Origin of the sequence: Emticicia sp. CRIBPO (assembly GCF_009905725.1) — a bacterium.
Lineage (GTDB): Bacteria > Bacteroidota > Bacteroidia > Cytophagales > Spirosomataceae > Leadbetterella.
In genome coordinates, this window is record NZ_JAAAKV010000009.1 from 288,358 (window position 1) to 329,654 (window position 41,297).

At 42.9% G+C, this 41,297-nt stretch carries 39 protein-coding genes (1 of these 39 running past the window's edge); 26 read left to right on the forward strand and 13 right to left on the reverse strand.

From position 1 onward, the window contains the following. The 3 genes from GVN16_RS19700 to GVN16_RS19710 all read left to right on the forward strand — a co-directional run. A protein-coding gene (locus GVN16_RS19700) for a hypothetical protein (protein WP_166565648.1) crosses the window boundary here: on the forward strand, positions 1–629 show its 3' portion. It extends 61 nt beyond the left edge of the window; only the last 629 of its 690 coding nucleotides appear in the window; its start codon lies beyond the left edge, outside the window; its stop codon occupies positions 627–629. A 678-nt stretch (positions 630–1,307) separates the two neighbouring features. After that, positions 1,308–2,117: a sensor histidine kinase gene (locus GVN16_RS19705; RefSeq protein WP_166565649.1), complete on the forward strand. Its 810-nt coding sequence runs from the start codon at positions 1,308–1,310 to the stop codon at positions 2,115–2,117. An 8-nt stretch (positions 2,118–2,125) separates the two neighbouring features. After that, positions 2,126–2,776, forward strand: a complete 651-nt coding sequence (locus GVN16_RS19710) for a response regulator transcription factor (protein ID WP_166565650.1) — start codon at positions 2,126–2,128, stop codon at positions 2,774–2,776. A gap of 30 nt (positions 2,777–2,806) precedes the next feature. On the opposite strand, the gene GVN16_RS19715 is transcribed toward GVN16_RS19710, so the two are convergent. Further along, positions 2,807–3,196, reverse strand: coding sequence for a RidA family protein (locus GVN16_RS19715; RefSeq protein ID WP_166565651.1), 390 nt, complete (start codon positions 3,194–3,196; stop codon positions 2,807–2,809). Between the two features lie 225 nt (positions 3,197–3,421). On the opposite strand from GVN16_RS19715, the gene GVN16_RS19720 reads away from it, so the two are divergent. After that, positions 3,422–4,666, forward strand: coding sequence for an ABC transporter permease (locus GVN16_RS19720; protein WP_166565652.1), 1,245 nt, complete (start codon positions 3,422–3,424; stop codon positions 4,664–4,666). 188 nt (positions 4,667–4,854) lie between these two features. Here GVN16_RS19720 and GVN16_RS19725 read toward each other — a convergent pair whose 3' ends face one another. From GVN16_RS19725 to GVN16_RS19740, 4 genes are all read right to left on the reverse strand, one after another. Further along, positions 4,855–6,780 (reverse strand): M1 family aminopeptidase, encoded by a 1,926-nt coding sequence (locus GVN16_RS19725; protein WP_166565653.1) that lies wholly within the window; start codon positions 6,778–6,780, stop codon positions 4,855–4,857. A 91-nt stretch (positions 6,781–6,871) separates the two neighbouring features. Then, entirely contained in the window at positions 6,872–7,432 is a 561-nt protein-coding gene (frr, locus tag GVN16_RS19730; RefSeq protein ID WP_166565654.1) for a ribosome recycling factor, read from the reverse strand. 27 nt (positions 7,433–7,459) lie between these two features. Beyond that, positions 7,460–8,170, reverse strand: coding sequence for a UMP kinase (gene pyrH, locus GVN16_RS19735; RefSeq protein ID WP_166565655.1), 711 nt, complete (start codon positions 8,168–8,170; stop codon positions 7,460–7,462). Between the two features lie 60 nt (positions 8,171–8,230). Next, the gene (locus GVN16_RS19740; protein WP_166565656.1) at positions 8,231–9,124 is read right to left on the reverse strand and encodes a DMT family transporter; all 894 of its coding nucleotides are present in this window, start codon (positions 9,122–9,124) and stop codon (positions 8,231–8,233) included. A 289-nt stretch (positions 9,125–9,413) separates the two neighbouring features. Between GVN16_RS19740 and GVN16_RS19745 the strand changes: the two genes are divergently transcribed. From GVN16_RS19745 to GVN16_RS19755, 3 genes are all read left to right on the forward strand, one after another. Next, positions 9,414–9,875 (forward strand): hypothetical protein, encoded by a 462-nt coding sequence (locus GVN16_RS19745; protein ID WP_166565657.1) that lies wholly within the window; start codon positions 9,414–9,416, stop codon positions 9,873–9,875. Positions 9,876–10,233: 358 nt separating this feature from the next. Further along, entirely contained in the window at positions 10,234–11,037 is an 804-nt protein-coding gene (locus GVN16_RS19750; RefSeq protein ID WP_166565658.1) for a helix-turn-helix domain-containing protein, read from the forward strand. A 67-nt stretch (positions 11,038–11,104) separates the two neighbouring features. Next, positions 11,105–12,547 carry an alpha/beta fold hydrolase gene (locus GVN16_RS19755; protein ID WP_166565659.1) on the forward strand — a complete coding sequence of 481 codons (1,443 nt, stop codon included), beginning with the start codon at positions 11,105–11,107 and terminating at the stop codon, positions 12,545–12,547. Positions 12,548–12,585: 38 nt separating this feature from the next. Here GVN16_RS19755 and GVN16_RS19760 read toward each other — a convergent pair whose 3' ends face one another. Beyond that, complete coding sequence (locus GVN16_RS19760) at positions 12,586–13,149, reverse strand: hypothetical protein (RefSeq protein WP_166565660.1); 564 nt, start codon at positions 13,147–13,149, stop codon at positions 12,586–12,588. Positions 13,150–13,221: 72 nt separating this feature from the next. Here GVN16_RS19760 and GVN16_RS19765 point away from each other — a divergent pair, with 72 nt between their 5' ends. Further along, on the forward strand, positions 13,222–14,436 hold the full coding sequence (locus GVN16_RS19765) for an NADH-quinone oxidoreductase subunit D (protein ID WP_166565661.1): 1,215 nt from the start codon (positions 13,222–13,224) through the stop codon (positions 14,434–14,436). On the opposite strand, the gene GVN16_RS19770 is transcribed toward GVN16_RS19765, so the two are convergent. The 4 genes from GVN16_RS19770 to GVN16_RS19785 form a co-directional block, all read right to left on the reverse strand. Beyond that, positions 14,433–14,654, reverse strand: a complete 222-nt coding sequence (locus GVN16_RS19770; RefSeq protein ID WP_166565662.1) for a PspC domain-containing protein — start codon at positions 14,652–14,654, stop codon at positions 14,433–14,435. The genes GVN16_RS19765 and GVN16_RS19770 overlap by 4 nt on opposite strands. A 202-nt stretch (positions 14,655–14,856) precedes the next feature. Continuing rightward, on the reverse strand, positions 14,857–15,363 hold the full coding sequence (locus tag GVN16_RS19775; protein ID WP_166565663.1) for an NADH-quinone oxidoreductase subunit B: 507 nt from the start codon (positions 15,361–15,363) through the stop codon (positions 14,857–14,859). Then, positions 15,360–15,845, reverse strand: coding sequence for an NADH-quinone oxidoreductase subunit A (locus tag GVN16_RS19780; RefSeq protein ID WP_166565664.1), 486 nt, complete (start codon positions 15,843–15,845; stop codon positions 15,360–15,362). The genes GVN16_RS19775 and GVN16_RS19780 overlap by 4 nt, the downstream gene beginning before the upstream one ends. A 98-nt stretch (positions 15,846–15,943) precedes the next feature. After that, on the reverse strand, positions 15,944–17,914 hold the full coding sequence (locus GVN16_RS19785; RefSeq protein ID WP_166565665.1) for an alpha-1,4-glucan--maltose-1-phosphate maltosyltransferase: 1,971 nt from the start codon (positions 17,912–17,914) through the stop codon (positions 15,944–15,946). 364 nt (positions 17,915–18,278) lie between these two features. Here GVN16_RS19785 and GVN16_RS19790 point away from each other — a divergent pair, with 364 nt between their 5' ends. Beyond that, complete coding sequence (locus tag GVN16_RS19790; RefSeq protein WP_166565666.1) at positions 18,279–19,523, forward strand: T9SS type A sorting domain-containing protein; 1,245 nt, start codon at positions 18,279–18,281, stop codon at positions 19,521–19,523. Here the strand turns inward: GVN16_RS19790 and GVN16_RS19795 are convergent, their stop codons facing one another. Next, positions 19,524–20,990 carry a sodium:solute symporter gene (locus tag GVN16_RS19795; protein ID WP_166565667.1) on the reverse strand — a complete coding sequence of 489 codons (1,467 nt, stop codon included), beginning with the start codon at positions 20,988–20,990 and terminating at the stop codon, positions 19,524–19,526. Between the two features lie 172 nt (positions 20,991–21,162). Between GVN16_RS19795 and GVN16_RS19800 the strand changes: the two genes are divergently transcribed. From GVN16_RS19800 to chrA, 5 genes are all read left to right on the forward strand, one after another. After that, on the forward strand, positions 21,163–21,456 hold the full coding sequence (locus GVN16_RS19800) for an ATP-dependent Clp protease adaptor ClpS (RefSeq protein ID WP_166565668.1): 294 nt from the start codon (positions 21,163–21,165) through the stop codon (positions 21,454–21,456). A gap of 12 nt (positions 21,457–21,468) precedes the next feature. Further along, on the forward strand, positions 21,469–22,071 hold the full coding sequence (gene recR / locus GVN16_RS19805; RefSeq protein ID WP_166565669.1) for a recombination mediator RecR: 603 nt from the start codon (positions 21,469–21,471) through the stop codon (positions 22,069–22,071). A 211-nt stretch (positions 22,072–22,282) separates the two neighbouring features. After that, positions 22,283–22,972 carry a superoxide dismutase gene (locus GVN16_RS19810; RefSeq protein ID WP_166565670.1) on the forward strand — a complete coding sequence of 230 codons (690 nt, stop codon included), beginning with the start codon at positions 22,283–22,285 and terminating at the stop codon, positions 22,970–22,972. 80 nt (positions 22,973–23,052) lie between these two features. Next, positions 23,053–24,012, forward strand: coding sequence for an isopenicillin N synthase family oxygenase (locus GVN16_RS19815; RefSeq protein ID WP_166565671.1), 960 nt, complete (start codon positions 23,053–23,055; stop codon positions 24,010–24,012). 104 nt (positions 24,013–24,116) lie between these two features. Continuing rightward, positions 24,117–25,292, forward strand: coding sequence for a chromate efflux transporter (gene chrA, locus GVN16_RS19820; RefSeq protein WP_166565672.1), 1,176 nt, complete (start codon positions 24,117–24,119; stop codon positions 25,290–25,292). Between the two features lie 154 nt (positions 25,293–25,446). Here the strand turns inward: chrA and GVN16_RS19825 are convergent, their stop codons facing one another. Then, positions 25,447–26,496, reverse strand: coding sequence for a VOC family protein (locus GVN16_RS19825; RefSeq protein ID WP_205748923.1), 1,050 nt, complete (start codon positions 26,494–26,496; stop codon positions 25,447–25,449). Positions 26,497–26,696: 200 nt separating this feature from the next. Here GVN16_RS19825 and GVN16_RS19830 point away from each other — a divergent pair, with 200 nt between their 5' ends. From GVN16_RS19830 to GVN16_RS19855, 6 genes are all read left to right on the forward strand, one after another. Then, entirely contained in the window at positions 26,697–28,199 is a 1,503-nt protein-coding gene (locus GVN16_RS19830) for an NAD(P)H-hydrate dehydratase (protein ID WP_205748924.1), read from the forward strand. Positions 28,200–28,201: 2 nt separating this feature from the next. Further along, complete coding sequence (locus tag GVN16_RS19835; protein ID WP_166565673.1) at positions 28,202–29,305, forward strand: alanine racemase; 1,104 nt, start codon at positions 28,202–28,204, stop codon at positions 29,303–29,305. A 115-nt stretch (positions 29,306–29,420) separates the two neighbouring features. After that, complete coding sequence (locus tag GVN16_RS19840) at positions 29,421–30,713, forward strand: OmpA family protein (RefSeq protein WP_166565674.1); 1,293 nt, start codon at positions 29,421–29,423, stop codon at positions 30,711–30,713. A 188-nt stretch (positions 30,714–30,901) separates the two neighbouring features. Next, complete coding sequence (locus tag GVN16_RS19845; protein ID WP_166565675.1) at positions 30,902–31,672, forward strand: YHYH protein; 771 nt, start codon at positions 30,902–30,904, stop codon at positions 31,670–31,672. 1 nt (position 31,673) lies between these two features. Beyond that, the gene (locus tag GVN16_RS19850) at positions 31,674–32,285 is read left to right on the forward strand and encodes a toxin-antitoxin system YwqK family antitoxin (protein ID WP_166565676.1); all 612 of its coding nucleotides are present in this window, start codon (positions 31,674–31,676) and stop codon (positions 32,283–32,285) included. Then, on the forward strand, positions 32,224–32,853 hold the full coding sequence (locus GVN16_RS19855) for an SCO family protein (RefSeq protein WP_229244251.1): 630 nt from the start codon (positions 32,224–32,226) through the stop codon (positions 32,851–32,853). Before GVN16_RS19850 ends, GVN16_RS19855 begins: the two co-directional genes overlap by 62 nt. Before the next feature lie 26 nt (positions 32,854–32,879). Here the strand turns inward: GVN16_RS19855 and GVN16_RS19860 are convergent, their stop codons facing one another. After that, a complete protein-coding gene (locus GVN16_RS19860; protein WP_166565677.1) occupies positions 32,880–33,515 on the reverse strand; it encodes an NAD(P)-dependent oxidoreductase in 636 nt (211 codons plus the stop codon). Between the two features lie 199 nt (positions 33,516–33,714). Here GVN16_RS19860 and GVN16_RS19865 point away from each other — a divergent pair, with 199 nt between their 5' ends. From GVN16_RS19865 to GVN16_RS19890, 6 genes are all read left to right on the forward strand, one after another. Continuing rightward, positions 33,715–34,356 carry a bifunctional 2-polyprenyl-6-hydroxyphenol methylase/3-demethylubiquinol 3-O-methyltransferase UbiG gene (locus GVN16_RS19865; RefSeq protein ID WP_229244253.1) on the forward strand — a complete coding sequence of 214 codons (642 nt, stop codon included), beginning with the start codon at positions 33,715–33,717 and terminating at the stop codon, positions 34,354–34,356. 6 nt (positions 34,357–34,362) lie between these two features. After that, positions 34,363–35,271: an AraC family transcriptional regulator gene (locus tag GVN16_RS19870; RefSeq protein WP_166565678.1), complete on the forward strand. Its 909-nt coding sequence runs from the start codon at positions 34,363–34,365 to the stop codon at positions 35,269–35,271. 66 nt (positions 35,272–35,337) lie between these two features. Next, on the forward strand, positions 35,338–35,790 hold the full coding sequence (locus GVN16_RS19875) for an SRPBCC domain-containing protein (RefSeq protein WP_166565679.1): 453 nt from the start codon (positions 35,338–35,340) through the stop codon (positions 35,788–35,790). Between the two features lie 120 nt (positions 35,791–35,910). Further along, a complete protein-coding gene (locus tag GVN16_RS19880) occupies positions 35,911–36,543 on the forward strand; it encodes a hypothetical protein (protein ID WP_166565680.1) in 633 nt (210 codons plus the stop codon). 422 nt (positions 36,544–36,965) lie between these two features. Beyond that, positions 36,966–38,381: a hypothetical protein gene (locus tag GVN16_RS19885; RefSeq protein ID WP_166565681.1), complete on the forward strand. Its 1,416-nt coding sequence runs from the start codon at positions 36,966–36,968 to the stop codon at positions 38,379–38,381. A gap of 22 nt (positions 38,382–38,403) precedes the next feature. Beyond that, on the forward strand, positions 38,404–41,297 hold a 2,894-nt coding region (locus GVN16_RS19890), incomplete at its 3' end, for an NPCBM/NEW2 domain-containing protein (protein ID WP_205748925.1).

Here is a 41,297-nt window from a genome sequence, read left to right on the forward strand (position 1 = left end):
TTGCAACACTTCTACCCTTCTTTATTTGCCTCTTTGTTTGGTTCAAAAAATTCCCCTTAAATTCTCCGCTAAAGCTTATTTTACTATTCTCATTTTACCATTTTGTTTCTGATTTACCTTTATGGATCACTAGCTCAATGAACATCAATAACCAGATTTATTACTACATCAGAGACTACTCTTTACACACTTTCATTTTATTTATATATTTAAAACTAGAAGAATCCGAGTCAAAGAAAAAATTCATCAGGAGGGTAATCATTTTTTTAATACTTATCACCCTTCCTGTGTTGCCTGACCTCAAAAAAAATCATGACTTAGTAATCATATTTTACAAAATGGGTGTTATTTCAGCTGTTTTTATTCATTTCAATACTATTATTCACCAGATTAAAGTCAGGAATTTATTTAACTATCCTTTTTTCTGGATCAGTTCCGGCATCTTATTATTTACCTCCGGCTCCATTTTGGTGGCACTTTTCGGCAAATATGTTCTTTACAACACAAGCGATGTACCACTTACCAGAATATTTACACAATTTGTCGAACTTCTTAGCATTTCTATGTTTCTCTTAATAGGTGTCGGATTTATTAAAACTAAAAAAACAATTTCTAGCTATCCATCATGACATTATCTGTAAGCTTTTCAGCTATGGTTGACAACATAGTCAGCCTTGCCCTTAGGTACCCTGTTATGTCGCTGGCAACCATGATGCCGCTCTTTCTTATCCTGATGATCCGGATAAAAAGAATACCACTTGAGAATGACCTTAAATTCGTTTATTGGTTCTGTCTATTCTTTTTTATCTCAGATATTCCTCTCTGGATTACAACAGGCTTAAAAATCAATAATCAAACTTATTTCTATATCAGAGAACTAATCAACCATCTTCTAATTATCGGATTTTACTACTTTATAATTGGTTTAAAGCGGACTAAAAAAATCATAGTAGCAACGGAAATAATTTTGAGCATTTTGGGTTTGTCGTCTTTCTTATTTTTCACAGAAATACCAAATCAGTTGACTACAATTTACAAAGCTGTTATTATCGTTCTCATCTTTGTGCACTTCAACTACATCATTAAAAATCTCAAAATTAAGCAAATCTCCGATTACCCTTATTTCTGGATCAGTTCGGGCATTCTAATTTTCTCATCAGGTTCGATTCTTATTTTCCTTTTTTTTACTTTTACATTTGAATTAAAACCCCTATTCAAGATTTATTCTCAATTTCTGGATGTTTTAGTAATTTTAATGTTCATTTTCATGGGTATTGGTTTCTTAAAAGCTAAAAAGTATTATCTGAATGAATGAATCGCCTACTTTCTTTATCATTGCCGGAACGGTCATCCTCATACTGATGAGCTTTTCCGTTATTCTTTTCGTGGTTTTTTACCAGAGAAAACAACTGACCATAGAAATAGAACAGCAAAAAGAATTGCAGGAACTCGAAAACAAAATGCAGCGTAAACTCCTCGAAAACTCACTGGATGTGCAGGAACTCGAACGCCGGAGAATCGCCAAAGATCTCCACGATGAAGTCGGGGCGATCTTATCTGCTGCCAAAATGGGCTTTAATGAACTTTCCAAAAAGATAAAAGGAGTACAGGAATATGAATCATCGGTAAGTAATACCAAAAGCCTCATCGACGAATCGATCAGTTTAGTAAGAAGCATTTCAAAAGACCTCGTACCCAGAACACTGGAGGGTTTCGGACTGATATCGGCCATTGACGAGTTCATCAGCAAAATCCACAAAGCCACCCACATTCAATTTGAATTCAACAATAAAGGTTTAAATGAAAACGAAAGGTTTAAACCCAATGTCGAACTGGCTCTTTTCAGGGTGCTGCAGGAGCTTACCAACAATACCATCAAGCACGCCGAAGCCAATGAAATAAAAATCGAGCTGGCGTATGCTGATGACAGTTTAATCTTTAATTTTATAGACAACGGCAAAGGCTTTGATTTTGAACAGAAAATGAACGATCCCAAACTCGGACTGGGCCTGAGGAACATTCAGAGCCGGCTGACGGTCATCGATGCCGATCTTAAGATCATTTCGAATCCTGTATCGGGTACACAAACTAAAATCATCATCAAAAATCCCAAATAATTTAAGCCATGAACAAAATCAGAATTGCGGTTGTAGACGATCATAACTTATTCAGAAAGGGGCTGGTAGCGATCATGAACCAGATTGAAGACTTCGAAGTGATTTTCGAAGCAACCAACGGCCGGGAGTTTCTTGAACACCCTCTGATCGGCCAGGTAGATGTGGTACTGCTGGATATCCAGATGCCCGAAATGGATGGCATCGCCACCACCAAGCATCTCCGTGACGTAGAATCCGACATCAAAGTACTCATCCTCTCCATGCATGACGAAGACCAGTTTATCATGCATCTGATGGAGATCGGGGCCAACGGCTATCTGCTGAAAGATACCGATACCGACGAAGTGGCCCTGGCTATCCGCAAAGTGCTGGATTCAGGTATATATTTCAGTGATTTTGTAAGCAGGGTGATGCTTCGCAAGATGTCAAAAGCCTATCAGAAAGAAACCAAAGTTTTCAATTATAAAACAGACCTGTCTACGAGAGAACTGGAAGTGCTGAAATATATCTGTGAAGGTCTGACTACGACGGAAATCGGAGAGAAAATATTCCTGAGTCCGAGAACTGTGGAAGGCCACCGCCTGAGGATCATGGAAAAGCTGGGGCTTAAAAATACAGCTGTTTTAGTAGCATATGCCATCAAAAACGATTTGGTTTAGCCTCACATTGCGAAGCTAAACCAATCATTATTATTCTGCAATGATGGCAGTAGCCTCAATTTCGACGAGGTACTTGTCATCAATCAATTTTGCGATTTCGATCATGGAAGTTACCGGCTTGATTTCTGCAAAAAGCTCACCGTGTGCCTTACCGATGCTTTCCCACTGGCTGATGTCAGTCGTAAAAATGCGGGTTCTTACCACATCTTTCAGTCCGGCACCCATTTGCACCAATGTATTCTGCAATTTCAGCAAAACAAACTTAGTCTGAAGGTAAACATCCCCCTCACCTACCAATTCGCCGCTGTGGTCGGTGGATACCGTACCGCTTACTTCAATAATATTTCCAACTTTGACAGCCCTTGAATATCCGACTATGTCTTCCCACTTAGATCCTGAGGATAAATTTGTCCTTTTCATCAATGATTACGTTATATTTTTGAGCTACAAAAGTATTATAATTTTCACAGGAGCAAAAAAATATCGGATCATGTTTAAGATTTGTTTTCTGGAGCGGTCTTTTATTCCTCTTAAAAATCGATCAAAAATCTGCTCATCCTCAAAAAAAACCGCCAATACTTATCTTTTAGATTATCTTCTTAAAAAAATGCACCTTTGTTTTCTGATTAATACAATTCATCTGAAATGGGTAAATTCTTACGTTTGTCTTTCGAAAGTTTCAGGTTTGCCTGGCAGGCCCTTAAAGCTAATGTTTTCCGTACCATCCTGTCTCTCTTAGGGGTTACAGTAGGTATATTCTCTATTATCGGGGTATATACCATGGTTGATTCACTGGAAGCGAACATCAAGGAAAGTCTGAGCTCGATCGGAGACAAGACGATCTATGTAGATAAATGGCCCTGGATATTCGGCGACGGGGATTATCCGTGGTGGAAATATTTCAAAAGGCCTGAACCCAAATATTCGGAATTCAAATTCCTGAAAGACAATTCAGAAAACTCAACGGCTGTGGCCATCATGGACTGGTCAACCAGCGTAGCCAGATATGGCAACAACAGTTACAATATCCTTTGCCAGGGCATTACCTATGATGTCAATATCATCACAGACATCCCGATTGTAGAAGGCCGCTACTTTACCACCCAGGAAATAGACGCAGGAAGAAACGTGGCGATTATCGGTGGGGAAGTGTCGGAAGAGCTTTTCCAGCAGGTGGATCCTATCGGCAAACAGATCAAAATCAAAGGACAGAACTTTACGGTTATCGGTGTACAGGAGAAAAAAGGAAAGCAACTGGTAGATATCGGCGGCAACCCGGATCAGAAGGTTTACGTGCCTTTTATCAAACACAAAAGGATGTTCAGCTCGGGTAATTTATATGGAACGATCATCATGCAGGCCAAAGACGACGACAAAGACATGGTCTTGCTTGAAAGCGAAACCAAAGGCCTGATGCGTACCGCCAGAGGACTCAGACCTGCTGAGGACGACAACTTTGCCATCAACCGCCCGGACGCCGCTGCCAGTGCCATTTCAGGCATTTTCAGCTCATTGCGTGTCGGCGGGTTTATCATTGGTCTTTTCTCTCTGCTGATCGGTGGATTTGGCATCGCGAATATCATGTTTGTATCCGTGAAAGAACGTACCAACATCATAGGTATTCAAAAGTCGCTTGGAGCTAAAAATTACTTTATACTTTTCCAGTTCTTATTTGAGTCGGTTTTCCTTTGTCTTTTCGGGGGACTATTCGGGCTTTTGCTGGTATATCTGATCAGTTTCATAGACCTGGGCTCTCTTGATATCATTCTGTCTGTGAGTAACATTACTTTCGGATTGTTCATCGCGAGTATCATCGGTATTCTTTCAGGGATTATCCCGGCTTCACAAGCCGCGAGAATGGACCCCGTGATTGCGATCAGAGCGAAGTAAGGAGAAAGGAAAAAGGAAATGCCCGATGAGCCTGGGGTTTGACCGGGAGGATAGAAAATGGACTCAGTTTTTCAGGCAAATTTCCTTGCCTGAAAAACGCATAAACCAGACCTTCAGGTCTGAAACACCTCCTCATTTGCCCTGGCCTGCGGGCGGGTAGCCCATAATCAGCTCATTAAGAATATGCTTTATTTCACCACAAACGCCTTCGAAACTGCCTTGTCGGCGTAGCTGATTCTCAGGAAATATTTGCCCGGGTAGAGCGATGACACATTCAGTTCGTCTGAAGTATAAGCTTCAGAAATAACGGTTCTTCCTGAGACATCCAGTACCTCCATTTTGTCTATTTTCGTCAGGCTGTGCCTGATCTTCAGGCTTTTTTCGGTTGGGTTCGGATAAATAACAAACAGAGAGGTTTCATCCTCAAGTCCCGAAATGACCCCGATCTCCGATACCGTTTTCATAATTTTATTCCCGGGATCAAAGACAATGCTCTTCACTTCTGCCGCCAGGTTGGCAAACTGAAATACTTTGGTGTTACTTTCGACAAACGCTACGACAGTGGTATCTTTTTGATTGGCCAGGGTCAGTTTTAACTCTACCGGCATCGAAAAGTAATTCGGAGCTGTCGTCAGTTTATTCTGGTTAATGGTCACAGCCACTGAATTATTCCCCGTTTTGCTCCAGCTGTACTGGTATCTCGGATAAGATTCACCGTAGAGCCATTGATCGAAAAAATATTTGAGGTCTTTTTTGGAAATCCTTTCGGCAATTGTTCTGAAATCATCAATTCCGGCAGCCCCGTAAGCAAATTCAGAGTTGGCATACCCCTTTAATACTTCAAAAAAGACTTTATCACCCAAAACCCCTCTCAGCATATGCAATACCACGGCTCCTTTGCCATACACCAGGTTATAGTCAAATATCTTATTCTCGTCCTGAATATCCTTGATACTAAGGGTACCGGAGGCGTTTTTTGCCACCCTGATGTATTCCTGCATGTAGGCATCATAAACCGGTTTTCCGCTTTTGTGCTCCGCATAAAGGGCTTCGCTGTAGGAAGCAAAACCTTCATTGACCCAGATATCCGCCCAGGTTTTACAGGTAATTTTATCACCAAACCACTGATGGGCCAGTTCATGCGAAATCAGGTCCTGGTTAAAGCCACCCATTGAACTGACCGTCTGATGCTCCATTCCTCCGCCAAAACCGCACATGGCATGTCCGTATTTTTCTTTGATAAACGGATATAAGCCAAACTGATCTGAAAAATACTGCAGCATATCAGCGGTTTCATCCAGCTGCTTCTTCAGGTTGGTGGTCAATACTTCAGGATAGATAAAATGACTGATTTTCATGGAATCCGTCGCTGAATACTTAAAATAATCGGTGTACTCAGCATAGTTGGAACAAGCCACTGAGATCAGGTAATGCGATATCGGATACCTGCTTTCCCAGTGATAGGTTTTGGTATTATCGGCATTGGTTTTCTGCTCTTTCAATACACCATTGGATACAGAAACAAAGGCCGAAGGCATCGTAACAGAGACGGCTACCGAATCTATTTTATCAGAAGGATCATCTTTGCAAGGCCACCAGTCAGGTGCTCCGTAAGGCTCACTGAGGCTCCAGACCGCCGGGGAACCGCCGCCGTGGGTACCAAAGGAGAAGCTGCCAAAGGCCGATCCCTGAGGTGTACCCTGGTAATAGATCGTCAGCGATAATTTCTGAGCCTTGCTGTAGGTCTGTGCAAAGGTGAGGTTGATTTTGTTTCCGGAACGGGCAAAATTCACCTTGCTTTTATTCATGATCACGGAATCTACTTTCAGTGCCGCGTTGAGATCAAAAGAACAGGCGGTAAAATTATCTTCGGTCGGGACAAAATCCGTTCTGACAGCACCGCTTATGTATTTTGCGGTATAAGAAATATTGAGATTGAGATGGTGGTATTTCACATCAATTTTTGTATCTCCCGGATAGGCTACCCTGGCATTCCTGGCTTGCCTTACAAATGCCTCCGCTTTATGCTTCGAACAAAGGATACCTCCCTTACCCTGCCCTGAAGCTGAACCGCAGATGATCAGAAGTGCGAAAAAGAAAGTAATAATTCTCATGAGAAGTTTTTTTACAGAAATGTGAAAATATCATCTACAAACAAAAAATGCCCGGATCAGATCGGGGCATTTTCATTATGATTAAGGCTTATCAGACATTCATGATGTCTGCTTCTTTGGTAGCCATCATCTGGTCTATTTTGGTAATGAACTGATCTGTGATTTTCTGAACCCCTTCTTCACCTACTTTGATGGCATCTTCTGAAACGCCGTCGTTTTTCAGTTTACGGAGGTCTTCATTAGACTCCTGTCTCACTTTACGGATATTGACTTTAGCTACTTCAATCTCCACTTTTACCCTTTTCACCAGGTCTCTCCTACGCTCTTCTGTGAGCGGCGGAACGTTAAGCCTGATCAGGTCGCCGTCATTGGCAGGATTCAAACCGACATTGGAATTGATAATGGCTCTTTCGATATCGTTGATGATTTTCTTTTCGAAAGGCTTGATGGCAATGGTACGGGCATCGGGTGTGGTAATCGAAGATACCTGACTGATCGGCGACATCACGCCGTAATATTCAATCATGATACCGTCAAGCATCTGTGTACTTGCTTTTCCGGCTCTTATTTTCCCTAACTCAATTTGTGTATGTTTCAGGGCTCTTTCCATGCCGTCCTGAGCCATATCCAAAACTAAATCTATCTCTTCCATTCTGATTTATATGTTGACTTAAATTTTTTAGCTGACTAATGTACCTATTTTTTCTCCGGTCACTACTTTGAGTAGGTTACCCGGTGTGTTCATATCAAAAACAATAATAGGTAATTTATTTTCCTGACACAAGGTAAAGGCTGTCATGTCCATTACTTTCAGGCTTTCTGCAATTGCTTTTTCAAACGTAATTTCGTCGTACTTTGTTGCGTTAGGGTCTTTTCTCGGATCTGCCGAATAAACACCGTCCACGCTGGTTCCTTTCAATAACACCTCCGCCTCGATTTCATTGGCTCTCAGGGCTCCGCCCGAGTCGGTTGAGAAATAAGGATTTCCTGTACCGGCTCCGAAAATCACCACACGGCCCTTTTCAAGGTGCCTGATGGCTCTTCTTCTGATAAAAGGTTCTGCGATCTGCTCCATTTTGATGGCAGACAACAGACGGGTTTTGATATTTACGGCTTCAAGAGAACTCTGGATGGCCATACCGTTGATTACGGTAGCCAGCATCCCCATGTAGTCACCCTGCGAACGGTCGATACCTGATTTGAGAGAGGCTCCCCTGAAGATGTTCCCACCTCCGATCACGATGGCGACTTCACATCCTGCATCTACGACCTGCCTGATTTCTACGGCGTATTGTTCTAAAATATCTGAATTGATGATCTGGCTTTTATCGCCTCCGTTTAAAGCTTCGCCACTAAGTTTAAGTAGGATACGTTTGTATTTTAAGGACATATTGCAAGATTTTGAGCAAAATTAATAAATAAGATTGAAAAATATCAAAAATTGTTTGAGCTACTTTTTATTGATCAGGTACACTCCTGTCAGGATGACTCCCATGCCCGCAAAGTGCCAGAACGAAATCACTTCACCATCCAGGATACCGGCTATAACCGCTACTACCGGAATGAGATAAGTGACCGATGAAGCAAATATGGGAGAGGAAATCTGAATCAGAAAATTAAATAAAACGGCCGCAAAACCGGAATTCAGAGCCCCTAAAATCAAAAGGTAGATGAGCAAATGGGTGTTCTGAGGCATCAGGATTTTAGAGAAAAAATCTGTAAACAACAGGATTACAAAAGCTATCAGACCGACAGAAAACAGGGAGTAAGCACTCAGTTGCATCGGCTTCACATCCATCAGGTAATTTCCGATAAGGTTACCGTTGATACCATACATCACTGTGGCTCCTATACCTAATAACGCATAAGGGTTATTGAAGTCAAGATTGCCGTTGCTACCGGAAAAGATCAGTAACAAGCTCCCGAAAAACCCGAGAATAAGACCAATGACCTGAAACTTCAGAATCTTTCTGGCAAAAAACATGGCCCCGATAACCAGCACAAAGATGGGCGTGGTAGAATTTAAGGTACCTGCCAGCGAACTGTTGATTTTACTGCCGATGGTAGCAAAAATGAATGCAGGGAGTAAATACCCCATCAATCCGGAGAGTACGAGGAGAAGTCCTTTCTTTTTTGGAAATGTTGAGATACTCGTAAAGGCCCAGGGAGACAGGGTAAGACCTGCGATAAAAATCCTGGCCGCCCCTATTTCAATTGGTGTAAAAGCGTGAACAACTCTTTTGATCATGATGAAAGACATGCCCCAGAAAAGAGCGAGAAGAACCAATATTATCCAGGCAAGCAGGATTTTATTCTCTCTCAGTTTTATCGCTTTGTTGACCAATTTCAGAAGTTTTTTACAAAGCTAGCCATTCTGGGCAGATTAACATTGTGGTAAGGAATTATTATTAAATTAGTACAAATAAATATTCAATCGAGTCAGTTAATTGTTATAGTTTTAATGGGTAAATAATTGATTTTTCTTCTCCCTGAAGCTTTGTAAACATTTAAGCATAGGCTTTGACTATAATTTTTAAACCTTTACTTTTAGTTGAAAATACAGAGTTCGATATACACAAAAAAATGGATAAGTGAAGAATGAGCAAACCGGTACAAAAAGATTCCAAAACTAAATGAAATTTGAAAACATCCTTATTGCCACAGGCTTGATCATACTGTTAGTGATCACCATGATCATATTTCTGAATCCTTTTACCTGGGGGATGAGGAGGGTGGAGTATTATGAGTTTTCTGAAATTGAAAATTCTATTGCAAATGACTCAGTCTTTAATCGAGTTTATATGGAGAACCCGACAAAGTGGTACATGAAAGATTGTGAACGCGGATACCTCGACAAAATTGAAAACTTAAACATCAGACTTGAGGAGGTTATAGATGAAACCAGAAAAACCGATACAAATTTCTTAAATAAAAAAATAGACTTTTATGCTGAGAATATAATGGCTTCTTTACATGAAAAAACATGCTTTGACAGCTTGGTAATTGTTTATTCTTACAAAACAGATACTTCAGGTATTTACAATACAAATGGCCATGAATACTCCAGACATAAGGCATTCAAAATAAAAAACTAGACAATGAAACTAAAAAACAGAATAACTTCACCCGGGTTTCTAAAAATCCAGCTTGGCATATTCCTTTTTTTGGACTTCCTATGTTTTGTCACTCATTACTTGGAGGATTTATTATTCAGCTTCAAATATTATGAGAGTTTTGTATGGACTATTTTCTGTGTATATGTCCCCATGATAATAGTCTTTTCTTTGATCATTTTTTACCAGATTATCCTGGCCTTCATAAAGCTGAATGACAATCAGTTAAAAACCCGGGTTTTCATTACTGAATTACTCTTTTGTACTGCTGTTGCCTCTGAGATAATTATTTCGACACAAGTCAGGCCCTTTTAGTTCAACGCAGATAACACAAACAGAAATGATTGAAATTTTTGACGATATACGCTCTCTCTACCAATTCAAGGCTCCCTGCCCTGAATTGAAAGATCATATTGAGTTTTTTTCAGAAACTTCAGCAGAAGCCACAGCCAGATTTATAGATGCCGAAGAATTTACCGTCAGGCTGTTTCCCAGCTACACCCCTACCATCTGGATCAATCTCGGCTCACCCTATCGCATAAAAAACGGTAAACAAAACAAGCATATTCCCAGGAAAACAGATATCCTCGTTTTGAGAGACACCACCCTGGAAAGGCATAACTTAATCACAGACCATATTTTTACGGTTAAATTTCATCCGCTTGGATTTGAATCCATTTTCGGTTTCAGCCAGGCAAAAATCGGAAGCGATATGGTCAACGTCAGCGAGATCATTGATCCCGCTATCCTGAAAAAACTCAAAAACATGGCAGGCCTTGAAGACAGGATTGTTTTCCTGGAAAACTGGTTCATTGAAAAGCTTCATAAAAACCTCAGAAATCAGCATGATTTAAGAGGCATCAGACTGGCGTTGGACAATCATTTTCAATCAGGGCTGGAGATGAAGAATTATGAGATCGCCGATCAGTTGTGTGTTTCTGAAAAAACATTCTATCGCCACTTTAAGAATTCGATGGGGACCAATCCCAAAACCTATTTCTCCATCACCAGGGCCAGAACTGCCCTTACGGCTTACAAAAAAGACAAGTCAGCCTTTTCTCCATACGATTTCGGCTATTACGATTTCGGGCATTTTTCCAAAGATGTGGTGAAATTTACCGGTAGTTTACTTTCCGGTTTCTGAAATTCAGATTGTCCGATTTTTACTTTATCAAATCCCGGCAAAGCCATTGTTTTGCAGAAAAAAACATATGAAAAAAGCTATTCTGTTCATTTTACTCCTGGGATACTTCCCTGCTATCTCTTTTGCTCAAAATTACACTCCCCTGATCGAACCTTGTCCGTGCCTGATGAAGGTTGATCAAAGGCTGAAAACGGTTTGCGGCAACCTCGTCGTTCCCGAAAACCGTCAGAAACCGAATGGAAATAAAGTAAAAATACCTTTTGTTTTTGCACGCAGACCGGATCAGGATTCTACCCGGAACATCGTCCTCATGACCACCGGCGGACCGGGTTACGCTACCATTTCTCCGGGCGACAGCATGACATTCAATTCAGGAAGACTGGCGTTCGGCGGTTTTATTTCCTTTGACCAGAGGGGCACAAAAAACGCAAAGCCCTGTCTTGACTGCGAAGGGATTGACGAAGCCATCCGGCGGGCCTACACCGAAAACCTTTCCAAAGACAGCCTGGTGGCGATAGCGGTAACCAACTGCCGTCAGAAATTCATCAAACAAGGCATCGACCTTTCAGCCTACAATACAGTGGAATCTGCTGCCGACATCAACGACCTCATCCAATTATTAAAGATTAAATCTGTTACCCTGCTGGGTATTTCCTATAGCGGCGGGCTGATGCTGACTGTGGTCCGTAATCATCCTGAAAGTATAAAATCCCTGCTGCTCAACTCCCCGCTCCCCAGTTATGTCAATTATGAAGAACATGCCTTATTCAATCACCAGGAGGCCTTGAATCACCTTTTTGACAACCTGGAAGCGGATTCCGTTCAAAACAATAACTTCCCGGATTTGAGAAGGCGTTTTCAATCTTATTTCGCTTCCATTTCGGCCAGCAGATTCACGATCCGGTATTTGCCGCAAGGTGCCGCAGACAGCTTAACCATTCATTATTCGAAAAATGAACTGCTGGATGCCGTCATAGACAGGATGAATAATGCAGATTTCAAAAATGTCCCGGCTGTTATCCGTGATCTCATAAACGGTCAGCACGAAAAATACATCAGGGAAGTACTGGATGGTAAGTTCCGGGGTAACAGCAGCCTTTCTTACGGCATGAGGCTATCCGTTTACTGCTCCGAGCAGATCGCCTATTCAGATAAAAAACTGGTCAGAAAACAGGATGAATACCTGCCGTGGCTGTCGGGGTATCCGTTTAACAATGTCAACCATGAAATCTGCGATTGCTGGAAAGTAAAACCGGCCCCGGAATACATGAAAACCCCTGTTTACTCCAACATCCCGGCCCTTGTAAGCTCCGGTGGCTACGACCCCTGGACACGACCTTTTTATAACAGACTGATCAGAAGAACAATGCCAAATGCTCAACTTCTGCTGAATAAAGAAAGAGCTCATGTGGCCGGATTTGGCCCTCCAGGCACCAGTTTTTTAACGGATTTCATCAAAGACCCATATAGAAAACTGGTCTCCACTGATAAAAATACTATCGTTGAATAACAATAAAAAGCACCCTTCGGGGTGCTTTTTTCATTTCTTTAAGTAAGGCGACGCTGGATCATCATTTTTACGGTTTCGTAAAAAACGGTGGGTTTCAGAGTTCTCCAGTTACCGATCTGGAGTGTCCCGCCGAAATTGACGTAATAATCGATGTGATATCTTTTAAATTCGTCCAGGATAAAATCACGGAAGCTGACGGCGGCAATCCAGCCGTCTTCCACATCTTCAAACCATTCTTCGTAATAATCATCTTCTCCTCCATGAAACTGGAAGATGTTTTCACCGATGAGGATAAACTGGTTAATACCCTGCTTCAAGATCTTGTCAACCACTGTCCTTTTCAGAAACATGATGTCGTTATGAAGGGTGTCGTTCCATTCCCCGAAAAGCTCGATGACAGCGTACCTGATTTTGTAATCGACCATCAGGATTTTGCAGTAAAGGGTTTCAGAACCAATCTCATCCCAGGCCGGGTCAATATAGTAGCCGTAAACATCATTGAAATATTCGAGGCCGTATTCCCTGCCGAAAAAAGGTGATTTGGGATCGTCTTCCGGCTTATAGTATTTCTGCCAGTTATAAAAAGGTTCAATATCGTGCATCAGGATATTTTTTTATCGCTCGTCAACATTTCCAGGCATTTTGTGCTTATTTTTGAGTTCGAAACTCGAACAATGCAAAAAATACAATACAAATATAAGTCTGAAAATCTAAGTATCTCCGAACCTACCCGGTATTCTTTCAAAGACCTGAAATCTGAAGAAATGCTGATCAATATAGGTCCGCAGCACCCTTCGACCCACGGAGTTCTGCGTCTTGAGGTACTTACTGACGGCGAACTGATTGTAGATGTGGTGCCTCACCTGGGCTATCTCCACAGGTGTTTCGAAAAGCATGCCGAGTCACTTCCTTTTAACCAGACCATCCCGTTTGTAGACCGCCTCGATTATGTAGCGGCCATGAATTCAGAGCACGCTTATGCCATGGGTGTCGAAAGGATGCTGGGTATTCAGAATGATATTCCGAAACGGATAGAATACATCAGGGTGCTGGTGGCCGAACTCAACCGCCTTGCCTCTCATTTCATTGCCATCGGTACCTACGCCCTGGATATCGGTGCTCAGACGCCTTTCCTCTGGCTGTTCAGAGACCGTGAAACGATCCAGAGAATGCTGGAGTGGGTTTGCGGGGCCAGGATGCTTTACAATTATATCTGGGTGGGTGGTTTGTTTTATGACCTCCCGGTGGGCTTTGAAGAAAGATGCGGTGAGTTTATCCGATACCTCAAGCCCAAACTGGTTGAATTAAAACAGATCATTATTGACAACCATATTTTTATCAACAGAACGGCTTCTGTGGGTGTTTTACCCCTGGAACTCGCTGTGAACTACGGATGTACCGGACCGGTGTTGAGAGGTTCAGGTTTAAAATATGACCTGAGAAGGGTCGACGGTTATTCTGTTTACCCCGAAATTGACTTTGACATTCCTGTAGGAGAAGGGCTGATGGGCCAGACGGGCGATTGCTGGGACAGAAACTATGTAAGGGTGCTGGAATGCTGGGAGTCAATCCGCATCATTGAGCAGTGTCTTGAAAAACTGACCAAAGAGCACAAGCGTACCAGGGACTTTGACCCTCAGTCGGTGGTACCTAAAAAGATCCGTCCTGCTAAAATGGACTTCTATGCCCGTGCAGAAAACCCGAAAGGAGAGCTGGGCTTCTTCTTCAGAACAGACGGCAAGTCTGATGTACCTAAAAGAGTCAAAGCCAGGGCATGTTCGTTTAACAACCTCTCGGTGTTACAGGAATTGTCCAAAGGAATGATGATTGCTGACCTCGTGGCGATAATCGGTTCGCTTGATGTGGTGATGGGTGAGGTAGACCGTTAAAACTCCCAGACGCTCGGGTTCTGGTGACGGCGGATGTGTTTTCTGACTTCCATCCAGAAAGCAAGGGCCAGATAAATAATAATCGGAGAACCAAAGGTAAAAAACGAGGCATAGATAAAATAAAGACGTATGCTGCTGGCAGAGAAACTGATCTTCTCCCCGATTTTAGCACATACGCCAAACAAACTACTTTCTACAAGATATCTCCAATTTTTCATAGCCTGATTTTAAGTTCACACGAAAATATAACTTTTCTAATATTTTCGCAAGCATTTAAGGTTAAATTATGGTTAAAATGACGGAATATGGAAAAAGAAGTAAAGAAAAAGATTATTCCCTTCTCATTGAACCTTATTTTCGCTTAAACCCCTCTGTATTAAGCCACTGCAAATAACGGGCCTAAACCGGCGAATCCGGGATTTACATCAGGTCTTTCAGTTTCTGCTCTTTGATTTTTTCCTGGAGTTTCATGATACCACCCAGAAGTGCCTCGGGGCGGGGCGGACAGCCCGGCACGTAAACGTCTACCGGAATGATCCTGTCGACTCCTTTTACGACGTGATAGCCGTGTTCCCAGTAAGGTCCGCCGCAGTTAGAGCAGCTACCCATAGAGATCACATACTTAGGTTCTGCCATTTGCTCATACAGCCTCTTGATCCTGTCGGCCATCTTGAAGGTAACGGTGCCTGAAATAATGATCAGGTCTGACTGACGCGGGGAGTTACGGGGGAAAATACCGAATCTTTCCAGGTCATAATTGGAGGCGTAAGTCGCCATCATTTCAATGGCACAACAGGCCAGACCGAAGCCAAGTGGCCACAGAGAGTTGGCTCTGGCCCAGTTGGTTACTTCGTCCAGGGAGGTCAGGATGACTTCCCCTTCACCAGATTTTATCCTTTCGCTATTTTCGAGTGTATCAAAATTCACAGTTGCTGTTCTTTTTCTTCCGTGTACTTACGGTTGATGTTTTCATACATCCTGCGGGGTACGGCAGGCTTAAAATCACTTGCTTTCTGTTCAGGGCGTACCCATTCTAGATGGCCCTGAGCCCAGGCATATACCAATCCCAAAGCCAGAATGACGATAAAAACGGCCATTTCAACCCCTGCATACAAAGCCCACGCTCCGTGTGTCTCTGCTATCAGGGCCTTATCTCCGAAAATCGTAGCCCAGGGAAACAAAAGCACGAGTTCCACGTCAAACAATATGAAAATAATGGCAACCACATAAAACCTGATATTGAAAGACACATGGGCGTTTCCTTCTGTATCTTCCCCTGATTCATAAGTGGTTAGTTTTTCGGCATTGGGCTTATCCGGTCGGAGCATCCAGGCTATACCCAAGGTCAGCACCACAAAAAGCAGGGCCGAGATGAGGAATAACAGTACAAATCCGAATTGGTTAAGCATATAATCTGTGAACAGCGGTCATTTTACCCCTGTTCATTTTACAAAACTACAATTATTTTAGGTTCAATGATGTCCCCGCGATCAAATTGTTTGCGGCATCAATGCAAATCCTCTATCCTGAATAAGTGGAACGGGAGAATATTGGGATCAAGCTCCACATAGTTATCCTGGCCTTTCCAGACGTATTTCGCCCCTGTAATGAGGTCGTGCACCTGGTAGCTTTCCGTTTCACTTTTATAAATGCCTGGCAAAGGCACTTTAAGAATACCTCCCTGGATATTATCCTGGTCAAGGTTAACGATAAACAAAAGCCTGTTGCCGTCCGGAGAAGTCTTCAGGTAAGCCAGCAACTGATCATTACCTATTTCACAGAACTGTATGTTATTGGTCGTTCTCAGGGCCGTGTTTTCTTTCCTGACCCTGTTGACCTGGGTGATGATATAGGTCAGTTTATTTCGGTGGGCCCAGTTCCACCATTTGATTTCATATTTTTCTGAGTCGGAATACTCTTCTTTCGGAGGATTGGCGGCATGATAAAGGTATTCATATGTCGGGCCGAAAATACCATAATTAGACGACAGCGTAGCCGCCATGAAATACCTGATCAGAAACTGCGGCTCGTTGCCTGACTGTAACTGGTAAGGGTTGATGTCATGGGTATTAGGCCAGAAATTGGGCCTGAAGTAATCTTTCATGTCCGTTTTTGTCAGTTCGGTCATGTACTCAATCAGCTCTGCTTTGGAGGTTCTCCAGGTATAATAAGTGTACGACTGCGTAAAGCCTACTTTGGCCAGCTGCTGCATCACTTTGGGTTTTGTAAAGGCCTCAGACAAAAATATCATATCCGGGAAATCCTTTTTGGTTTCGGCAATGACCCATTCCCAGAAACCGAAGGATTTGGTATGCGGATTATCCACCCGGATGATCCTGACACCCCATCCTGCCCAGGTATAAATCACATTTTTGAGTTCATTCCACAGGTTCTTCCAGTCTGCCGTTTCGAAATTGACCGGGTAAATATCCTGGTATTTTTTAGGAGGATTTTCCGCGTATTTGATGGTACCATCCGGCAAAATCCTGAACCAGTCGGGGTGTGATTTAACCCATGGATGATCCGGAGAACACTGTATGGCCAGGTCCATCGCTATTTCAATACCCGCCTTTGCAGATTCCTGAATCAGCAGTTTAAAATCATCCAAAGTACCCAGGTCAGGATGTATATCGGTATGCCCGCCTAATTCAGAGCCGATACCATAAGGTACCCCCGGCTCGCCTTCCTGGCAATCGACCGAGTTGTTTTTTCCTTTTCTGAAGGTATGCCCGATCGGATGAACGGGTGGCAGATAAAGCACATCAAACCCGAGCTCCGAAATGCGGGGTAAAAGATTGATGACATCTTTAAAGGTGCCGTGCTTGCCGTATTCCGTCGCTGCAGATCTCGGAAACATAGAGTACCAGGCAGAAAACTCGGCTTTGGCCCTGTCTGCAAAAATCCTTCTTTTGGGATACCGGCATGTATTTTTTCTGATGGGGTATTTTTCGATCCAGTTATGCAATTGCTCGCTTCTGCAAAAGAAGGTAGCCTCTTCATACCTGCTGGGGTCGACCAGTAATTTAGCCGCTTTTTGTAATTCTTTTTTATCTTCACCTTTGGCGAGTCCGGCCATTTCAGACAGAAACTGCTCCCCTACCATCAGCTCTACCGCCAGTTTTTGTCCGTCTTTTATTTTTTCGTCCACCTCATGCTGCCAGGTGGCCGGATGGTCTACCCAGGCTTCAAGATAATAGGAGTAAAAACCCTGTTTTTCTACCGTAAAAGCAGCTTTCCAACGATCGTTTCCTACATGTTTTGCGGATTTTTCCTGCCAGTCCTTATCCAGTTCATGCTTATATAAAAGCCTGACACCTAAAAGATCATGCCCATCAATGAGCACGTCCCCTGAAACGACAACGGTCTGATTGACAATGGATTTTACCGGATATTTGCCTCCATCGAGTTCCGGACTGACGTTTTCTATAACTGCACGGATCTGCCCGTCTGCCGGAAATGGGAAATGTGTTTTTATCATAAAGTATTTTCTATTCCCTCAAAAATAATTCAATTATCTCAGATTCATAAGTTTTTTTCTTATTTATCGGAGGTTAAGAAAAGGTTAACTGACTGCCGGAAAAAGCTTTAAAATCCGTTTCTATTAATAAAAAAAACACGTCTCCTGTTGTCTGGTATAAAAATTGCATAGTTATCAGAGTCGGCTTCGACCGGCTTACTAAATTTGTCCGGCATTTTTGCCTCATAAAGTTTGCATCACTGCGGTGATCAGAAAATGCCTCTTGATCGGAAAGGGGCATTTTTTTTAAATTAACATAACATCTCTTTCGTTTTTACCGTATGATTAGTTATATTCATTCCATTAATAATCAATACCGGTTATTTTGAAATATTTAATCTGCCTCGGCCTTTTTTTCATTTTTTCCAGCAGCACTGCCCAGGATGAGCAAAAGGCTGATTCTGTTATCTGTTATGCAGATGGCCATTCACATGATACCCAGGTATTGTTCAGGCGTGACCCCGGTTTACGGGCGTCGGCCTCTCCTACTGTTTTTGAAACCAATTTCACCGATTTTCCCGACGATGCCAAAAAAGCATTCCAGGAAGCCTTATCTATATGGAGCGGTCTGATTGTCAGCCGGGTACCGATCAGGATCAAAGCATCATGGGTGGCTTTAACCGGCAATACCCTGGCCTCTTCAGGGGCCACGAGGGTTTTCAAAAATTTTAACGGGGCGGTTTATAAAGAAGTGTGGTATCCGGTAGCCCTGGCTGAAGCCATGTCGGGCACAGAACTGAACAACTCCGATTTTGATATCAACATCAGCCTGAACAAAAATATCCTCTGGTTTTACGACCTGACCGGACGGCGGGAAGCACCTAAATATGACCTGATGACGGTGGTATTGCATGAAATCGGTCACGGACTCGGGCTCACAAGCTCTCTTAAGCTCACGGAAAATCTTCAGCAGGGTCAGTGGGGCCAATCCGGCACGGCATATATTTATGATATGTTTGTGCAGAACCCTGCCGGATCAAAACTGATTGACACCGGTGTTTTCGGAAACCCCTCCACGAGCCTGAGAACAGCCATGACTGCGAATAATGTACTTTACGGGCTTACTTTAGCGAAATACAAAAACAATCTGCCTAAAATTTACAGCCCGGCAACTTTCCGTGAGGGGGGCAGCATATCGCATCTTGATGAGAGTGCCTATCCGCCGGGCACAGAGCACTCGCTGATGTCTCCGAACATCGGGGCAGCGGAGGTCATTCATGATCCCGGAAGTATCACCCTGGCTATTCTAAATCTTATCGGCTGGCCTGTAAGTTATAGCGACGGATTCATCATTACGGCCAATGAACCCGTATCTGAATCTGCCAGGATATTGCTTTATCCCAACCCGGTATCCAGCCAGCTGCAGATTTATATGCCGACTGCCTATCTGAATGAATCGACCTTGTTTAATATTTCTGATCAGGCCGGCAAAAAGGTGAAGGAGTTTGTGATCAATACGGTAGAAAACCCTACTTCTGCCACAGATGTTTCAAACCTGGCTTCCGGAACTTATTTTTTAAGAATAAACACCGGAAACCAGACTCAAACCGTAAGATTTATCAAACTTTGATTATTTTTTCTTCAGCAAATAAAGTCCGATGATGGTAATCAGACCGTTGAGGAGTAAATTTTCAAATCCGAATTTGTACCCGGCATAATGCTCTGCCCACCATACAATCGCATAAGTCAATATGGGCGAAAGGATACAAACGAAGGGCACAAACTTATCATGCACCTTGTTTTTAGAGTATATCCCATAGGCAAACAAGCCCAGAAGCGGCCCGTAGGTATAACTGGCGATCTGGAATGTCGCGGTGATTACGTCGGTACTGTTGAGGTAATTAAAGATCAGAATCACCACAAAAAACGTCAGGGAAAATCCGATGTGAACGATATTCTTGATCCTGTTCCTGTCTTTTTCATCCCTCTTCTCAAAATCCATAAAATCAATGCAGAAGGCCGTAGTCAGGGCGGTCAGGGCTGAGTCTGAACTGGCATAAGTGGCGGCTGTGATCCCCACCAGAAATGTAACCGCAACCAATACCCCGGCAACACCCATGGAAGCATTCTCTCCAAATATCTGCAAGGCCATCATAGGATAAAGATCATCGGTTTTTTCAGGAATAGCGATACCTTTCTGATTGGCATAGATATAAAGCAATGCTCCGAGACTCAGGAACATCAGGTTGACAAAAACCAGTACGATGGTAAACCAGAACATGTTTTTCTGGGCTTCGCCGATGTTTTTGCAGGTCAGGTTCTTTTGCATCAGATCCTGGTCCATGCCCGTCATCACAATCGCAATGAAGGCTCCTGAAATGAACTGTTTGAAGAAGTTTTTACTGTCAGACCATCCTCCGTCGAAAAAGAATATCTCTGAATAATTACTTTTAGCAACTGTGGAAACCATATCGCCCAATCCAAGGCCCAGCTCTTTGGAAACCAGGTAGATGGTCATGGCTACGGCAGAAATCAGGAACACGGTTTGTAATGAATCCGTGATCACAATGGTTTTTATCCCGCCTTTGAAGGTGTACACCCAGATGAGGGCAATAGTGATCAGCACCGAAACCTCAAACGGCACACCCAAAGGGTCATAAATGGCAATCTGAAGCACCTGGGCAGCGATATACAACCTTACGGCCGAACCGACTGTGCGTGACAACAGGAAGAAAGCCGAGCCTGTTTTATAAGACCAGAAACCGAAACGGTCCTGCAGATAAGTATAAATAGAGATCAGGTTTAACCGGTAATACAAGGGCATAAGAACCGTGGCAATAAAGAAGTACCCGACGGTATAGCCCAGAATCATCTGGAAATAAGAAAAGGACTTAAGCCCGACCGCTCCGGGTACAGAGATAAAAGTAACGCCGGAAAGCGAAGTCCCGATCATCCCGAAGGCAATCAGGTACCATGGCACCTGTTTATTGGCCGTAAAAAATGAATGGGTGTCGGCTCCTTTGGAGGTCCGTATAGAAATAACAACAAGAATGGTGAAGTAAAACAGGAGAATCCCCAGGGCTAGTATTGGTGACATCAGGCTGACAGGCTTTAAATGAATGAACTAAAGTGATCCGGAAAAATATCCAAAAAAAACTTTAATGACTATTAATTGGTTTGTAATAATATAGTTTGAATTGTAAATTTGATAAAACAATTTGACAAAGCTTTATTATTTTTGCAAAAAAAGCAAATTTCCAGATTTTAAGATGAAATACGCTCCGGAGACAGAAGTAGAGGTAGAAGAACAGATTGATATAGACATTGATACCGTAAAATTATACAGTCTGGTGGTTTTCAATGATGAAGTTAACACTTTCGAACATGTCATTGAAACATTGATAGAGGTTTGCGGACATTCATCCGAACAGGCTGAGCAGTGCACCCTGATTATCCATTATAAGGGTAAATGTGGTGTAAAAAACGGAGATTTTGATGACCTGGTACCACTCCGTACCGAAATTAACAGAAGAGGCATCTCTGCTGAAGTGATGTTAAGATAATACCCAAACGTAGTGAATTACCCATCCAAATTAATAGAGGAGGCAGTCCTTGAAATCTCAAAGCTGCCGGGAATAGGTAAAAAATCGGCCTTGCGGTTAGCTTTGCATTTACTTAAATCTGATAAGTCACAAACCCAGAACCTTACCGAAGCCCTGAGCAATCTCCGGGAGAAAACGACCTACTGCAAAACCTGCCATAATATTTCAGACCAGGAAATCTGCAACATCTGTGGTTCCCACCGCCGCGACCAAAGCATTATCGCGGTCGTCCAGGACACCCGCGACGTACTGGCGATTGAAAACACTTCTCAATATTCGGGGCAATATCATGTGCTGGGGGGTATCATTTCGCCGATGATGGGCATCGGGCCGAATGATCTCAATATTGACTCACTCATCAGCAGGATAGAGCAAAACCCTGAAGTTAAGGAAATTATACTGGCCCTCAGCCCTACGATGGAGGGAGACACTACGGCTTTTTATCTTCAAAAACGTTTACGGGATTTTCCGCTTAAAATCAGTACCATCGCCAGGGGAATTCCGATCGGCGGCGACCTGGAATATACCGATGAAATCACTTTGGGCAGGAGCATTCTGAGCCGCATAGATTTTTAATCATCTGCCTTCTCAAAAACTCAGATTTCTACTTTTTTCTACAATAAAGTACCTATATTAGCATTTAATATTCAGGCGGCCTGATCAAAGGGGAAAGATGGCAGGAGTGTTATCATTTTGTATTAAAACCACTGTTAAAACTCCATCCGCAATCAGCTCAGCCTGCTTTGAAAACTTTTTGTTCAATCAGAAAATCTTATAAAAATTCATCATGAATAGACAGCAGTTTTTTTCAACTTTACTGGCAGGAGCTTTAAGCACCCGTCTTACCGGTGTTTTTGCAGGCCAACCAGCCGTAGCAGGTCCTTACACTTTACCACAACTGAGTTTTGGGTATGATGCACTGGAGCCGAATATAGACAAACTGACGATGGAGATTCACCACAGCAAACATCACCAGGCTTACATTACCAACCTTAACAAAGCCCTGGAAGGTAAAGATGCCGAAAAATTACCATTGGAAGAAATCATCGCCAATATCAGCAAATATCCGGTGGCAGTCAGAAACAATGGCGGGGGGCACTGGAACCACAGTTTTTTCTGGCAGATTTTATCTCCGGCCGGAGGCAAGCCAAGTGACAAATTCCTGGCTATCATCAACCGTGACTTCGGTTCATTGCAGAAACTCCAGGATGAGTTCAATGCAGCCGCTACTACGAGATTCGGTTCGGGATGGGCATGGCTGGTATCACAAAACGGCAAACTGAAAGTGACTTCAACCGCCAACCAGGACAATCCTCTGATGGACATTGCCGAAGTAAAAGGACAGCCGATCCTGGCTATTGATGTCTGGGAGCACGCTTATTATCTTAAATATCAGAATAAAAGAGCGGACTACATCAAAGCGTTCTGGAATGTGATCAACTGGAAAGCCGTAGAGGGTAAATATTTCCCGGCGTGATAAGGGCTTTCAAATGAATTTCTCCTTATGCTTAAAATTTTAGGGTTTCTTGAATTAAATTTGCTAAAAAATATCAGAAAATGAGTCAACAATCATTACTTGACGAGATTCCGTCGCTTGATATGGCGGATTTTACATCAGGAGATCCAGGCAAAAAAGAAAAATTCGTGGAGGATCTTGGAGCTGCATTTACCAACATCGGTTTTGTGGCCATCAAAAACCATGGCCTCTCAGAGGACCTGAGGCTAAAGTTATATGACGCCGTTCAGAAGTTCTTTTACCAGGAAGACAGTTTAAAAACCAAATATGAATTTCCTGAGTTATCGGGGCAGAGAGGCTATGTAGGCAAAGGCAAGGAAACCGCCAAAGGCTTCAGCAAACCCGACCTGAAAGAATTTTATCATGTAGGCCAGCCGAACCCCAGAGAAGGTATGGCCGGAAACGTTTTCCCGGCTGAAGTCCCTGATTTTGAAACTTATACACTGGAAACCTACAGGACTTTCGAAAATACGGGCAGAAAACTGCTGAATGCGATAGCTTTATTTCTGGACTTACCTGAAGATTATTTCGAAGATAAAATATACCAGGGTGACAGCATCCTGAGGGCTTTGCACTATTTTCCGATCGAAAACCCGGATGCCTTGCCTGAAGGAGCGGTAAGAGCAGCTGCTCACGGAGACATCAACCTGATTACCCTGCTGATGGGTGCTTCTGCAGAAGGCCTGGAGGTATTGAGGGCTGATGGTAAATGGATTGCCGTGACGGCATTACCCGACCAGATCATCATCAACGTGGGGGACATGCTCGACAGACTCACCAATCACAGGCTTAAGTCGACCATTCACAGGGTGGTGAACCCGCCGCGTGAGAAAATGAAGACTTCGAGGTTCTCGATTCCGTTCTTTATGCACCCGCGTGCAGAAATGGACCTGACGTGCCTTGATTCGTGTGTAGCTTCTGACAATCCTAAAATTTATGTGGACATGACCGCCGGGGAATTCCTGGACGAAAGACTCAGAGAATTGGGATTAAGAAAATAAAGATTGATTCTTCCTCATTAAAGCACAGAAAGGTATTACATGTCTGTGCTTTTTTGTTTTTATTTGTATCAGATAGTACCTGCCATTACTGAATCAAGACCTAATTGGAAACCAGAAAAATAAGATATCTGATCTTTTTAAAGGATGTTATTATTTTAGCATTCACCTGCTTCGGAGGACCGCAGGCCCATCTGGCTCAGTTTGTCAAAAAATTTGTACAGCAACGCAGGTACCTGTCAGAAGCCGATTTAATGGAGCTGCAGTCTTTGTGCCAGATCCTGCCCGGCCCCACCTCCACCCAGACCATCACGGCCATCGGCTACCGGCTCGGAGGAGCCCAGCTGGCTTATCTGACCATATTTGTCTGGATATTCCCCGCCACCTGTTTTATGGGCCTGACCGCTCTGGGTATTTCATTTATTGAACATGACAGCCTGATCAAAGTCACCCGGTTTATCAAACCCATGGGCATTGCCTTCATTTTTTATGCCGCCTACTCTATCGGCAGGAAGGTCATTCATTCGAAAACCTCTATTGTCCTTTTTATCTTATCCACCCTTGCGGCTTATTTATTCAGATCACCCTACGTGACACCCATCTGGATTTTGCTGGGGGGATTAACCACCTCTTTCAAGTTTGAGCAGCAGGAAAAACTCCCGAAAAACCCGGTCAAGATAGAGTGGTCGAACTTCATCCTGTGGGGTGGCGTACTGATCACCACGGCAATCGTCGGTAAAATCACCGGATCTTTACCGGTCAGGCTTTTTGAGAACTTTTACAGGAACGGCAGTCTGGCCTTTGGTGGCGGACATATCATGAAGCCGCTGCTTTTCAATGAGTTCGTGGAGTTTAAGCATTACCTGACGGCCGACGAGTTCCTGTCGGGTATAGCGATTTCAGAACTGATTCCCGGCCCGACCTTCTCCATTGCTTCTTATGTAGGATCGCTTTCCATGCGGGACTGGGGTGTAAGCGGGCAGATCTTAGGGGCACTGGTTTCGTCGGTGGGTATATTCCTGCCGGGCATTTTTATGATTTTCTTTGTAATCAAATTCTGGACTCAGCTGAAGCAATTCCGGGCCGTGCGGGCCTCGCTGGAAGGCATCAATGCAGCTTCGACAGGGCTGACCCTGGCCGCCGGCATATCGCTTTTCGAGCCTATGGCCACTGATCCGCTGGCGATTATTACCACCATTGCTACTTTCTTTTTACTGCTCTCTAACAAGGTACCGAGTTACATCATCATCATCGGGGGGATTCTCCTTGGCATTCTCCTATAAAAAACCCCGGCCTGAAGACCGGGGCAAGTTATCAAAATATTTTAGGCCTGAAGGCCAGGTTTGTCATATTCCGAAAGCTTTTTTCTCTCCGTCGGGCACTATTGTCAGGCCGGGCAGGCTTTCCTCCTTTTTCCGTTCTCCTTTGTATAGCCCCTCAAAGCTTCACCCTTCCCCATCCAAGGGTCGACACCATCCAGTTGGGCAATGGTTTCTGTGTTTTTCTTTTCTTGAGGTTAAGGTACCACCCGATTTTTTTAAGAATCGGCACTTTGTGGGTTTCTACAAATTCAATGAGTGTGCCATCCGGATCCTCGATGTAGCTGAACCTTCCACCGGCCTCACCCATGTCAAAGGTATTGGAGCTGTCTACCACAAACTGGAAACCATTGTTTTCACATTTCTCTTTCAGTTTTTCCATGTCAATGGCATCGAAACACAAGTGAATGTACCCAAGGTCTCCCCAGCTTCTGCCTTCAAAAATGACGTTTGGTTTTCCGTCCAGAGCCTGCACCAGTTCAATAGCTATATTTCCGAACAGGTTGGTAAACGCACCTGATTCTGACTTTTCTTTTTTTAAGACCACCCTTCTGAATCTCTTCTGTCCGGCACCCAAAGCCTTGAAATCTTCAAAAGTCCCTGTCACATCATAGATCACCTCATTAATGCCCAAAGTGTCTTTATACAATTTAAGGGCTTTTTCCATATCACTTACGCCGATGATCGCTCCCAATACACCGCCGGTATTGGAAAGGGCGGGTTTAAACCATGAGCCGTCTTCCACTACCTGTAACTGATTACCATACAGGTCTTTCAGCCATACCGAAGGCTTGCCTTCCGGTGTGTTCACTACGGTGTTTCCTGAGGTCTGAGCATACTTCGCAATGTCCTGACATTTGATCTTTACGGCATAAATACCAAGGTCCCCGATTTCAGGTTCTGTTTTGGCTGCCAGGGGCAACGGCCTTTTCGACTCCCATATCTCTGCTCCTCCTCCACCGGCCATGTTAACCGCCAGGATCGCCCTTCTCTGCCTGATATTCCCAACAGTATATTTGGTCATGAGTTTAGCTTCTGCCACATCGTCAAAAACGGGAACATCAAGCCCCAGATTTTTATTATACCATTTAAAAGCAGCTTCTGCGTCAGGCACACCTATACCTACTTGTTGAATTCCGGAGATCAGATCCGTTATTTGGGATTGCATATCAAAACAGTTTTGGTTTCAAGCCCCGAAATTATACATTTTTTGGTTCTTAACCTTCGTCTGAACTCAAAAAAGCCGTACAAAAACACAAAAACCAGGAGAATACTCATTAAAACAGCATCGATTTTTATACGGATTCTTATCATTATTGTTTAATTTCAAGCCCTGAAAGAACAGGTCAGTAACTGACAAAATCATCCATGATAAAAATCCTGAATGCCAGCCAGATCCGCGAAGCAGATCAATACACGATCAGCCATGAACCGGTGAGTTCCATTGACCTGATGGAGCGGGCTTCAAGGGCTTTTACCCGCTGGTTTACAGGGCAATTTACCCCTTCTGAAAAACTCATTGTCGTTTGCGGCAAAGGAAATAACGGCGGAGACGGGCTGGCTATCGCCAGGATGCTCCACCAGGAGGGATTTGACCCGGAAGTATTCATCATCAATCACTCAGAAAAAGCTTCTCCTGATTTTGCGGTCAATCTTCAGAGGCTCGGAGAGCAGCATTCATTTCGATACATCAACTACATCAGCGACTTCCCGGCTGCGATTCCCGAACAAACCCTTTTGATCGATGCCATTTTCGGTTCGGGATTGTCAAGACCTGTTGAAGGACTGGTAAAACAGGTTTGTGACCGGATCAATGAACAGAAACTCAGGGTGGTTTCAGTAGATATCCCCAGCGGTTTATTTATGGATGAGCCCAATTCACCGTCAGACAGCATCATCAAAGCAGCTTTCACCATCAGTTTTGAACTGCCTAAGCTGGCCTTTTTCCTACCTCAGAATGAAGCGTTTGTTGGTGATTGGAAAGCGGTTAAAATCGGGCTGAGTGAAGAATTCATTCAAAAAACAGATACAAAGTTTTATTACACGGGCTCCATTGAGCATCTGCTTAAGCCGCGAAATAAATTCTCCAACAAAGGCACTTTCGGTTCAGCCCTATTGATAGCCGGAAGCAAAGGCATGATGGGTGCGGCAGTATTGGCTGCCAGAGCCTGTATGAGATCCGGAGCAGGCAAAATACAGGTACATGTCCCTGCATCAGGTAATGACATCCTGCAGATCAGTGTACCTGAAGCCATGACCGTGAGGTCTCCCGGCGAAAATCACCTGACTACCCAATGGACATCAGAAGATACCGGAAAATTTGATGCTGTCGGCATTGGTCCGGGTCTGGGCTCTCATGAAGACCTGGCGGCTTCGATGGCTTCCTTGTTTAAAACCTGTGAAAAGCCCCTGGTCATCGACGCCGACGGACTCAATGTATTGAACTCAGAAAAAGGAAAAGAACTTAAGCTTTTATCGCTCGTCCCACCGGGAACAATTTTAACACCCCATCCCAAAGAATTTCAAAGGCTGATGGGTAAAAGCTGGGCAAACGATTATGAAAAGTTAAAATACCTTTCTGATTTTGCCATTGAAAGTAAGCTGACAGTCTGTCTCAAAGGCCACCATACCGCCGTAGCTTTACCGGACGGAAGCATCCATTTTAACTCAACAGGCAACTCCGGCATGGCCACCGCTGGCAGCGGAGACGTGCTGACAGGCATGGTCCTGGCTTTCCTGGCCCAGGGATACCCCCCCGAAGATGCGGCCATTATCAGCGTTTTTGAACACGGGAGTGCCGGGGACCGGGCAGCAGCCCAGAGGTCTGAAAGGTCCGTCATAGCAGGAGACATCATTGAAAATATAAGATAAACATGAATTGGTTTGAAGTAAAAAATGTAGAAGAACTGGACAGCCCCTCACTACTTATCTACAAGGAAAGAGTGGAAAGCAACATCTCCAAAATGATAGACATCACGGCTGACAATGACCGCCTGATGCCCCACATCAAAACCAACAAAATGGAAAATGTGGTAAAAATGATGATAGAGAAAGGCCTGTACCAATTTAAATGTGCCACTGTGGCAGAAGCAGAACTGGCCGCCAAAGCCGGGGCAAAAAAAGCCCTGATAGCCCATCAGCTGGTAGGACCGAAAATTGACCGCCTGATCAGACTCACTGAAAAGTATCCTGAGGTTCAGTTTGCCTCACTGGTGGACGACTGGGCCACGGTTCAGCTGACCAACAGCAAGTTTGAAAAAGCCGGAAAAAAGGCACTGATCTATATTGACATCAACAGTGGCATGGACCGGTCAGGGCATGCCCTGGGCCAGAGTCTGGCAGACCTCATTGCTGAAATCGGGTATCTCGATCATGTGCAACTATATGGCTTCCATGTGTATGACGGGCACATCAGGGCAGATGATTTTACGGAAAGAAAAACGGCCATTGAGTCGGGCTTTGCGGCGGTAAAAGCTTTCATTGAAAAATATAAGCTGGATAATGAAGAGTTCCATGTGATTGCAGGCGGCACGCCAGCCTTCACTTCCCATGCTTCTGAAATTGAAAGGATATGCAGCCCGGGCACCTGTGTTTTGTGGGATTGGGGCTATGGTGACAAATTTGCCGAACAGCCTTTTGAATATGCCGCTGTGGTGCTCAGCCGGGTCATTTCCAAACCGGCACAGGGCATTATTGCCACAGATATGGGTCACAAAGCCGTTTCTTCAGAAAACCCGATCCATACCAGGATCCGCTTTCTCAACCTTGAAAATTATGAATTGCTGAGCCAGAGTGAAGAGCATGGCGTCATCAGGGTTGATAACTGGGATGATATAAAAGTAGGTGATGTACTGTACGGCGTGCCTTTTCATGTCTGTCCGACGGTCAACCTCTATGACGAGGCCTATGTGATCTCAGAAAATGAAAGCAAAGAAATATGGAATGTGGAAGGCAGAAAAAGAAGAATAAGCCTTTAAAATAACCACCGGAAGAGATCGTGAAATTTCTTCCGGTTCTTTAACAGTTTTTAACACCTTCCGGAAAACTAATCTGATATACGAGTCGTTTTTTAGTCAGATTTAAATTTATATTATGAAGAAGGTTTTGTTTTTTATGCTGGCCTTTACCGCTTTCGGTCCGGCATTTTCACAGATTACCCCCAATCCTAAAGTCGCCAGAAAATCGGCCGACTATGTTTTTATCAATAAAATTGAAATCACAGACCAGTACACCATCCTGTCGATGCAGGCGGTGATCAGGTCTGCCAAAGAATCACTGAAGGACTTCCTGGACAAGAACCCGAAGCAGAAACAAGGTCTTCAGATGCTTGATCCGGCGATGCGGGACATGATCCTGAAAGGCATGATGGGAGAACTCCAGGGAGGCGAAAACACGATCAGCTTTCAGCCGGGAGCTTACCTGAAATCTAAAGATGGCCGTAAATTCAAATTTATCAAGGCCACCGACATTCCCGTGGCCCCGGAAAGGAAAAACGTGGAAGCCGGCAAAAAGTATTTTTTCAAAGTCTATTTCGAGAAACTGCCCAAAGGCGTCACGACTGTTGACCTGATCGAAAACAGCACCGACACTTCAGACGGCTTTGTATTCTGGAATTTCCAGGGCATCAGCGTCAACAATCCTGCAAACGGCATATCCAGACCGGAAGAATCTGAGCCCCTGGCCTATAAAAATGATACCGAAGAATTTAAATTGTCCGGAAAAGTAATCGACGCTGCCACGAACAAGCCTGTTCCGGCCAGGATCATTTGCTATGCAGAAGACGGCACCACGATTGTAGACTCAGTAATCACCAGCAAATCAGGCTATTACGAATTTCTACTGCCCGCTCAGAATTATGTTTATAAAATCACGTCTCCGGGTTACGACGCCATGGAAGAAGTGCTGGGCCTGAAAAACTTTAAAAACAAGCAGGGTTTTGAAAGAGATATATTCCTTGAGCCAAAAGCTTCAGAGAGCGAAGAGGTAAAAAAAGAGGAGATTTTAACGCCTGAAGAAGAAACTGTTGAACCAGAAAAAATTGAAGAAAACAAATTCAGGCTCAACAAGGTTTACTTTAATATAGGTGAAGCTGTGATACTGGAAGAGTCTTTCCCTCAACTCGACGATCTGGCAGATCACCTGAAAGAAAATCCTGAGCTGAGGATCAGGATTGAAGGGCATACCGATAACCAGGGCGATCCGGCACTGAACAAGAAACTGTCGATGGAAAGGGCTTACAATGTAAGGGAATACCTCATCAAAGAAGGCATAGCCGGAAAAAGAATAGAATTTAAAGGCATGGGCGACACCAAGCCTGTGTCACCCAACGACACAGAAGAAAACCGGAAGAAAAACCGCCGTGTCGAATATACGATTTTAGAGTAATGTTTTAAGGGTTTATAGGGTTGAGTAGAAAAAAGAGGGGGCTTTCTCCTCTTTTTTTTGTACTCTACAACGTTTCCGTTTTGTCACACGTATACCTTTAAAACACCGGGATATAAAAGGATTCCTATTTATTCTAAACCTTTTCCTATTCCGGATGTCTAATCACGAAACCTATTTACCCTTTCAAAATGAAATCAATTAACTTTCCCCCAAGGCTCACCTTGCTGTTTGTGAGCACCCTGTTTTTTATCGCCTGCGGAAAAGACGAAGCTGAACCTGAAACCGGCACAGGCAATGAAGTCCCGGCTGTTTACAAAAAGATATACGGAGCCACCAGCATTACCAGCGACGGCACCTGGATCACGATCAAAACATCGGGCACTCCTGATCACAAAAGCCCGTATTATGCCACTACCAATGCTTTGTATGAAAGTTACTCAGGCAAAACTTTCGGAGGCGTTCAGTTTGCCAAAAACCCGAACAGTATTGCCACCCAGTCTCTGACTTTTAAAATTCCGCTTAATCCGAAAGCTGCTACCACGCATGCCGCCACTCCATTAGGCTCCATTGGTGTGGCATTGAATGGTGTTGCCCTTTTCAACCAGTACGCCGGACCCAATAACCAGGCCCTGGCGGGTGAAATTGTTTCTTTTGACCAATATTATGGTCACCCTCAGCAACAGGGCCAATACCACTATCATGTTGAACCGCTATACCTGACCACTGTCAAATCAACCAAATCAGGGCTGATGGGCTTTTTGCTCGACGGATTCCCGGTGTATGGTCCCCAGGAAGAAAACGGCACAACTGTTGTCAGCAGTTCTCTGGATGATTACCACGGACATACCCACGCCACCATAGACTTTCCGTCGGGAATTTACCACTATCATTTTACAGCAGACGCTCCCTATCTGAACGGCAATGGTTACTATGGTACGGCAGGCACGGTTTCTCAGTAAAATGAAATGGCTTGTATGCCTGATGCCCGCGTTCCTGTGCATCGCCTGCCTGAGCGGCCTAAGAGAAGACTCCTCGAAAATACCCGGAAAGTATATTGACTTCTCAAACAGAAATTTGGAATCAAGAGGCGATACTTTATTCCTGGAAGGTGTGAAATTTTCAGGATATGTATACCACTTATATGACTCCAGAGACACGGCCTTCCTGTTTTCTTACCTGGACGGATTATCTGAAGGTGTTCAAAAGAAATGGTATGAAAACAAGGTATTGATGGAAGTCCGGAGCTATCACAGGGGAAAGAAAAACGGCAGGCAAACCACTTACTGGGATAGCGGGAAGCCTAAATTCACCTTTATGGCTGTTAATGACGCCAATGAGGGTGAAATGAAAGAATGGGATGACAAAGGAAACTTATCACACCTTGGCCATTATAAAAACGGCCAGGAAGAAGGTGAACAAAAAATGTGGTACAGCAATGGAAAAATCAGATCGAATTATATCATCAGAAACGGGAGAAGGTATGGGCTTCTGGGCACTAAAAACTGTATTAATGTTACTGACAGCCTTGATATCCTTGCCGATGTTAAGCTGCCGGCAGCCGGAAGAAAGTGATTTGCCGTTTTACAACTCGGCAGATTTCACGCCTGTCTTTATCGGTAATAAAAACGAAGCCACATCTGAAATCACACATAAAATAGGTACCTTTTCCTTTGTGGACCAGGACAGCGTTTTAATTTCAGATAAAACCCTTCAAAACAAAATTCATGTGGCCGGGTTTATGTTTACGAGCTGTAAAAGCATCTGCCCGATGATGATCCGTAACCTGAAAATCGTCAGTGACGCCTATGAAAACGACGGCGAAGTTGTTTTGCTGTCTTATTCAGTCACTCCGTGGATCGATACCCCCGGAATTCTGAATGCCTATAAAAAAGGGAACGGCATCCGTAATCAGAACTGGCATTTTCTGACAGGTGATAAAGCAGCCATATATTCACTGGCCAGGAAATCGTATTTTGCGGAAGAAGAGCTCGGGCTCACAAAAGACAGCACTGAGTTCCTGCATACCGAACATTGTATCCTCGTGGACCGTGACAGCCGGATCAGGGGCGTTTACAACAGTACCTTAGCCCTTGAAATGAGGCAGTTGATCAAAGACATTGAAGTTTTAAAAAAGCAGTGAACCGTAACCGGTTCACTGCCCATCCATTATATATTGGCAACAAAAGGAGCCTGTCTGAAATAAGTCTGATCAGGTAATTGCCTGATGATGAATTCCGCCAGGGAAGTTGCACTGATCTTGTCACCCGGACAATCCTCCAGACTGACTTTGATTTCCGGCATTTCGTCGGTCTGATTGATCATCGGCAGGCGGACCAGCGTCCAGTCAATATCCGATTTGACCAGATCTTCGTATTCCGCTTGTTTATCCGCTGTACTGAGCGGATAATTGGTTCTCATCCAGTCTGTTGCAAACTGAGTGTGAGGGCTTTTATGATCAGCGGGGGTGTCCACATTCAGTCCTGTGGTAACGATGTACCTGTTGATCTGATGCATTTTCATCGCCCTGATGATGTTCAGGGTAGCTGCACTGAAAACCGAGACTGTCTCCCCTTTGGTATAGCCCAAAGTGCTGACTACTGCTTTGCAACCTTCAAGAAGTGTCTCGACGGTTTTATCATCCCTGACATCACCCGGAACGATTTCGATCAGAGGGTCGGTAAGCGTAAAATTTTCAGGATGAAGAAGGAGAACCCTGAGCGGGAATCCGTGACGAAGTAAGGCTTTAACGAGGTAAATACCGGACTTCCCGGCTCCTCCTATGACAGCTATTTTATCTTTCATGTTTGTCTTTATTAAAAATCAATAATATAAAAATCTACCGCCTCCTGTTCAGGAGACAGACAGAAAGTAAAGCGGAACTTTACTTTTCAGAGAGATTGATATTTTATAAAGACAGTCTGATGAGGCAAATATACATCCTAAAATTAAATATTGTCCCGATCCGGCCATCTCTTTATCTCATTTTCTTAAATTTGCTGACATGATACCACCTGAAATGACAGACACCCGGCAGATCTATAACATCTGGGCCGGGCAATATGACACCAATATCAACAAAACCAGGGACCTGGAAGCTGAAGCTCTGAAAGAGGTTTTGGAGGGCTTGGTTTTCGGGAACTGCCTTGAAATAGGTTGCGGAACAGGAAAAAATACGTCCTGGCTGGTTCAGAAAGCCCGACAGGTAACCGCCGTGGATTTTTCTGAAGAAATGATGCGGAAGGCCAAAGAAAAAGTAACCGCCTCCAATGTGCGTTTTATACAGGCAGATATTACCAGAGACTGGGATTTTGCAGAAGGGCAATATGACCTGATTACTTTCAGCCTGGTGCTGGAGCATATGGATGACCTGGTAGACATTTTCCGAAAAGCCTCCAAGTGCCTCAGTCCGGAAGGAAACATATATGTTGGCGAACTGCATCCGTTCAGGCAATATTCCGGTTCAAAAGCAAGGGTTGAAACGGAGCAAGGTGTCCTGATTCCAGAATGCTTTAATCATCATATTTCTGACTTTATAAAAGCTGCCGGGTGCCATGGCCTCAGATGCACAAACCTGAACGAATATTTTGACCAGGACGACAGGAATACAGTCCCGAGGATTCTGACTTTGGTATTTAAACGATAGGCTTTCATGGAACTCGAAGAAAAACAGCAGCTAACCTTCCCAAACGGGACCCGCGAATCCACTTTATGGAATTTCGAAGGTATAAAAATGGGTCATGCTGTTTCAAAATTCAATGAGTTCTTCAGCTTCCCGGCCAGTAACACCCTTGATGTGGTCAGGTTGCATTTCGGAATGAAAGGGGACTATCGTTTTTCATACAAACAAGTCGGTAAATCCTTCGACCTCATCGGCGGGCATCACAACATGATGTACTCACAGGGGTTTGACATTGTGATCGAAAACAAAACCTTTGAACTGGAAACGTTCGGCATCCAGTTTCCCAAAGAACTGTTCATCAAATATACTGAAAACGCCAGTGATACCCTCAAAAGGTTTGCGGAGGCCATCATTATGGGCAAGAGCGTTCTACTTTCCGACCAATGGGGCGGAATCGATTCCAACCTTCAGCAAGTGCTGCAGCAGGTCATTCATTGTAAATATTCCGGCGACCTTAAAAGACTGTTTTTATTCTCCAAAAGCATCGAGTTGCTGGTTTTATCAGCAGACGCATGTCAGTCTGCCGACGAAAAAAAAGACATCCTGATCAAAAGCAAGACGGATAAAGAGAAAATCATTGCTGTCAGAGACCTGATTAACGAACGGGTCAGCTCTCCGCCCAATCTTACGGAAATTGCCAAAACTGTCGGCCTCAATGAATACAAACTCAAAAGGGGATTCAAAGAGACCTTTAACCACACCATATTTGGCTACCTGACCGATCAGAGGCTTAACCTGGCTCATCAATATCTCAGGGACTCAGAAAAAACTGCGGCTGAAATCTCCCTGGAACTTGGTTACTCCACACCGCAGCACTTTAACAATGCCTTCAAAAAGAAATTCGGCTTCACTCCTTTTTCTGTTAGAAATAATCCGTAAATCGCAATCATCCGTAATAGCACGTCCATTAATATTGTATATTATTACTATCTAAAACATTTAATCATGAACGAACTGATCGTCAAGAACACCATCGCCATCAACGCTCCCATCTTAACTGTGTGGGATACATTGGTAAATCCTGAACAAACCAAAAAATACATGTTTGGTTGCGAAACCGTATCAGACTGGCAGCAGGGCAGCACACTGGAATGGAAAATGGATTATGAAGGCAAAGATTTTGTGGCCGTTAAAGGTACAATCGTTGAGATTATTCCCGGCAAATACCTGGCTTACACGACCATCGATCCAAACTCAGCTATCGAAGACATTCCGGAGAATTACCTTACAGTAACCTACTCATTATCAGAAGAAAACGGCGAAACCATTTTTACCGTCACCCAGGGCGACTACAATAAAGTGGCTGACGGCGAAAGAAGATACCAGGAAGCCTACAACAACGGCGAGGGCTGGAATCCGATATTAACAGAAATAAAAAAAGTTGCCGAGGCCTCATAAGATTTCACCAACCACATCATTATTGGAGTGTAAAATGAACTGCACTCCAATTGTTTTTTCATTTGAATAAGGTAACTTTGTCGTTCGGGTTTCACCACTTTTCAAACGATATTTATAAAAATGAAAAAACAACTTTTAGTTTTCTTTATTTCTCTGCTTTTACTTCCGGCCGTTTATGGTCAATCTTCTGAGCAATCTCTTGTAAAAGAAGCTTTTGAAAATTACAAGAGTGCCATCCTCAATGAAAAAGGAGAAGAGGCCGTGCGGTTCGTGAACAGCAAGACGGTAGCCTATTATGATGATATACTCAATAAAGTCAAAAATGCAGATTCTGCCGAAGTCAATGGCTTATCTGTCCTTGACAAACTCATGGTTTTCTCTGTCCGACACCGGACTTCACGGGCAGATATCCTCTCTTTTAATGGTAAAGCTTTGCTGGTTTATGCCATTAAAAGCGGCATGGTAGGCAAAAGCAGCGTTATCAATTTATCCGTGGGAGAAATCAAAACGGACGGGAATTATGCGAATGGAGTAGTAGTCACCAACGGAAAAGCAACTCCCCTGTCTTTTGGTTTTACAAAAGAAAACGGCCAGTGGAAAATAGACCTGACCTCCATCCTGCCCGCTTCGGCAGCAGCGTTTGAAGCCATGGTAAAAGACAGCGGCCAGGAAGAAAATGAGTTTTTCTTCAGCATCCTGAATATCCTGACAGGAAAGACACCCGGCCCTGAAATCTGGAAGCCGGTGAGATGAGAGAGGTGTAGTGATTTTATAGTAGAGTGTGAATAGACTTGAGTTAAAATCCTGACGATGATGAGCTTATCACTAATCGAAGTAGTCTATTGCAACAATTAAAAGAGAACACTTTAATAAAAAGGTGTTCTCTTTTACATTTCCACTGAATATATTCAAACAAACTCGCGGTTTTACCTTCTCCAAGAGCACCCCCTTTTACACATTTACACAATAACGTTCAGCCGGACTCTAAAGTGGATTGACGTTTTTTAAGTACTTACTGGTTAAAGGTGATTAAGCTTAAACTTCCCAAATCACAACATTGAATAATAAAGAAAAGATAAAAACAATCTAAAATTTCAATAAATGTCTATACGTTATTAGTTTTTGCACATACCTTTACACGAAGTTTTATATACCAACTTTAATACGCAACCAAAATGAAAAATAAATATAAAATGACTACACTCTTTTTAGCTACCGCACTGGCTTTGAGTTGTAATTCTCCGGAATTGACACCTCAAAATATTGAATACTTAGATACAGAAATTTCGTATCTATACGGAGATACGACTAGAATTATTTCATTCAAAAATGTGAATCAATTAATTCGTAAAGATTTAGTTATTAAACAATTAACAATAGGGGATACAATTCTACCCTTTAATGGAGTAAAGCTTCATGGCCCGCCAATTATAGAACCAGATTCTAAGAATTTGAAAAATACCACTGATCCCGAGATAAAAAATAAACCTATCAGATATCTTGCAGTTGGTAGCAGTCTAACCGCTGGTGTAAGAGATGGTGGATATTTTAATGAAGGTATACAGACTTCTTACCCCAATTTGATCGCAAGACAGTTAAGGCTTCAAAAATTTCAAATGCCCTTATTTGATGCTCAGGATTATAATGGAACAGGTCGGAAGGTGATCACCAACTACAATCCTACAGGCGGTCCTCTTCCTAAATATAAACACTCATCTAATAATGTAGGCGTAACAGAAGAAAATACTGAAACTTTAAAGAAGTATAACGGTGGATCGGTTGATGAAATAGATCATTGGGGAGTGCCAAAATCTGATTTTTCTACTTTGGAATTTGGGCTTTCTTCATCAGATGCTCCTTTTTTTAAAAGACTTCTATATAATACCAAAGATCAGAAGATGACTAGCCAATATAATGTATTGTTAAATCATAAGTGTGATTTCTTTACTTTAGAATTGGGTAGTCAGGGTTGGACCACTGATCAGTCTATTTATTCAGGACGGCCTAATATTGAAAGTCGTGTCGGCGAGGAATTCATTGCTGCTCAATCTAAAAGAGGGGCTAAAGGATGTATTGCGAATGTTCCTTATTTTAGCGAATTTCCATATTATAACCTTGTAAAATATGAGGAATTACAGAAAGCTCTTCTAAATAACCCCTTTTCCTTCCCATTTGATAAATCTACTGTAAAAATAAGACCAACCTCCAGAATAGATTCTTTATTAAGCCCTAAAGTAAATATAAATTTGAAAAAACTGGAGATATATCCTCATGAAGTTGGTGGAGGAGTTGATCCTCAAATAGATTACTTTAATACAAATATTGTTGAATACTTATCTAAAAAGTATAATTACCCCATAGTTGATTTAAAGTCACTTTATCAAAAGATATTAAGTGGTAAATATGTAACTGAAGACGGAATAAAAGTAGATGCCGGCTTTAAAGGTAATTTCTTTTCTTCTGATGGGATATATCCTACAGCGTTTGGGCAGGCAATTATTGCTAATGAGTTTATAAAAACTTTAAACTCATTTTATAATTCAAAAGTACCTCTAATACCAACTAAAGAATACCTTCTAAGTACAAAATAAATAATCTAAATTCTCACCTGTTATGAATAAATTAATTACGCATTTAACAATGTGTGTGATGCTCATATTGTATTTTTCTTCGGGATTTGCACAAACTGCCCCAGATTTCTCAGGAGGGCATTTAAGAGAATTGTATTTGGAAGGTACGGGAAATGGATATCAGGCGGCTAATATTCTGTATCCTTTTGACGGTTCAGTTATCCAAAGACAATCTGATGGGAAGGCAAACTTAAGTTTTTGTGCACAAATTGGTTATGGTTTTAAAAATAGTCAAATGTATGACTATTCTTTAAGATTGACAAAATTAGATCTTTTTTCGGGCCTACCTCAGAGTCCGTTTACAACAATAACTAATTTCTCTCTTTCGTTAAGCAATGTTGTGGGTGATGTTGCGACTATTAATAGCTTTATTAACGTTAATCAAGGGTGGTATTTAGCACAACTGATAATATCTTTAAAAAATGGAGGAGGGGAATTTATCGCTGCTCATATTAAATTTGGAATAGGTGATACATTCATTATTGCAGGTCAATCAAATGCTAGAGGTTTTCATGGAGGGTGGGATAGATTCTCAGATGGTTCAGGAGAATTAATAAGCTATGACAATACTTTAAATAATTCCATGTTACCTGATGCCAGCAGAGTAATTGGAGCATTTAAGCTGTTGGTAACCAGTGAATCTGTTGAAGCTAACAAGAGTAATAGAGAATATTTTAAAAGCAAAATACTAAATGGAGGAATGCCGTTTTTCAGGCCATTTATAAAATTAGATTTATACAATCCTTATAGTACAGAAAATGGAATTAATTATTATGAAAGAGGTATTTATCCCTTTGGCCTAGCCTCATGGTGTTGGGCTCCATTTGGGAAAAAGTATATCGAAACTTACCAAATACCAGTTCAGTTTTTTAATACTGCTATAGATGGTTCTAATATCAGTGAATGGCAAAAAGGGGCTGCTCCTAAAGCCGGCTTTTATAATAATATGTATGACGGGCTTTTTAGCCTGATACAATTTCAGGGGAATATTTTAGGGCACAAAGCAATTTTGTGGCACCAAGGAGAGAGTGATGTTCAAATAGGTACTAGTAATAGCAACTATAAAACCAAATTGGAAAGCCTCGTCAATAATCTTCAAAACGATTACGATCCCTGGCAGCCAGGTAGAGTTTGGGCACCATTAAACTGGGTTATTTCCAAAGTATCGCACTCAAACCAGTACAATCCTTCAACTCAGCAAATTGTTACAATAACAAATGATCCAACAAATATCAAAGGAGCTCAAATTAATGCAACCCCTCAAAGTAATGGTTCTGTAAAAATAACAGGTATCGATTCTGATTCCTATGGCGAGAGTTACAGGGCACCTTATGGTAAAATACATTTTACCGGACCTACTCATAGTTTAATCGCAGATATGTGGAAAAATATGAATCTACAAAATCTAACCCCTAAAATAGGTCAACAAGGTATTGCTCCTATCTCAATAACTTATAATACCGGAACCAATCAATATACATTAACCCCCCCTGCAGGAAAAGGTACATATTATTGGGTTAAAAATGAAGAATCGATTAATTCTGCTTCTATTATAACAGGAAATGGTCAATTAGTAGTTTCTTCCGGTGGGTTGTTGGATAGGGATGTTTATACCTGCTATTATAAAAACCCTTATGGGACAAATTTTCTCATGTGTCAACCTTTTATTGTTCCTAACAATTATGATAGATATTCGTCATTGGAAGCTACTACTGTTAATACTTTTAGTTCGTCAGGGGAAACTAAAATAGCGACAGTGAGTTCTTCAAATGTGTCTTGGAGTTCAAATATTACATATGACAATCCTGCTAATACTGGTTGGATAAATATCCTTTCGAATAATACTGGTTTTATAGGAAATAGTGGTTTAGTAATACAGACTAACTCGAATTCTGGTTCTCAACGAAGTGGCAAGGTTGTTCTGAATGGTAATGATGGGAATGGTAATTACTTTACTAAACAAATTAACATAGTTCAAAATGCATCAGGTGCGATTTTTCCACTAGTGTCTTTAACCCCAACGAATTCTTCATTTGAATGGCAAGGGTACGGTAATGCAAAATTTAATGGGACAAGTATTGATGCAAACACTTTACAAATTGGCGGAGTACAATATTTTCAAGGGATAGGTACCCATTCTCCTAGCATTATTAAATATTCCCTTTCCAATCAATATTCTAATTTCTTCGGAAAAGTGGGCAGAGATGATGAGGCGGATAATACTTATGACTCAGGAAAAGTAGAGTTTGTTATCAAAGGAGATGGTGTAGTTCTTTGGACTTCTCAGATACACAGAAATAATACTACAGCGGAGCCTTTTAGTGTAAATATTAGTGGTAAAAATGAATTAGAACTCATAGTAAATGCGTTAGACGACAACTACTTTGACCACGCCGACTGGGTAGATCTGTATCTGACCACTTCCGGTGGCGGAGGGTGCAGCACCCCTACCAACCCAAGCAATGTATCGGCTTCTGCCAGCAGCATTACCTCCGGCCAAAGTACTACCTTGTCGGCTTCCTGCTCTGTGGGTACCATTACCTGGAGTACCGGACAAACAGGGGCTTCAGTAAGTGTTTCACCTACTGTCAGCACCACTTACCAGGTTTCCTGTGTGAACGGATCCTGTCAGAGTGGTACCGTACCGGTGAGTATTACCGTCAATCCCTCAGGTGGCGGTGGGGCATGTTCTGCCATTTCCAATAACCTGACGATGGGAACATGGACCGTTACCGGACAGCCACTCGTAGCCAGGTATTTTCATGGTCAATATTGGCTGACTCAGAAAGTATCGTCCAGCCCCGACGAATTTGTGGTCAGGGGGGCAGCCATGCTCCAAAGATCGGATGTGTCGCTTAACAACAGTAGTTATTATAA

Coding starts and splice junctions, on each gene's coding strand:
- GVN16_RS19705 (WP_166565649.1), top strand. CDS start 1,308: ATGAATGAATCGCCTACTTTCTTTATCATTGCCGGAACGGTCATCCTC.
- GVN16_RS19710 (WP_166565650.1), top strand. CDS start 2,126: ATGAACAAAATCAGAATTGCGGTTGTAGACGATCATAACTTATTCAGA.
- GVN16_RS19715 (WP_166565651.1), bottom strand. CDS start 3,196: ATGAAAAGGACAAATTTATCCTCAGGATCTAAGTGGGAAGACATAGTC.
- GVN16_RS19720 (WP_166565652.1), top strand. CDS start 3,422: ATGGGTAAATTCTTACGTTTGTCTTTCGAAAGTTTCAGGTTTGCCTGG.
- GVN16_RS19725 (WP_166565653.1), bottom strand. CDS start 6,780: ATGAGAATTATTACTTTCTTTTTCGCACTTCTGATCATCTGCGGTTCA.
- frr (WP_166565654.1), bottom strand. CDS start 7,432: ATGGAAGAGATAGATTTAGTTTTGGATATGGCTCAGGACGGCATGGAA.
- pyrH (WP_166565655.1), bottom strand. CDS start 8,170: ATGTCCTTAAAATACAAACGTATCCTACTTAAACTTAGTGGCGAAGCT.
- GVN16_RS19745 (WP_166565657.1), top strand. CDS start 9,414: ATGAAATTTGAAAACATCCTTATTGCCACAGGCTTGATCATACTGTTA.
- GVN16_RS19750 (WP_166565658.1), top strand. CDS start 10,234: ATGATTGAAATTTTTGACGATATACGCTCTCTCTACCAATTCAAGGCT.
- GVN16_RS19755 (WP_166565659.1), top strand. CDS start 11,105: ATGAAAAAAGCTATTCTGTTCATTTTACTCCTGGGATACTTCCCTGCT.
- GVN16_RS19760 (WP_166565660.1), bottom strand. CDS start 13,149: ATGCACGATATTGAACCTTTTTATAACTGGCAGAAATACTATAAGCCG.
- GVN16_RS19765 (WP_166565661.1), top strand. CDS start 13,222: ATGCAAAAAATACAATACAAATATAAGTCTGAAAATCTAAGTATCTCC.
- GVN16_RS19770 (WP_166565662.1), bottom strand. CDS start 14,654: ATGAAAAATTGGAGATATCTTGTAGAAAGTAGTTTGTTTGGCGTATGT.
- GVN16_RS19780 (WP_166565664.1), bottom strand. CDS start 15,845: ATGCTTAACCAATTCGGATTTGTACTGTTATTCCTCATCTCGGCCCTG.
- GVN16_RS19785 (WP_166565665.1), bottom strand. CDS start 17,914: ATGATAAAAACACATTTCCCATTTCCGGCAGACGGGCAGATCCGTGCA.
- GVN16_RS19795 (WP_166565667.1), bottom strand. CDS start 20,990: ATGTCACCAATACTAGCCCTGGGGATTCTCCTGTTTTACTTCACCATT.
- GVN16_RS19800 (WP_166565668.1), top strand. CDS start 21,163: ATGAAATACGCTCCGGAGACAGAAGTAGAGGTAGAAGAACAGATTGAT.
- GVN16_RS19810 (WP_166565670.1), top strand. CDS start 22,283: ATGAATAGACAGCAGTTTTTTTCAACTTTACTGGCAGGAGCTTTAAGC.
- GVN16_RS19815 (WP_166565671.1), top strand. CDS start 23,053: ATGAGTCAACAATCATTACTTGACGAGATTCCGTCGCTTGATATGGCG.
- GVN16_RS19825 (WP_205748923.1), bottom strand. CDS start 26,496: ATGCAATCCCAAATAACGGATCTGATCTCCGGAATTCAACAAGTAGGT.
- GVN16_RS19830 (WP_205748924.1), top strand. CDS start 26,697: ATGATAAAAATCCTGAATGCCAGCCAGATCCGCGAAGCAGATCAATAC.
- GVN16_RS19835 (WP_166565673.1), top strand. CDS start 28,202: ATGAATTGGTTTGAAGTAAAAAATGTAGAAGAACTGGACAGCCCCTCA.
- GVN16_RS19840 (WP_166565674.1), top strand. CDS start 29,421: ATGAAGAAGGTTTTGTTTTTTATGCTGGCCTTTACCGCTTTCGGTCCG.
- GVN16_RS19845 (WP_166565675.1), top strand. CDS start 30,902: ATGAAATCAATTAACTTTCCCCCAAGGCTCACCTTGCTGTTTGTGAGC.
- GVN16_RS19850 (WP_166565676.1), top strand. CDS start 31,674: ATGAAATGGCTTGTATGCCTGATGCCCGCGTTCCTGTGCATCGCCTGC.
- GVN16_RS19855 (WP_229244251.1), top strand. CDS start 32,224: ATGTTACTGACAGCCTTGATATCCTTGCCGATGTTAAGCTGCCGGCAG.
- GVN16_RS19860 (WP_166565677.1), bottom strand. CDS start 33,515: ATGAAAGATAAAATAGCTGTCATAGGAGGAGCCGGGAAGTCCGGTATT.
- GVN16_RS19865 (WP_229244253.1), top strand. CDS start 33,715: ATGATACCACCTGAAATGACAGACACCCGGCAGATCTATAACATCTGG.
- GVN16_RS19870 (WP_166565678.1), top strand. CDS start 34,363: ATGGAACTCGAAGAAAAACAGCAGCTAACCTTCCCAAACGGGACCCGC.
- GVN16_RS19875 (WP_166565679.1), top strand. CDS start 35,338: ATGAACGAACTGATCGTCAAGAACACCATCGCCATCAACGCTCCCATC.
- GVN16_RS19880 (WP_166565680.1), top strand. CDS start 35,911: ATGAAAAAACAACTTTTAGTTTTCTTTATTTCTCTGCTTTTACTTCCG.
- GVN16_RS19885 (WP_166565681.1), top strand. CDS start 36,966: ATGAAAAATAAATATAAAATGACTACACTCTTTTTAGCTACCGCACTG.